The organism is Euzebya tangerina, assembly GCF_003074135.1.
GTDB lineage: Bacteria > Actinomycetota > Nitriliruptoria > Euzebyales > Euzebyaceae > Euzebya > Euzebya tangerina.
On sequence record NZ_PPDK01000001.1, the window covers coordinates 1,149,818 to 1,206,073 of the forward strand.

A 56,256-nucleotide genomic window follows, 5' to 3' on the forward strand; every position below is an offset into this window, starting at 1 on the left:
CCGCGGAACTCGTCGGGAGCCGGCTGCTCGGCAGAGCGGACCGCGACGATGCGACCGGCGTCGATGTAGACAACGCCGTCCTCGATGACATCGTCGGCCGCGTTCATGGTGACGACGCGGCCGCACAGCGACCAGCGCTCACCAGCCAGCGGATCGATCGCGGTGTCGGTCATGGGATCTCCCTCAGCTCACGGTCCGCAGGCGATCGGCCGCCATCCGCTCGGCCGGTGAGAGCGGCTCTGGGTCGAGTTGGTCAACCCAACGCGGGAGCAGCAGCTTGTAGTAGTCGGGTGACGGGCTGCCGTCTTGGCGTCCGCGGGCCGCTCGGTCGCCGCACGTTCCCCGCCACCGAGGTGTGCCATAGGGGAGATCCCAGCGCGGGATCTGGCCGCGCCTGCCGTCGTAGCGGAATGACGCGGGCGCATCGGTGGCCGTGCCAAGCGACTCGATCGCCGCAAGTGTCCCGTGCCAGCTGGCCAGCCAGTTGCGCTGGCCGTACGCCTTCATCGACACCACCGGCACGCCGGCCGGCGCGACGTGGTCGATCAGCCGCCCTGATGCTGGTCCGACGGCGAGGATCGCGCCGAGGTCGGGGCTGACCGTGGACACCTCCGCCAAAATCAGGTGGTAGATGGCGCGAACGCGGTCGTCGTCGATGATCGCTCGGATAGCTGCAGCACGTAGATCGTCGGTGTCGACCGGCAGCACCCGGAGGATCAGGTAGCTGCGGTCGATGCCCATGGCCTCCAGGAATGGCTGCAGGTGCTGACCGGCGTCACCGCTCAGCGCCCGGCCACTGAACAGGTCATCGTGCCCGTGCTGGTCGGCGAGGACGACGACCTTGGCCCCCCGGGGCCGCCCCCGGTGGACGGCGCCGTATCCGAGGGAGGGGTGTGCGGTGGCGCCGAGGGCCGTGAAGTCCGGCCACGGGTGCCCGGGCTCGCCACCCATGAACAGGCGGGCGAACCGGCTGCCGGGGCCGCGGTCGTAGTCCCCGTAGTTCCCGACCGCCGGCTCGTAGGGGACGTCCCCCGGGTCATCGCGGTACCCCTCGTCATCGCCCCCGCCCGCGCCGAAGGGATAGGAGACCTGCTGGCCCCGGTTGTTGTACGTCCCGTCGGCCGAGAACAGCTGGATGGATCGCTGCCCGTCCTTCCGGTTGCTCGATGTGCCGCCTCGCCCAAGTCGCCAGGTGGTGCCGAGGGGCAGGTCTCGGAACGGGATCGGGGCGCTGCGGTAGCGGTACGTCGATGCTGGTCGGGGTTGCCCATCAGGGTCGGGTGGGAGCCAGGTCGAGTCAATCTCCCGCCACTGCTCGATCTGTCCCAGCGCCCTGGTGAAGTCGGTGATCACCGCTCTGGCCGAGCCGGCCGCGGCCGCCCCGGGGTGGATCACGCCGAGCAGGCGGGTTATCGGACCCAGAACGGTCCCGTCCGCCTCGTGCAGCCGTGACGGGCGTCCGTGTCCGCCGTGATGCTCGAGCCAGGACACCGCGGTCTCCTCGGCAGCGGTGCCGACGGCGATGACCAGGTGGACCTGGTTGCGCGCCAGGACGTAGTCGAGGATCGCGGTCCGCTGCTGAACGATCGGACTGGCCGGATCCTGACCGAGCGCGCGGATGCCCGGCTCGCTGTACTGCCCGAAGATCGGATAGAGGAACGTGTTGAGGAACAGGTAGGACCGCGTGATGCCGATGTGGTTCAGGAGGTACTGCATCCTGGCGCCGGTGCCGCCGGTGAACGAGCGTCCGGACAGCGACTCATCCTGGGCCCCCTCCTGCCCGATGATGAGAACCCGGACATCGTCATCCGTCAACCGACCTCGGTAGTGCATGGGCCCGAAGTGCCAGCGGAACTTCTCGCGGCCGAGGACGGCCTTGCCCAGTCCCCGGTAGTTCGGGGTCTGGGCGAACAGCCGCGGCCACCGCCGGTTCCGGGCCGGCCCGGGATCGTACTCCCAGGGCTGACCCCGCCCCTCCCAGTACTGGCTGTAGGTCGCTTCCATCGTTGCCTCACCTCACGCTCACGAGGTAAGAGTCAGACCGGGAGGCGCTGATACGCCTCGGTGGGCAGCAGGCATGTCGTATCACCGAACCCGTCAGCTTCCTCTTCCTCATGTGTGACCATCACCGACAGGAGCCGCCATGGCCAGCCATCACGATCTCGAGCCCGTCGAGCCGCGGGAGGCATTCGAGGAGGACACGCTCGACGCCCGCTACTCCCAGGCCGCGGTGCTGCTCTCCGTCGGTGCGGCGGTGTCCGGCGTCACCGACATGGTCCCCACCCACGAGTCCTTCGCGATGCCGGACCTGCATCCGCTGGCTGGCACCGGACCGGTGCCCCTCCCTGATGCGGTCGCAGAACTCGACGTCGCACCGCATGACTACCTGACCGGTCAGATCGGCCGAATCCCATCCGACGAGGCGGCTCGGCTGACCCGCAACCTCTTCGACGGCCCCGGTCGTGGGGTGGCGGTCAACACCGCGGCCGCGCTGGTGGAAGCCGGGATGCACAACACCTCACCGCTGGTCCGGGCGGCGGCAGCAACCGCAGCCCTGGACACCACAGGGCCACGAGAGGACGTCATCGCCGAGTTGGAGGAGGCAGCACAGGCCCGCGACACCGACACCCGTGAGCTGGCCCGGACCGGCTTGTACCGCGCCAACCCGCGGCACCCGCTGCTGGACCGGTACGTGGTCAACCGGCCAGAGGTCTCCACCCGACGGCGGCGGTCGAACACAGCGGTGCTCAGTCACGGCACCTGGGCGGCTCGCAGCCGCTGGTGGCGGCCCGGCGGGGACTTCTACACCTACCTGGACGGCCTGACCCCGCCGCTGCACGTGCACGACGAGAGCTACATGTGGTCGGGCGCCTACTCTGCCGCCGCACGCGACCTGGCCGCCGACGACTTGGTCGACTGGGTGGCCGCCCAGGGTCTGGACCGACCCGACTTCTTCGCCCACTCCCACGGCGCCACAGTGGGGAACCTGGCCACGCAGCGGGGCCTCCGTCTTGGCCGCCTCGTCGTGATGGGGCTGCCCGTTCACAGTGCTTGGCTGCCCGACCTGGCACAGGTCGACCAGTTGATCGACGTCCGGGTTCGGGCGGACCTGGTCATCCTGGCTGATCGCGGTGGTCAACGTCTGCCGGCGTCGCGTCGGGCCGACGACCGCGTGATCGAGCGGCGCCACGGCTGGTTCAGCCACGCCTCCACCCACGAGCCCGCCTACTGGGCTCGGCACGACATCCCTTCGTCGCTGCTGGTGCCCGTTCCGTGATGTGGCAGGTGGGGCTAGCGTGGCCCCATGGGAACGCTGGCCACCGCAGCCACGCTCGGGACCGGCCTGGTCTGGCTGGCCACCGGGTCCGACCGGGCGGGGAGGCGTCTGGTCGACGTGGCCACCAGCGAGGAGGAGGACGGTTCCCTGGTGGCGGTGATGATGCTGACCCGAGGTGGCGACCGGGCGGTCCCGCTGCTCGAGCGTGCCGCCCGTGGCGGTGAACCGGACCTCGCGACGGTTCTGTTGGGGATCGGCAGTGACCAGGCCGGGGAGGCGCTCGGCAGCCTGGCTCGCAGTGACGACCCCGCGGTGGCCCGGGCCGGTGCGGCTGCGCTGCACCAGCTCGAGCGTGCCCGTGACCGGCCCGGCTGAGCGCGGGTCGGGATTGCGGAGGAGCGACTACACTCGCCGCTCCCTGGAGACGTGCCCGAGCGGACGAAGGGACTTGTCTTGAAAACAAGCGAGCGTGCAAGCGTTCCGTGGGTTCGAATCCCACCGTCTCCGCTGTAGCGAAGTGGCCGCCGAACTTCGGGTTTGGCTCTTGTCGGCGGGTCTGCTCACCGGCTTGTAGCCGTTTCGGAGCCACTAGAACCACGGGGGTCCTCGACGGTGGTCGATCGGTGTGGCGACCGAAGCTGTCGGAGTTGGTGGTCTGTCAGGCGGCCCCGGCCTCGTGTCGGTGCACGACTTGGACAGTTGGAGAGCCGTCGTGACCCGCTCAATCCGAATTCCTTGACGGCACGTCAAACAATAACGTACGGTTGGTTCATGACATCAGGGACAGCAACCGATGCCGAAGTGCCATCGCTCGAGATCGGGCGGCGCTCCCCACCGGTCCGCACAGCGGTGCTCGGGACCGTGGCCGCGACATGGACGGCGGTGGCGCTGGACCAGCCGTTCGGGCTGCGCGGGACCTTCGACCGCGCGGCCACTGCCGACGGCAGTCTGGCTGGTGCTGAGTTGTGGGCCTATCCGCTGCCGGACGTGCTCGCCGGCGTGGGAGCGGCGGTCGCGCTCGTGGTCGTGGTGCGGAGGTCCGGCATCAGCAACCGGTGGCGCGCCGCCGGGATGGGTGCAGGCGCGGCGATCGGTTGGCTCGGCGGCGTGATCATGGTGACCTCGCTGGCAATTGGCCTGATCGGCGCCGCGGGCGTGGCTGCCGGGCGCGTGGTCGACGGGGCCGGGTTGGTGCTGACGGCCGGGCTCGCCATCGTGCTGATGGTGGGCCGTAGGCGAGCAACCGGCGGGACATCGGTGGCGTGGTCTGCTGCGTTTGCGGCCGTCGTCGTCGTGGGGCTTGGGTCGATCGGCCTCGGTCATGTCCCCGCCCTCGGCACGGTCTTGGTCGTCGGCCTCTGGCAGCAGCTCAGCGACGCGGTGGCACCGTGAACCGCCGGGAGTTCCTCGCGCTCGGCGGGGCGGCCGCGACGGCCGGCATCGGCTGGTTCGCCCGAGCAGGCGCCCGGCCGCCCGACCTGTCCGGACGCCCAGTCGGCCGGCGGGCGCTGCGGGTCGCCGTCCTCGGCGCTGGCGTCGCGGGGATGACGGCGGCGTCGGAGCTGTCGAGGGCGGGACACCGCGTCCGGGTGTATGAGGCTCGCGACCGGATCGGCGGTCGGGTGTGGACCGACCACCGGATGGGCGTCCCGGTGGATCTCGGCGCAGCATGGATGCACGGTCGCAACCCCCTCTTCCACCGTCTCGTCGACGCCGGCGAGCAGTTCGCCGACGAGACCGACTTCGAGTCGCTGTCGTTCGTCGACGTCGACGGCACGCGGCTTGAGGAGACCGCGGTGCTCCGAAGCGGCCTGCGATCGGTCGCGGTCGAGCGGATGCTGGCCAGCTTGAGCGCCACTGCCGACATCCCCGACGTCTCGGTGGCGGCCGCGCTCGACCGGATCGGCGCGGCGCACGGGTTAGCCGGGCGTGACGCCCGCATGGATGACTTCATCCACTACGTGATCTGGCACCAGACCTTCGCGATCGATCCCGGCCTGCTGAGCGCCCGCCAACTCGGCCGATACCACGACTACTCGGGGCCGGAGTTCGTTCCCGAGCGAGGCATGGAGGCCGTCTTCGACCTGCTCGACCCCGACGTCGACGTCCGCCTGAACACACCCGTGGAGGCGGTCCGGCTATCCGCCGATGGCGTTGAGATCCAGACCGCGATCGGTGTCGACCGGTTCGACCGGTGCGTCTGCGCCATCCCGCTCGGGGTGCTGCAGACCGGTACCCCGGTCTTCGAACCCGGACTGCCAGCCGAGGTCCGCCGGGCCACCGAACGGCTCGTGGTCGGCGACTTCTACAAGCTGGTGCTGCGATTCCCAGAGGTGTTCTGGCACGCTGAGACCGACTTCACCGCCATCCTGGCGGAGGCCGGACGATGGGGGGACGGACGCCACAGCGCCTTCATGCACTACGACCACGTCCACGGCGAACCCATCCTGATCATGGTGGCCGGCACCCACTTCGCGGTGCAGCTGGAACGCGCCGGCACGCACCACGCCACTCGTGAGGCCATGCGCCGACTCCGCCTGGCCTACGGTCCTGACATCCCCGACCCTGTCGATTCGATGGCCACCACCTGGCGCTCCGACCCTTGGAGCAATGGGGCCTACACCAACTACGGGGTCGGTGCGACCGCCGAGGATGTCCGGGCCTTCAGTCGCCTGCACAGCGGCCGCATCACCTTCGCCGGTGAGCACACGTCCGAACAGGTCTCCTCCAGCGTCCACGGGGCCTTCGAGTCAGGCCGACGCGCGGCCGTCACGATCGCCGCGTCGTGACCGACACCAGCCGGACACGGTCGGTCGGACGGCCCAGTGTCGTCGAGGAACGCCGGGCCCAGATCATCGATGCCTTCATCGATCTCGTGGGCGAATCGCAGTCGGTCGATGTCTCCGTCGTCGACGTCGCCCGTCGGGCCGGCGTCGCCCGCACCGCGGTCGCCCACTTCATCGGTGACCGGCAGGCATTGCTGGCCGCGGCGGTCGCCGAACTCCAGGACCGCTATCAGCGGACCCTGGACCTGGCGCTTGGCCCCGACCCCTCTCCCGACACCTACATCGACGTGCTGTTCTCCGCGGACTGGGCGTTGCAGCGGGACAACGACGACCGCGCCTTCGACACCATCGTCGCCCATGCCAGAGGCGAGGACTCGTCACGCCAGGTCGTGCGTGCCACCTTCCAGCACTTCCTCGACGCCCTCACCGACTCCATCGCCGCTCACCACCCGAGCCTCGACGACCCCCGGGGGCGGGCCTGGGCCATCATCTGCCTCTCGGAGTTCACCATCACCCTGCTCGAACTCGGATTCGACGCAGACGACAACCGCAGAGCCCGCACCGCTGCTCGACGGCTCCTCACCTGACGGCCAGGCGGCAGGGTCAGGGCCTCGGCGCACCGGTCGCCTCAAGGCGGCAGGCGAGGAGCAAGGCGAACAGGTCGGGTGTCGAGCGCGGGTCCATGCCGGTCAACTCGAGAATGCGCTTCAGTCGGTAGTGGACTGTGTTCGCGTGGATCGACAGGGCGCGAGCCGTCTGACCTGCTGACATGTCGTTCGCGACGTAGGCGATGATGGTCTCGCGCAGAGCGTCGTGTCCGGCCAGTGGCTGCTGGCAGCGTTCTGCAAGCCAGGCGTGCAGATCGTCGTCGATGGTCGACGCCACCATGTCCGCCACCAGGTCGCGGTAGCGGACCAGCGGGCGGGTGCTGGTCTTGGTGACCGCCAGCGCGCGGAGGGCCTGCCGGCACGAAACGCCGGAGGTGGTGATCTCGCTGCTGGGTTCGCCGACGGCCATCCGCGGCTGGATCTCGGCATGGCCGTGGACCACCGTGCGGAGGCGGTCCATGTCCGCCTCGTCGAGTGCGGCGGGAACCAGCACGACCTTGGCGTCGCGTGCCGCCCCGATGACGATACGACCAGTGGCCGACGAGCCCAGCGCACCGATGAGGTCGCGCTGGATTGACGACGTCGCGCCGACCCCCCGCGTCGCCCCCAGCACCACCGCAATCGCGGTGTACGGAGACGCTGGCTCGCAGCCGAGGGATTCGGCAAGTGTGAGGATCTGACGCGAACTCAACTCACCGAAGGCGAGTCCCGAGATCAACTGCGTCGAGAGACTGTCGCGGTGTGCGGATAGCTCACGTTCCGTCGCGTGGTACCCGTCGATGGCGGCGGCCGCCAGTTCGTCCAGTGCCCGGAGCATGCGCCGCATCCCCTCCTGGGCATCCCGAGCAGGCACATCCTGTGCCTCGGCGTGAAAGGCACGTGTCAGGACCCGCTCGGCGTTGCGGTAGGAGAAGATGATGGACTCAAGCGCCAGACCCTGTCGGGCGCGTCGAGTACCGAGCTCGTAGGCGTGGCGGAGCGCCTCCAGACTGACCTGGTCATCGACGATTCCGGATATGACGGCGTCAACGGTCTGCTTGACCCGTTCCGTCAGCTCCCCAGCCTCGAGGTAGTGGCGGTCGTACCCCGAGACCTGTTCCCAGACGAGCGCGACGACGTGAGCGGAGAGCGCCGTGGATCGGGCCTCAAGGCCTTTCGTGATTTGTGTGAACATCACAAGTTTGGGTGACACAGTCTTGGTTTGACCAACGGTAGACCACCTCTTTGGCGATCTCTACTATCGAAATCAACAAGTGGCGTCCTGCCGATGTGTGGGCGTTCCAGCCACGGAACGGCCCGATAGGGCACGTCAAGGGCACTCGACGAAGAGGCACTCGATGGTTCGGTTCGGACCCGCGGTACCCACAGCGACCGAAGGAATGATGTACCCGGTGCCGTACGCGACACCGGCTGAGGCGGTCGAGATCGCCGTCCGAGCCGAGGCGCTCGGGTTTGAGTCCATTTGGGCGAACGACCACCTGTCGACGCAGGCGTACGTCCGGGCGGAGTTCGATGATCCGCCGCGCTTTCTGGACCCCCTCGGGTACCTCGCCTTCGTCGGCGCGCGGACGACGCATCTCCGTCTGGCGACCTGCATCCTCGTCCTCCCCTTCCGTCACCCCGTGGTCGCAGCAAAGCAGCTGGCGACGATCGACCAGTTGTCAGGGGGACGTCTGGTCGTCGGTGTCGGCATCGGCGCCTACCGAGAGGAGTTCGAGTCCCTCCGTCCTGATGTGAAGCTGCACCGCGGCGACTATGCCGAAGAGGCAATCCAGAGCCTCCAGCAACTGTTCACGGAGCGCCGTGCCGGCTTCGAAGGCGAGTACATCACCTTCGACGACGTCGAGAGCTTCCCCAAGCCACTTCAGACGCCCCTCCCGATCCTCTCCGGCGGCAACGGCGCGGGCTCGAAGGACCGGGCCGCCCGACTTGGACACGGTTGGCTCCCGGCGTGCCTGTCTCCACGGGAGGTCGCCGACGGGGTGGCAACGATCCACGAGACCGCTGCGACCGTGGGCCGTCGTCTGCCCGAGGACTTCGAGGTCGCCGTACAGCTCGGTGTCAGCATGGCCGACACGCAGGAGGAGGCCGAGGCGCGGTTCCGGGCGTCGCAGGTGTACGCACATCTCGAGTCCCTGTCGGGCACGACCCTCAAGGGGCAACAGGACGGCAGCCTTTTTGGACGCAACCTGATCGGCACACCCGGGCAGATCCTCGAGCAGATCGAGGCCTACCGGGAGTCTGGCGTTGACACCTTCGCGGGGTTGCTGTTCGCCTGCGACACCGTGGAGGAGACGCTCGACGCGATGCAGCGATTCAGCGACCACGTCGTGGCCGAGTACGCATGAAGCTCGCCTTCGCACTGTCCGGTAGCCGGAACGCCGCGACCGCGGTCGAGGTTGCGAGGACCGTCGAGGCCGCGGGCTTAGACGAGGTCTGGGTCACTGAGGACTACTGCGAGCGCGGCGCCTTCTCTCTCGCGGGGGCCCTGCTGGCGACCACGTCGAGGGTCGCGGTCGGCATCGGGGTCGTCAACCCGTGGACGCGCCACCCCATGCTCACCGCGATGGAAGCCGGATGCCTCAACGAGCTCGCGCCTGGGCGACTGCTCCTGGGGCTCGGTGCGTCGAATCCTCACTGGATGGACCACCAGTTGGGCATCCCCTTCGAGCAGCCACTCACCCGACTGCGTGAATCGGTCGAGATCCTCCGACTGGCACTGTCCGGCGAGCCCGTGGTGCACGAGGGAACCGCGCAGTCGATCGATACCCAGCTGAGCTTCTCACCTGGGACGCCCCCGATCATCCTGGGGGTCAAGGGCCCCAAGGCGTTGGCGCTCGCCGGTGCCGTCGCCGATGGCGTGCTGTTGTCCGTGCTCTCCTCGCCGCAGTACGTCCGGTGGGCGCAGCAGCAACTGGGCTCGCGGCAAGACCTTGCACTCGCCAGCTACATCGCCGTACGAATCGGCGACGACCGCCATGCCGTACGCGAGCGGACACGGCCCTTCGTCGCCAAGTTCCTCGGTGTCCACGGGGTTCACCCGATCACCGAGCAGGCCGGCATCCCGCCGGAGCTGGCGCAGCAGTTCCGACAGGGCTGGCAAGCGGGGACGCCACGCAGCGACCTGGTCACCGACCAGATCCTCGACACCGTGGCGATCGCCGGTGATCGCGATGACGTGGCCGCCGGCCTCCGCCGCTTCGCCGACGCGGGGCTCGCCACGGCCGTCATCCACGAGGAGGTCACCCAGGACCAGACACGGATGCTCGATCAGGTGCAGGCAGCAGCCGTCGACGCCGGCCTGAGCCCCGGAGCAGGAGTCGTGGCGTCATGACCTACACCACAGGTGCCCACCGGCCGCGTCCACATGCCCACATCGAGGTGATGAGGGCCACGAAGATCTACCTGAAGCCGGACGGCGGCCGGGTCGTGGCGGTGGGCGACCTCGACCTCTCGGTGAGGCAGGGCAACTTCGTCGCCATCGTCGGCAGCTCCGGTTGTGGCAAGTCGACGCTGCTCAAGCTGATCGCCGGGCTCATCACGCCAGACCGCGGGACGATCACGATCGGGTCGCAGCCGGCAGCGGAGGGCCGCCGAGACGTGGGCATCCTCCTCCAGACCCCGACGTTGTTGCCGTGGAAGAACGTGCTGGCCAATGTGCTGCTGCCCTATGAGATACGCAAGGAGAAGAGCCCGGAACTGAAGGAACTGGCGCTCTCGACGCTGGATACCGTCGGGCTCGGCGGGTTCGCGAGGAACTATCCGTGGCAGCTGTCCGGGGGCATGCAACAACGGGTGGCGCTGGCGCGACTGCTCGTCGCCAAGCCCGAGGTGGCGCTGCTCGACGAACCGTTCGGGGCCCTCGACGAGATCACGAGGGAAGCGCTGAACCTGGAGTTGCGCGACCTGCACAACCGCATCGGATCGACGACGGTCCTGATCACGCACTCGGTCGAGGAGGCGGCCTTCCTCGCCGATGAGGTGGTGGTCATGGCCGGCTCCCCGGGCCGGGTCGTCGGCACGGTCGCCGTCGACCTGCCGAGCCAGCGGGGGTCGGAGCTCCTGCGGGCGGACGCGCTGCACGCAGCGATCGCTGACGCTCGACAACTCCTCGAAGCCGTGCCGTCACCGCACGAGGCCCAGGCCGGCAGACGAACGAAGGTGTCCAACCCGTGACCGACGTCCAGATGACCCCTGCGATCCGGGGCTCCGAGCCGGACAGTGATTCGGAGGAGGTCGTGTCGGCCCCGCGCAGGGGTTCGCGACTGCTGGGCTTCCTCAAGCAACTCGCCCTCCCGGCCGCCTTCGGCCTGGTGGTGCTCGTCGCCTGGGAGGTGCTGGTCCGGGTCGATGTGCTGGATCCGATCATCTTCCCAGCCCCCACGTCGATCCTGTCCCGTTGGGGCGAACTCGCGCAGGAGCCCTTCTACTGGGAGGCCGTCCGCATCACCAGCGTCGAAGCGGCGTTGGGCTTCTTCCTCGGTTCCTTCACGGGCTTCGCGATCGGGGCGCTCTGCACCATCTTCACCTCCGTCCGGCAGACCATCTACCCGTGGGTCATCGGCTTCCAGAACACGCCGAAGATCGCGCTGGCGCCGGTGTTCGCCACATGGTTCGGCTTCGGCATGACGTCCAAGGTCGTGCTGGCCGCAACGATCTGCTTCTTCCCGTTGGTCATCTCGACGATCGTCGGACTTGACGCCGTCGACCGCGACAACCGCCTGATCTTCCGGTCATTCGGTGCCAGCCGGACCCAGATGTTCTGGAAGCTCGTGGTGCCGTCCGCCCTCCCGGTGATCTTCTCCGCCGTCAAGCACGCGCTCACCCTCGCCGTGATCGGCGCCGTCGTCGCCGAGTTCGTCTCCGGCAGTCAGGGCCTCGGCGTGCTGGTGAAGGACTTCAACTTCCGCCTCGACATCGCGGCGGCCTTCGCCATGATCGCCTCGCTGGGGCTCCTGGGGCTGGTCATGTACGGGGCAGTTGCGTACGCGGACAAGAAGATCGTGTTCTGGCGGGACACGTCCAACTAGCAGCCCATTCGCCGAACCAGCCAACCACCCCCCACGACCTCGAGCCGGACAGCAAGCGACCGTGATCGGAGAAGCAACATGAAAACTCGCGTACTAGCGCTGGCCACGCTCCTCGTCCTCGTACTTGCCGCGTGCGGAGGTGACGACGCGGGGACGACGAGCGCCGAGGAGCCAGAAGCGGAGGCGGAGGCCACGAGCGCCGAGGAACCCGCGGAGGAGCCCGAAGAGGCGGAGCCAGACGAGGCTGAGCCAGAGGAGGAGGCCACGAGCGCCGAGGAGCCTGAGGAGGAGGCCGAGGAGGAGCCGGCGGCCTCAGGTGACGAGGCACCGGAGGAGGTGCTCTTCCTGAACCCGGCAGCGAACGATCTCCTGTACGGCTTCGGCCTCATCTCCGCGGACCGCGGTCTGGATCAGGAACTCGGCGTCTCGCTGCAGGTCGAGTCCACTGGCGGGTCCGGCTTCGCCACCCAGCAGCTCGTCGCGGGCAACGCACCATTCGGTTCGCCCGTCGCTCCCGATGTGTTCCTGGCGAACGAACAGGGTGCGGACCTGCGCTTCCTCGGCTGCCAACACCAGACCAACATCTTCGTCGTCACCGTCCCGGAGGACTCGGAGATCCAGTCGATAGAGGAACTGGAGGGTCGACCCATTGGCGTCACCGAACTCGGCGGCGGAGAGTTCCCGACCCTGCGGGGCGCACTGGGATCGGTCGGGCTGAGTGAGGAGGACGTCGAGGTCATCCCGATCGGCACTGGTGGTCCCCAGACCCTCCGAGCCATCGAAGACGGCACGGTGGAAGCGTTCACCGGATCGTTCGTGGACGTCGCGTTCCTCGGCGTTGCGGGCCTGGAACTCCGTGACATCACCCCCGAGGCCGTGGGCGACGTACCGGGTGCCTGCCTGGTCGGCTCCCAGGAGGCGATCGATGCTGACCCGGAGCGTGCCCAGGCGGTCACCGAGCTGTGGCGTGAGTCGATCCGACTGGCCGCGGAGGAGCCTGACGAGATCTTCGACATGCTCTGTGGTGAGGTTCCAGAGCAGTGCGAGCCGGAGGAGAGTGCACGAGCGCTGTTCGACGCCAACAACTCCCTGGCCCAGCCGTCCCCGGACGCGGAGATCGGCGTCGTGTCGGTGGAGGCATTGCAGCGGCTGTCGGACTTCATGGTCGAAGTCGGCCTCATCGAGGAGGCGCCGGAGGATGTGAGCGACTACATCTCAGAGTTCGCCATGACGGGCTAGCTCAGGGCTGCCTCACCCGAACGCCGGTCGTTCGGTGAGGTGGCCTGCATCGCCGGGGTGGATGGGCCGGCCCACCCGGGCGCGGAAGTCCGAGCTTCAGCCAGAGCCGGCTCGGGCAGGTCGCGGTTGTGTGACCTCGCCCTCCGACACCAACACCACGGAGAGGGAGATCACCCATGATGGTCTTTGACGATGACCTTGTTCAGTCCAGACGCGATCGCCTGCTGGAGGCGGTCGAGGCGGCGCCGTTCGACGCCTTCGTCGCGGTCAGCAACGCCAACGTGGCCCATGCAAGCGGCTACCGCAGCGTTGCCGCGGAGATCTTCGGCCGGCAAGCGCTGCGAGCCGTGGTCACGCCGGACCGTGTCGTTGTCGTCGGGCTGTGCGCGGACGGCGGTCCTGCGCTCGAGGCCGGGATCGTCCCGGACGACTTCGTCCCCTACGGCCGGTTCTACTTCACCTCCCACGAGGGCCATCCGGCGAGTGAATTCGCCGACCAGCACGCCGACGTGGATGACGCGTTGGCGGAGGCCTTGCGACGCGCTGGTGTCCTGGGGGGACGGCTCGGCGTGGATGACTCTGCGGGTGTGGATCTCCGTGGGACCCTCCAGGCCGTCGCGCCCGACGCCGACGTCACGAGTGCCTCTGACTGGGCCTATGCGGTACGGGCGAAGAAGCTGCCGGCCGAGATCGCCCGTCTGCGTGAGGCCGCGAGGCTGGCCGAGTCAGGCATCGATGCGGCCCTCGACGTCGCAGAGGAGGGTATGACGGAACGCGAGATCGCTGCCGTCGTGGCCGACACGATGGTGGCCGGCGGCGGCCATCCACGGTTCATCGTCGCGACCGCCGGAGAGCGCTCGGCGTTGGCCGATGCGCACGTCAGCGACCGCCCGTGGAAGGGTGGTGAGTTGTTGCGCTTCGACGTCGGTTGCACGATCGACGGGTACTGGTCGGACATGGCTCGAACCGCCGTACTCGGCGAACCCGACGCGACCCAGGTCAGTCGCTACGACGCACTCCTCGCGGGTGAACAGGCTGAGCTCGACCGCATTCGCCCCGGCGTGCCTGCTCGGGAGCTGTTCGACATCGCCATGGACACCGTGCGGCGTCGCGGGCTGCCGGGCTACCGCCGGCACCACTGCGGCCACGGCATCGGCTCTGAGGTCTATGAACCTCCGATCGTCAGTCCTGACTTCGACACGGAGGTCGAGGCCGGGATGACGTTCTGTCTGGAGACGCCGTACTACGAGATGGAGTGGGGTGGGATGATGGTCGAGGACACCATCGTCGTCACCGAGGACGGGTACGAACGGCTCACGGTCTCCGATCGCTCCTTGCGCGTTGTCGGGGTCTGACGTGCGGAGTGCCTACGCCGGACATCTCGCCTGTCTTCGGTGCACTGCCACTGCGGACGAGTCCGCCGCCTTCGAACGATGCAAGTCCTGTCTCGTTCAGGGCGTCGCCGCGAACTTCATGCCGGTCTACGACCCTGACCGACTCGCGAGGGCAGACGTGGTCGACCAGCCGGGCATCTTCCGGTACCGCCAGTTCCTGCCCGTCGGCGACGACGTGGCACCCGTGAGCCGCGGCGAGGGACGAACGCCGCTGCTGAGACTGGACAACGTGGCTTCCCGCCTCGGGGTACAGCGCTTGTATCTCAAGGACGAGTCCCAGAACCCGACCTGGTCCTACAAGGACCGGTTGGCGGCGGTGGCGGTGACCAAGGCTCGCGAGCTCGGCGCCCAGACGATCGTGGTGTCCAGCACGGGGAACCATGGAGCCGCCGCCGCCGCATACGGGGCGACCGCCGGGATCGAGTGCGTGGCCCTGACGATCGTGACGGTGCCTGAAACCATGAAGGTGCTCATGCAGTCGTTTGGTGCCACGGTTGCTGCGTGTCGCACCGGCCCGGATCGTTGGACGCTCATGGCGCAGGGGGTGGCGGAGCGGGGATGGATCCCGATGTCGGGGTTCCACGACCCGCCATCAGGCTCGAATCCCTTCGGCGTCGACGGCTACAAGACCATTGCCTACGAGCTGGTCAAGGACCTCGGCACGGCACCCGACGTCGTCGTGGTGCCCACGGCCTACGGCGATGGGCTGATCGGCATCCAACGGGGCTTCGAGGACCTGCGGTCGACGGGGCGGACGAGCCGCGTTCCACGCCTCATGGCCGCGGAACCACTCGGCTCATACGCACGCGCGCTCGAGAACGGGCTCGAGACGCCGGTGCCCGTCCCCTTCGCGATGTCGGTGGCCTTCTCGACCGCCACGCCGATCGGGACCTACCAGGGGCTCGAGGCTCTCCGGCGATCCAGTGGCGGAGCCGTCGAACTCCGCGACGACGAGGAGATAATGCAGATGCAGCTCCTTGCAGCGCGGACCGAGGGTCTGTATGCGGAGGCGGCGAGCGCGCTGGGGTTGGCGGCGGTCCCGCGGTTGGTGGCGAACGGCGTGATCGCCGACGACGAGCTGGTGGTGGTCATCGGAAGCTCGACCGGATTGAAGGACGTCGGCGAGACGGCCAACCATCTTGCTCAGGTTCCGGTCGTCGATCCGGACCTGGCCAGCTTGGATACGGTCCTGGCACCCACGACCTGAGCTGAGCGGTGGGGGACCCGCCTACTCATGGAGCCGTCACACGGCCTGCCCGACCTCGGGGCGGCTTGCTGGTTAGGTCCCGCCGGCGACGCCATCATGGCTGACGATGCTCTTCCCCGAGGCGCTGCACGACGGCATCCGAGACGGCTCGGTCACCGTCGCGATTCGGCGGTGGGCCCGCCCGACGGTGCAGGCCGGCGGCACCCTGCTCACGCCCGCCGGACTGCTCACCATCGACGCCGTCGAACCCATCGCCCTCGACGATGTCACTCCGGAGGACGCCCGCCGGGCGGGCGCCCGCTCGGTCGAGGAGCTCCTGGCGGACCTACGGGAGGGCGAGGACCGCATGCTGTATCGCATCCGATTCCACCGGGCGTCCGATGACCCACGAATCGCGCTACGGGAACAGGAGGAGCTGTCCGGAGCGGACGTCGCCGACATCGATGCGCAACTCGATCGCTGGGACGCTGCCAGCAGGACCGGCCCATGGACGGCAGACCTGCTCCGGGCGATCGCGCAGGGTCCGGAGACGCCGTCGCGGGTGCTCGCTGAGCGCCTCGAGATCGACCAGTCGCGCCTCAAGCGACGCGTCCGCCAGTTGAAGGGGCTGGGGCTGACGGAGAGCCTCGGAACTGGCTACCGGCTGGCCGCCCGTGGTGTCGCGTACCGGGCGGCCACGGACCGCAGCCGACCGTCCGCCAGTCAGAACTAACCGAGCGGGCGGAGTCGTCGTCTGGGAGGCTGGCATCCAGCCTCATCGGTGAGCCGCGAGGAAGACCCGCATGGCTTCGTCTGCACAGGCGTCGAGCTCTTCATCCGCCCAGGTGCGGCCCGGCCGAGCCATCGCCTCGTCGGGCGGGGTCAAGACGACGACGATCGTCGATGCCATGCGCGCACTTCTCGCGGCTGAGCCCGTCGGCGGGGACCTGTGGGTCGCCATCGCGTGGTGCTCTGGCATCGCGGCCGCCGCCGCCCTCACGGCCACTCGGCTCTTCCGACGACGGGCCTGATGGGGCCTCGGCCTGCTCGAGGTCCGCTCGCGGACTGATCCGCCAGGCGAGCAGTCCGGCCGCCACGGCGACGGCCGCTCCGAACGCCATGGCAATGTTCATACCGTTGACGAAGGCGGCTCTCGCGCCGGCAATCATGGCATCAGCGCCAGGGGGGCCAGCGACCGCGGCGAGCGCGCCGCCGAGGGTGTCACCACTCTGGCCGAGCGCCGCCGGCACGATCTCGACGATCCGGTGACGGAAGACCGCAGCACCGATGCTGCCCAGGACCGCCAGGCCCAGCGCTCCGCCCAACTCCGCCGCCGTCTCCGAGATTCCCGAGGCGGCCCCTGTGTCCTCCGGCGGCGCAGAGGCCACGATCAACTCGGTCACGATCGTCACGGTTGGAGCCACCGACAGACCGAGGAGCACCGAAGCGGCCACGATCACGCCCAGGCCATCGGCAGGACTGGCTCCGAGTACCAGGAGGAGCGCCAGAGCTGTTGCTGACATGGTGATCGCCAGCGCCGGACCGGGTGCAAGACGCCGCAGCGGATGGACCACGATGGTCGACCCGACCACGAACGCCGCCGACGAGGGCAGCGTCCACACTCCTGCGGCCGCAGGCCCCAACCCAAGGACGAGTTGGAGGTACTGCGCGAAGTACAGCGTGAAGCCCAGCAGCACGAAGACTGCCGTGGACTTCACCACCAGCGCGAGGCGGAAACGCTTCGCACGGAAGAGGGCGAGGTCGATGAGCGGCGCAGGGGTGCGCCGTTGCCGGCGGATGAAGGCCGCGCCGAGCCCGACTCCGGCAAGGAGGAGAACCGACGCGACCGGGCTCAAGGGGCTCGGCAAGCCCCTTGAGCCCGGCGACGGCCGCGAGGACCGTCCCGAGCAGGAGAACGGCGCCGAGCAGATCGGGTCGCCCTGCCGCGGCGTCGCGCTGCTCTGGGAGGATCCGCGGACCGAGCACGACGAGCATCGCCATCGCCGGGACACCGAGGAGCAACGCCGACCCCCACCAGAAGCGCTCCAGCACCAGACCGCCCAGCAGTGGACCAACCGCCGAACCGGCGGAGAAGCTGGCCACCCAGATCCCAATCGCGGTGGCCCGCCGGCGCGGCGGTGAACAACGCAAAGAGCAGCGACAGCGTGGCGGGTGCGATGGTCGCACCGGCCAGACCGAGGGCGGCCCGCGCCGCGATGAGCTGGCTGGGCGTGGTCGCGAGGGCCGCGAGAATGGAGCAGATGGCAAAGCCGGCGGCACCGTCGTGCAGCAGCCGCCGACGTCCGTATCGGTCACCAAGCACGCCCATCAGAATCAGCGTGGCGGCGACGACGAGTCCGTACACGTCGAGGATCCACAGCAGCTCCGTCGCGGTCGGCTGGAGGTCGGCGGTGATCGCCGGGACCGCAAGGTGCAGGATCGTGAAGTCCATGGCGTACACGACGGTTGCCAGTGAGAGCACCGCCAGTCCAACCCAGGCCCGACGGGTCGTGGGCTGATCGGCCGACTCGACAGCCCTGACGGCGTCGGTCACGACGGAGTGTCCAGCTGGATGTGACCGACCAGTGCGTCGAGCCAGTCTGCCGTGCCCTGCTTCCGCCACTCCGGCGCCTCCATGCCGTCCAGGAACGTCGCGTGCTCCGTCAAGGACAGCGTCGTGCCACCAGCAAAGGGCTCGAGGAGGACCGTGGTCAGGGCCGCCGTCGCCAGACGCCCGCCCGATCGCAGCTGTGAGGACCAGATCAGCCGCCGCCCTTCGACCACGTCCAAGTAGATGACGCTGAACTCCACCTCGGCACCCTCGACGTCAGCGAGGAGGCGCTCGGTCCCGCCAGGGCGAACATCCAGATCGTAGGCTTTGGCCGTCGGGGCGAACCAGCGCCGTTTCCGCTCGGGATCGGTCCACGCGCTCCACACCGATCGGAGCTCTGCGGCGAGACGGCGCTCGTACACCTCAGTTGCGTGGAGCACGCCAGCATCGTGGGTGGCGGTCGCGAAGTGGGGTTCTTGAGTGGTCATCGGTTGGTCTCCTCTTCGGTCGTTCGGTCACTGGGCAGGGCGTCAGGTCGAGAGCCCGCGGTCGGCTCGGCCAGCAGATCCTCGAGGCCGTCGAGGCGTCGCTCCCACGACGTGCGCTGATCCGCGAGCCACCCCTCGAGGCCTCGGACGCGATCGGCCACCAGCGCGCAGGTTCGCGTGCGCCCGACCTTCTGGCTGCTGATGAGTCCGGCGTCCTCCAACACCGTGAGGTGCTGCATCACGGCGGAGAGCGTCATGTCGAAGGGCGCGGCGAGCTCACCCACGGACGCAGGGCCTCGTGTGAGCCGGCTCAAGATCGTGCGGCGCGTGGGATCAGCGAGTGCCTTGAAGCCGCCGTCCAGCTCATAGTCAAGCATATGCTTAACTGTAGCCTCGCCGTTGAATTTAGTCAAGCAAACGCTTAAGTGTTGGCCCTTCCCGGCGGACGAGACGCTCCGGGGGGCCAGATGGCCCCCCGGCGCCCAGAATGAACTCATGCAACCTTCGTCCGGGGTCGATCAGCCAGAGTCCCTGCTTGCTGCCTACGATCAGCAGCTGCGGGGCGAGGCCGAAACGCCGAGTGCCGTCTCGGTCGCCCGCTTCGGTCCGCTCCGGCTCGTCACATTTCGAGGGGGCCGGGGTTTCGTGACCTACCGCGACCTGGGCGGTGCCGACGAGCGAGGCGTCGCTGGCCTCGTCGCCGCCGCCCTGGACCACTTCACGGCCAACCCGGCAATAAGCCGGGTCGAGTGGAAGACCCGTGGCCACGACACCGCACCCGGTCTCGACGAGGCACTTCACGCGCACGGATTCGTGGCCGGCGAGACCGAGTCCATCATGATCGGCACGGCGGAGGTTCTGGACGTGTCAGTCCCGCTGCCGCAGGGCGTCACCTTGCGGAGGATCACCCAGGAAGCGGACGTTCGCCGCATGTGCGTGATGGACGGGCAGGTGTTCGGTGATGACGAGCAGCAGATAGAGGTCATGGTCGACGCGTTGCTGCACCGCCAGTCGATTGACCCGCTGATGGAGTTGTGGGTCGCGGAGTTCGAGGACGAGGTGATCGGTGCCGGGCGACTGGAGCCGGTCCCGAACACCGACTTCTCTGGCATCTGGGGTGGCGCGGTGGTCCCGGAGTGGCGCCATCGAGGCATCTACCGCGCACTCACAGCTGCCCGCGCCAGGTCCGCGCTCCAGCGAGGGCACCACCTCATCCACAGCGACTCGACCGCGCACTCGCGACCGATCCTCCAACGTTCGGGGCTCATCTGCGTGTCCACCACCACCCCCTACGACTGGCGGCGGTAGCCGGCTCGCCAGCACGACCCGAGTGAACCGATTCGGCTACCCGGCCCGTTCCTGGTCCAGCAATCGGGTGGCTATCGCTAGCAGGCGGGGCTGGAGGCCCTCGAGTTCGGTCAGCACGTCGTGATCGATGCGGGCTGCGACAGCGCCCGCCTCATCGAGAGCGGCTTCGCCGGCCGGCGTGAGCAGCAACTCCGCACGCCGCCCGCGTCCTCCGTCGTTGCCCTGGATCACGAGGCTCCGGTCTCGAAGATCGGCGATGGTGTCGTGCATCGTCGAGACCCCGACGCGGGCGCGGGCAGCGAGATCGGTCACACTGATGCCGGGGTCACGGCGGAGGTGGCCCAGCGCTCCCAGGTGGCGCAGGGTCAGGCGACCGGGTTCCAGCGCTCGCTCCAGCCGTCGCGTCAGCAGCCGACCGATTCCGATGAGCGCGAAGGTCGACGTCAGCCCGAGTCGTGGGTCCTCCTCCGGCGGGGGTGGTGGCGCGGCCATGCCCGCAGACGGTATCGCGACGGGTGAGCGCTCCGTCAGGAGTTTTCGGTTGCCGAAAACTTTGCTACCGTTGGGCAGATGCTGCCCCGCGTTGTTGACCTCGTGCCGATCGATCGGCGGCGAGCCGAACTGCGATCGATGCTCCGACCACTGGCGCTCCTGGATCTGGTCCTCCTCGTGTCGCTGCTCGGCGCGAGTCGACTGGGACCTGACGCCGCAGTCTCGGTGCTCGGCCCGCTGCACGGTGCCGGCTACGTCGTGCTCGTCGGTCTGGTGCTGTACGGCGCCACGACGCGGCTGTGGGGCTGGTGGGTCGTCGCCCTCGTGGCGCTCAGCGGCGGTGCGGCGGGCGCTCTGGTCGCCGAGCGGTGGCTCGCGCGGCGGGCGACCTGATGTACCTGCTGTCGGTCACGGTCCACGTGCTCAGTGCCGTGACGGCGTTTGGTGCGGTGTTCGCGCTGCCGGTCATGCGCCGCGGCGCCGCTGACGTGCCGACCGCCGTCCAGACCGAACTCGCGCTGGTCCGGCGTGTCGTGACGCCCGCGATGACGGGATCGTTGCTGACAGGCCTGTATCAGGTGGCGACCGGTCCCTTCGGCTTCGGTCAGGTGTGGGTGACTGCCACGTTGGCCCTGCTCTTCGGGCAGTTCGCCATCGCGGGATCAGGGGTCACGCGGGATGCCAAGCGTGCCCTCGCCGCGTTCAGCGAAGGCCGAATCGAGGAGGCCCACGCGGCCTGGTTCCGCCTGACGGGCTGGTGGGTCATCATCGGATTCCTGGCCGTCTTGGCCGTCGGGTTCATGGTGGCCAAGCCGGCCTTCGGGGACTGACCGGCTGCCCCGACCTCTCCCGTTCACGGACATCGACGCTGCGCCTGATCGATGGGAAGCTCCCGGTCCAGGACGGGCGGACCCGAGCTTGCTTGACGTCTAGCGCCGAGCAGGACGGTCGAGATGGTGGCGGAGTGTGGCTGCGAAGCCGTCGGGCTCGCCGGGTGGTTGGCCGTACTCGCCGCCCATGAATCCGTTGTGGCCGCCGGGGAAGACCACGAGGTCAGCGCCCAGCGCGGCGGCGACCTGCGTTGAGGTGCGGCCGGTGAGCGTGTCGCCGGTTTCCGCGCCGACCCCGATCACGACTCGCGTCGGGGCGGCAGCGATGGCAGCGAAGTCCAAGACGTGGTGTGGCACGCCCGTCTGGTCTTGTGACAGCAGCGGATCGTTGCGGCTGCCGTCGTCTTCGGCCGGCATGCCGAAGGTCGCCGGATCAGGTGCCGGTCGGCTGGCCCACTCGGCGTCGAAGGGCCCCTCGTGCATGGTCATGGCGATGAAGTGGGCCATGCCGGTAGCCCAGCCGTGACGCTGGTAGGTGTCGTGGACCGCGAGCCAGGCTGCTCCGGCGGCCTCTGCGTCCTCCAGCACGGCAAGCGTTGGTGGTTCGTGGGCGATCAGGGTGGCCACATCATTAGGGTGCCGGGCGAGGAGTTCCAGGGCGGTCACGGCTCCGCCGCTGCTGGCGAAGACATCGATGGGACGTTCGCCCAGCTGATCGCGGATGACGTCCAGCAGGGCGTGGAGATCGGCGACGTTCTGCTCCACCAGAGGCTGGTCTGTCGGGCCACCGGAGCTGCGTTCGATTCCGCGGGGGTCGAAAGTGATGGTGGTGCGATCGGTGAATCGGCCGACCTGGCTGGCGAAGCCGGCCGCGCCCATCGGGTAGCCGACCATGACCAGGACCGGCTGATCGGAGGTGTCGGCGGGCTGCAGGTCCCAGACGATCCTCGCCCCGGGCACCTCGAGGTGCCGGGCAGCAACGGTCGTTGCGTCCGCCGCGAGGATTGCGTCGATCTGCCCCACAGCTGCTGTTAGCCCCTCCTCCATACCCATGGCCAGGATCTGCTCCATCGATGCGAGATCCGGAAAGGAGGTCTGGATGATCATGCGGGTCCGACCCTCGGCGAGGTCGCTGATCACGAGTTGCACGGTGTTGCGGGGCATGTCGTCGTTCGGTCGTCCGTCGGGGTGGGCGAACCCGTCGCGGATCACCAGCCCCCGGGGCGGATCGACCTCCTCGACGTCCCAGTAGCCGTGGAAGCGATCGCCCTCCGGGCCCGACATGTGGTACTCCACACGCCCGCCCGGGCGAAGGTCGTGGGTGGTCATGGTCGCGGGATACCCCGGTGGCCCCCACCATCGCTCCAGCTGGCGAGGGTCGGCCCACAGCTGCCACACACGCTCGACTGAGGCGTCGAACTCCGCCTGCAACGTCAGCGTCAAGCCATCTGGATCTGAGTGGACGGCGGTCACGGTCACGGTTGATCTCCCTCGTGCGTCACATCGGAGCTCTCATCGGCCAGTACAGCGGTCATCCGGTCGACCCGGTCTCGCCACATCGACTCGTAGCGCTGGAGCAGCCGGCGAACGATCCGCAGGCCCTCTCGGTCGGCGCGGATGACCTTGCGGCGGCCATCGCGCTGCTTGGTGATGAGGCCGGCGTCCTCGAGCACCGCGACGTGCTTTTGGACCGCCGCAAAGCTCATGGGGTAGTGCGCGGCCAACTCGCTGATTCCCTCGCGGCCATCGACGGATCGCCGCAGGATGTCTCGTCGCGTGGCATCGGCCAAGGCGTGGAACATGCGGTCGAAGTCAGGGGGAGCGAGGTGCACTTATACAACCATATGGTTGTATGAAGATAAGTCAAGACCCGGCCTCGATCGTCCACTTGCACCTGACCCTGGGTCAGGTGGCCTAATCGTGTCATGTACTCCATCGGACAGTTCGCCCAGCTCGGCCAGGTCAGCGTGCGAGCCCTACGGATCTACGACGACCGTGGGCTGCTGGGTCCGGCCGAGGTCGACAGGTGGAGCGGTCATCGCCGCTACACCGCACACCAGTTGGCTGATCTCAACCGCATCCTGGCCCTCAAGGATCTCGGTCTGACGCTCAGCGAGATCGCCAGCCTGTTGAGCGAGCCGCCCAGTGCGGAAGAGCTCACCGGGATGCTCCGCCTCCGCCGGCAGGAGGTCGCCCGGTCAGCGGAGGCTGAGCAGCGCCGGCTAGCTCGAGTGGAGGCCTCCATCGCTCTGCTCTCCGCGGCGCCAGACCTGGACGAGCTTGGCGACCACGTCGTGGTCAAGTCAGTGCCAGACCGGAGGATGGCCAGTCTCCAGGGCACCGCGGCCGACTTCGACGACAATCTTCCGGGCCTCTTCGAGCAGCTGTACGGCGACATCTTCGGAGCGCTGGAGGAGGAGGGCGTCCGCAGTGCCGGTCCTCACACCTCCTGGTACGAGGAGCTTCCCGACGGTCGACTGGCTGTCCATGCGGGTGTGCCGGTCGAGGACGCTGCCGAGGTCGGCGGATTGGCAACCAGGACGCTACCCGGAGCGCCCCGTGTCGCGACGTGTATGCATCGCGGACCGCTGTCGGAGGCGTGTGACGGCTACCGCCGGCTGCAGCGGTGGCTTGCGACGGTCGGTGAGACGCCACGTGGCCTCAGCCGCGAGGTCCATCTCGACGCCGTCGGCCCACCCGAGGACTGGATCACCGAGTTGCAGTTCGTCCTCCCACCCATGTCCGGCTCGGTCCAACCGGCCGAGCCGACCTCCACCACCGAAATCGAGGCATGACCATGCTCACCCCGACCCCACTCTCAGCGAACCCCATCACCGACCTCAGTTCGGTTCCCTCGCACGCCCTTGCGGGCCTACCGTCGGCCCCGCGCGAACTTCTGAGCGTGCCAGGTCCCCTGCTGATCCACGAGTTCCTGGCCGCCGACGTCTACGGCGTGACCGACCTCTCGCTCGCGGAGGAGGAGCTGGCAACGAGAACCGCGTCCGGGCTCATCGCCCGGATCATGGCGAGACGAGACGCCCCGCTGGTCGACGCCCGGGGGCCGGCCGACCGGGTCATCGGCAACTGCCGGCAGTACGCGGTGATCGGCGTCGCCCTGCTCCGACGCGAGGGGATCGAGGCCCGTGTGCGTGGGGGCTTCGCGGCCTACCTCGGCGAGGGATGGAACGACCACTGGATCGTGGAGTACCGCTCGGGACCCACCGATCAGTGGATCCGCGCCGACGCGATGATCGATCCGACACTGCGCGAGTTGTTCGGCCTTGACTTCGATCGACTGGATCTGCCCCCTGATGCCTTCTTGACGGGGAGCGAGGCGTGGACCCGATGCCGACAGGGTGAGGAGGCTCCCGACCGCTTCGGCATCGGCGAGCTGAAGGGCGCGTGGTTCGTGGCGTGCAACACTGTCCGTGATCTGGTGTCCATGACGGGCACCGAGGTTCACGTCTGGGACACCTGGGGGGTTGTCGACAACTGGGTCGACACCGTCCTCGACGACGAGGATCAGCTGCTGGTCGACCGGGTGGCCGCCGCGGTGCTGTCGGAGGACATCGAGCAGATCCGCCGACTCACCTCGGACCCTCGTCTGGCGATCCCCCAGATCATCACGAGCCATCGGAGCGGCGCTCAGGAGGCGCTGTGGTGAGCACCTCCATCGTGGTTGCCGGGTGGCTGCTCGTCGAAGCAGCCGAACGCGACGAGTATCTCGCCGCTTGCGTGTCAGTCGTCGAACAGGCTCGGCTCGCACAGGGCTGCCTCGACTTCTCCATCAGCGCCGACCTGCTCGACCCGGGCCGCGTCAACATCTACGAGCGCTGGGCCGGCCAGGCCGACCTGACGGCCTTCCGTGGTGAGGGTCCGAGCAGCGATGTGGCCAGCGCGGTCCTCGAGGCCGAGGTGCAGGAGTTCCGCGCAGCCGATCTCATGGCCGACAGTTGAGCATCAGGACCGTCAACAGCCCCCGCGGGAGTCTCGCGGGGGCTGTTGCGTCGAGCCGAGACGTGTCAGGGCTCGAGGATTGTCTCCGCTGCCGCGCAGGCGGTTTCGTCGGCCGCGCAGACCACGGGCGGAGCGGGATCGGTCACGGCTTGGACCTCTCCCAGGAACTCGGTGCTGGGGTCGGGGAGGTCCTGACCGTTGGCCAGGACGACCGGTGCGTTGTTGCGGTCCGCATACCCAGCCAACGTGAAGCCTGCGGCCCACGCGTCCTCGTCCCAACCCTCGAGCAGCACCACGCTGTCGGGGCGGTTGGAGTCCACGAAGCCACGCGCACTGGCGATGGCCACCGCGGTCGCGGAGCGGTCATCGCCGGCCCAGCGCTGGACGGTGATGCCCAGCTCGGTCAACTCCTCGAGGACGGAGTCGGCCACGGCGGCGGGACCACCGACCACCAGGAGCGTGGTGATCGACGACTGCTCCAGGTAGGCCCGGGTGGTGGCCGTCAGCCGCTCGGTCTCGGTCAGCAGGATCGGGTACTCGAAGTCCGACGCCAGCGCACCGGCAGCCAGCGAGTCGGCGAACGCCGTGCTCGGGTTCGAGCCATCGGGCAGGCCATAGGCCCGGGCCAGGATCGCGGTGTCGGCCGTGGGGAAGAGCTCGGCGATGGCGATCGCCGTCTCCACGCGGGTCGGACCGAAGGTCCGGTCCACCTCATACCCCAGGTCGATCAGTTCGTCCTCGATGGCCATCGGCACGGCCGCCGTGCCACCAAGGATGCGCACGTTCGTCGCGCCCAGGCGTTCCATCTCCGCCGCGACCTCGTCTTCCAGGCCTGACCGGTCCGTCAGCAGCAGCGGTGCGTCGGGTTGCAGCACGCCCGAAGCCAGCGAGTCCGCGAAGATGTCATCGTTGGCGAGGAGCACGTTCGCCGTATCCGTCGCGCTGTCAGGCGTCAGCCCGTCGGGGAAGCTCAGCTGCGAGCTGAGCACCGAGGTGTCGGAGTTGTCGCCCGGCGGCCCGGGGATCGGGGCACCCCGTTCATCATCGTTGGTGATGGTTCCGAGGCCCTCGCCATCGGTGATCACGGCGGCGCCGGTCGCGTCCGACAGCGTGACGGTGAAGGTCTCGTCGTCCTCCACGACGTCGTCGCCGATCACCGTCACCTCGACGGCTGTGGCGGTCTCTCCCGCGGGGATCTCCGCGGTCTGGTCCAGCGGTTCATAGTCAGCGTCGACGTCTGCGGTCCCATCGCTGGTCGTCACCTGGACCGTGACCGGTGTGGCCTGCGCCTCGGACAGCGAGATCGTGAAGACAGCGGGTGTGGTCTCGTTCTCGGCGCCTTCTGCCACCGTGACGTCATCGATGGACACGTCTGCCGGCGCGGCGACCGTGATCGTGAAGGTCTGGACCGGCGAGGTGTCGTCGCCGCCGTTCGCCGTGCCGCCGTCATCGGTGGCGACCACGGTCACGGTGGCCGACCCGGCCACCCCCGCCGAGGTGAAGGTCAGCGTGCCACCGCCGTCGATCGACGGCAGCACATCGAAGAGGCCGTCATTGTCGGTCGTGACGCCGAAGGTGACGACCTGGGCGGCCTCGTCAGCCCCGCCACCGGGTGTCGCCGTCGAGTGGTCGGCAACGGTCTGGGCACCGGCATCGATCGCCACACCCTGGTCGTCGCCGACGGTCAGGACCGGTGCGTCGTTGACCGGCGTGACCGTGATGAGGAAGGTCACCGCGTCGGCGGTGTCGTCGCCGCCGTTCGCCGTACCGCCGTCATCGGAGAGCGTCACCGTGACGGTGGCCTGTCCATTGACATCGGCGACCGGTGTGAAGGTCAGTGCACCCGTCGAATCGATGGCTGGGGCCACCGCGAACAGGTCGTCGTCGTCCGTGGAGACGTCATAGGTCAGCGTCTGGCCGTCCTCGTCGTCGCCGCCGCCGGGGTCCGCTTGGATGGCTGGGGCGACCGTCTGTGCGCCGGCATCCTCGAGGATGGTCTGGTCGGCAGGTGGCACCTGGACGACCGGTTCGTCGTTGACGGCGCTCACCGTGATGGTGGCCGTGGCTTGGGTCTGGGCCGGCGGTGCACCGTCGTCGGTGGCGGTGATGGTGACCGTCGAGGTGCCGTTGGCGTCGGCCGCCGGTGTGTAGGTCAACTCTCCGGATCCGTCCACGGCAGGCGCCACGTCGAACAGCGCGGGGTTCGTGGAGGCCACGGTCACCGTGACGGTCTGGCCGGCCTCGTCGGCGCCCGGTCCCGGGGTGGTGGTCACGAAGCCGGGGACGGCCTGCGGGCCAGCGTCCTCGTCGACCGCCGGGTCCGCGCCGAGCGTGAGGGTCGGCGGACTGTTGATCGCGGTGACGGTGATCGTGAAGGTGGCGTCGGCGGTGTCGTCGCCGCCGTTTGCAGTCCCGCCGTCATCGGTCAGGGTGACGGTGACCGTCGCCGTGCCGTTGACGTCGGCGGCCGGCGTGTAGGTCAGCGTGCCAGCACCGTCGATGGAGGGCTGAACCGCGAACAGGGCGTTAGTGTCGTTGGTCACGGTGAGCGTGACGGTCTGGCCGGCTTCGTCGGCCCCACCACCCGGCGCCGCCGAGGCGAAGTCGGCGACGCTCTGCGCCCCGGCGTTCTCGTCGACCGTCTGGTCGTCGTCCTGCGGATCGATCACGAAGATGGGCTCGTCATTCACCGCGTTCACGGTGATGGTGAAGGTGCGGTCCGGGCCGGTGTCGTCACCACCGTTGGCCGTGCCGCCGTCGTCGCTGGCCGTCACCGTGACGGTCGCTGAGCCATTGGCGTTGGCCGCCGGTGTGTAGGTCAACGTGCCACCAGCCGTGATCGCGGGCTGGGAGCTGAACAGGCCGTTGTTGGTGTTGGAGACGGCCAGCGTGACGGTCTGCCCCGCCTCGTCGGCGCCGCCGCCGGTGGACGTGACGGCGAAGCCGGCGACTGTCTGGGTACCAGGGTCTTCGTTCACGGTCTCGTCGGGACCGAGGGTCACGTCGGGTTCGTCGTTGATCGGCGTGATGGTGATGTCGAACGTGACGGTGGGGGCGGTGTCGTCGCCGCCGTTGGCCGTGCCGCCGTCGTCGCTGAGGACCACGGACACCGTTGCGGTGCCGGCCGCGTCGGCGGCCGGGGTGTAGGTCAGCTCGCCGGATGCGCTGATCGCTGGCTGGGCGGTGAACAGGCCGTTGTTGTCGTTGCTGAGGCCGTAGGAGATCGTCTGACCGGACTCGTTGGCCGGGCCTGGTGAGGCGGCGGCGAAGGTTGCGACCGTCTGTGCACCGGCATCCTCCAGGACCGTCTGGTCGTCCCCGGCCGGGCTGGTCGTGAAGCTCGGCTCGTCGTTGACGGCCGTGACGGTGATGGTGAAGGTGCGGTCGGGCCCGGTGTCATCGCCGCCGTTTGCCGTGCCGCCGTCGTCGCTGGCGGTCACGGTGACGGTGGAGGTGCCGTTGGCGTTGGCCGCCGGGGTGTACGTCAGTTGTCCGGTGCCGTCGATGGCAGGATCCGCGACGAAGAGGCCGGCGTTGGTGTTGGAGACCGCCAGGTCGACGGTCTGGCCGGCTTCGTCGGTGCCGCCTCCGGTGGAGGTGGTGGCGAAGCCTGCAACGGTCTGGGCACCAGCGTCCTCGTTCACGGTCTGGTTGGCGCCCAGCGTGACGTCCGGCTCGTCGTTGACGGGGGTGACGTCCAGCGTGATGGTGCCGGTCACGGCAGCCGCGCCGTCCTCGCCGCCGTCGGCGATGTTCACGGATGCGGTTGTGTCGGTCCCATTGTTGGCTGCGGGGGTGAAGGCGACACCAGCCAGGGCGGTGTTCACCTCGGCCACGGTGCCGGAGATGGTCCACACACCGGTGCCGGCGGTGTAGGTCGCCCCGTCGTTCGCGGTGAACGCCCCGGTGGCGGTGTTGGCCAGTGTGATGGTGGCGGTGATCTGCTCACCGGCGTCGGGATCGGTGACCACGATGTTGGTGATGGCCGCCGAGGCGTCATCCTCGGTGTAGGACACGGTCTGAGTGGTGTTGGTGGCCGTTGGTGCCGTGTTCGGGGGGACTCCGGTCAACCGGTAGAGCTCGCGGTCGGTGGGGGTGGCTTCGCGGGCGTTGAGGTAGAGGTCGCCGTTCAGGATGGGGAGGTTCTCGGTTTGGATGAGGGGGAAGCCGTCGTCGTTGCCGTTGAGGTTGGCCACGATGTTGAAGGCGCCGTTGGTGCCGTCGGTCTCGTCGTAGACGAACAGTTCGCGGCCGACGTTGGATTCCATGACGGCGTAGAGGCTGCCGGCGTGGACGAACAGGTCGGTGAGGTTGGAGTCGGCGCCGCCGCTTGGTGGGGCGTTGTTGGTGATCTGACCGAAGGTGTCGGTGGCCGGGTCGTAGACGATGGGCTCGTCTTGTTCAGGGTCGGGGCCGAGACCGGCCTCGAAGTAGAGCTTGCCGTCGAAGGCGGTGAACAGGCCTGGTCGGGCGTTGCCGTCCGGGTTGATCTCGGCGACCTTCTCGAGGACGCCGGCTGCGGTGAGCCGGTACAGCTCGCGGTCCTGCGGGTCTGCTTCGCGGACGCTCATGTAGAGGTCGCCGTCGATGGTCTGGCTGGTGTCGATGGAGGTGGGGAAGCCGTCCCCGTTGCCGTTGATGTTGGCCACGATGTTGAAGGCGCCGTTGGTGCCGTCGGTCTCGTCGTAGACGAACAGTTCGCGGCCGACGTTGGATTCCATGACGGCGTAGAGGCTGCCGGCGTGGACGAACAGGTCGGTGAGGTTGGAGTCGTTGCCGGCCAGTGGGGCGTTGTTGGTGATCTGTCCGACGGTGTTTGCGACGGGGTCGTAGACGAAGGGTTCCTCGTTCTCGGCGGCGTCGTCGGAGGCTTCGAAGTACAGCTTGCCGTCGAAGACGGTGAGCAGGTTGGGGTCGCCGCTGCCGGCGTTGTTGATCTCGATGACCTTCTCCAGCACACCGGCTGCAGTCAGCCGGTAGAGCTCGCGGTCGGTGGGGGTGGCTTCCCGGGCGTTGAGGTAGAGGTCGCCGTTCAGGATGGGGAGGTTCTCGGTTTGGATGAGGGGGAAGCCGTCGTCGTTGCCGTTGAGGTTGGCCACGATGTCGAAGGCGCCGTTGGTGCCGTCGGTCTCGTCGTAGACGAACAGTTCGCGGCCGACGTTGGATTCCATGACGGCGTAGAGGCTGCCGGCGTGGACGAACAGGTCGGTGAGATTGGAGTCGGCGCCGCCGCTTGGTGCATCGTTGTTGGTGATCTGGCCGACGGTGCCCGCGACGGGGTCGTAGACGAAGGGTTCCTCGTTCTCGGCGGCGTCGTCGGAGGCTTCGAAGTACAGCTTGCCGTCGAAGACGGTGAGCAGGTTGGGGTCGCCGCTGCCGGCGTCGTTGATCTCGATGACCTTCTCCAGCACACCCTGGGCCGACGCGACACCCCCCATCGCGACCACCATCATCAGACTGCCCACCCAGACGAATGCGAACTTCAGGACGGAGACAACCCTCATGGTCTGACCTTCTCTAATGGCTGGAACGGGTCACCGGTTCTGACCTCTCGGTTGCGGCGAACCAGGGGATCGGTGAACGTAACCCAGGAGTCGCCTTATCGGCACCTCCCCCGTGGAGTTGAGCCCTACCGCCCAGGTTCTTCGGTACACCCGCGCGGCTATGCCGCGGCTGTCTCCGTCTGGAGCACGCCGTCGACGATCTCGACCGTACGGTCTCCGAAGTCCAGCACACGTTCGTCGTGCGTCACGACGATCGCCGCGACGCCACGGGACTTGATCTCATTCACCAGGAGCTTCATGACCTGTTGGCCCAACTCGGTGTCGAGCGCTGACGTCGGCTCGTCGATCAGCACCAGCGCGGGGTCGTTCATGAGTGCCCGGCCGATGGCAACACGCTGCTTCTGCCCGCCGGACAGCTGGGCCGGCAGGTTGCCGGCCCGGTCGGCCAGGCCGAGTTCCTCCAACAACGTGTCTGCTCGCTCCTTCGCCGACTTGTCCACCGTTCCGCCGCCCAGATCCCGGACGGCCAGCAGGTTCTCCTTCGCCGTGAGGAAGGGGACGAGGTTGACGGACTGGAACACGAAGCCGACCTCCTCGCGCCGGAAGGCGGCGAGATCCTTCTCGCTCTCGCCGGAGATCTCGCGGCCGCCGACGACAACTCGTCCCTGGCTGGCGCGAAGCAGCGCGCCCGCCACCGTCAGCAGGGTCGTCTTCCCCGAGCCGGACGGACCGACCAGGATCAGCATCTCGTCCGCAGCGAGCTCCAACGAGACGTCGTCCAAGGCGGTGACCTGGGTCTCCCCTTCGCCGTAGAACTTGCTGACACCAGTCAGCTCGAGTGCATTCGTCATGGATTATCCGATCGCTTCGGCCGGGTCGATGGCAAGGATTCGTCGGAGGGTGAACAGGCTGCCGATCAGCGCCGTCACGACCGTTCCGGCCGCGATGGCCGCGAGGCGGGTCGGCACCAGTCGCACCGGGAGGTCCGGCGGCAGAGCCGCGGAGAAGGCCAGGCTCAGACCGAGGCCGGCGAGGAGAGCGACCAGGCTGATGACGATCGCCTGGACGGAGATGCCGACCAGGAGATCCGTCGTCCGAGCTCCCAGTGCCTTCAGGACGGCATACAACGCGGTGCGCTCGAGGGTGATCAACGCGAAGAAGAGCGCCACCACCAGCAGGGTCACGGCAAACGTGACGCTGATGATCCCGGCGAACGTCGAGGACTGCTGCTGCACGACGTCGAGCGACTCGATCGTGGTCGGGATGGTCGCCGCCTCCACCCCGTCGACTGCGTCGGTCACCTCGTTCGCCAGTTCGACGCCGGCAGCCTCGGAGAGATCTCCGGCCGGGCGGACCACCAGTGCCTGGGAGACGCCCGGAGGAGGGAGTGCGGTCGGGTTGGCCTGCTCGACCAGATTGCGCCAGTCGCCCTGGTCCAGCCAGATCGTGGCGGCACCCTGACTGAGGTCGTCGACGAGCGCGTCCACGGTGACCTGCACTGCTGTGGGCCCCACCTCGATGACGTCGCCGACCTGCAGTCCCAGCGTCTCCCCGAGCTGCTGGTCGACGACCGCCGCGCCACCGCCGGGCGGCGCCGGGATCACGTCCGTGGCCAGTTGGTACCCGAAGACCGCGACGCCGGTGACGTCCTGGTCGGCGGCAGCGGTTCCCGCGGTCGTGAGGATCTGGCTGAGTTGTCCGACCTCGGCCACCCCGTCCACGGCAGCCACGGCGTCGGCCAGTTCGGCGTCCACCCGGGAGCGTTGGATCTGCAGGTCGACGTCTTCGGTGAACGCCAAGAGATCACCGTCGTGTGCCCGGTAGGCGCCGGTCTGCCCTAACTCCAGGCCGTCCAGGAAGCCGCCGAGAACGACCAGGAGGACCACCAGCAGCGTCAGGGCGCCGCCGACGGGGACGAATCGACCCGGCTGTCGCAGCAGCTCCTTCAGCGCGATCCTCATCTGACACCGCCACTTGTCGTCGCCTGGATCGGATCGATTGCAAGGACCCGTCGTACGGCCCCGATCGACGCCAGCAACCCGAGGACCGTGATCGCAGCCACGGTCGTCAGGGTCGTCGACAGATCGAGCTGCGCGCCGAAGGTGTCCCGAGCCGCAGCAAGCAGCCCCGTCGCCACGCCGGCTCCGAGCACCGCACCGACGCCGACGACCAGCAGGACCTGCAACAGCACCGGCTTGACCACATCGAACTTGCCGGCGCCGACTGCGCGGAGCAGCACCAGTGCGTCGGCTTTCTGCACCGTCAGGATGAGGAAGAAGACCCCGGTGACGATCGTCACCACGATGAACAGCAGGAGGTAGAGGATGCCGAAGGACTGGGAGATCTGGCCCGCGCCGGGCAGTTCGGCGACGGCCGTCGCTCGGTCGACCGCCTCCACGCCCGCGACGCTGCTGGTGATCCGCTCGGCCACGGTTGCGGCGTCCTCCCCTTGCCCGACCGTCACACCGATGAAGGAGGCCGGGACCTCGATCGCCGCTCCGGCCCGCTCCTGCACGGCTGCGGCGTAGGTCTCGAAGGGGACGTACAGGGTTGGCGCCACGTTGAACGGGGCGTCGTCGGCCACTCCGACGACGGTCACCGCGGTCGACCCGATCGCCACCTCATCGTCCAGGGCAAACCCGTCCGTGAGACTCGAGCCGCTGAACAGCGCCTCACCGGCAGCCTCGGCCTGCCGTCCCTCGCTGATCGTCCGGGGCGTGGCGGGGGAGTCAGGGGCAGCTCCGACGAGGGTCACATCGACGTCGCCGGAAGGTCCATCGCTCGCGAAGCTGCTGAGCCCGACCGCGGTCGCCTCCTCGACACCGTCGATGGCGCCCACCTCAGCGACGATGTCGACGGGAAGGATGCTGGCCTGCGGATTCAACTGGGCCCGCTCGTCGTACACGAAGACCTCGGACGAGCTGTTCTCCAGCCCGCCGATGAACCCCAACGTCAGCGTGCCGGCCACGGCCTGGAAGAACAGCAGGAGCAGCACCAGCAGTACGACCGCGGCGGTGAGCAACCCGAACCGGCCGATCGAGCGGCGGATCTCGCGAAGAGCGATGAACACGCGACCGATATTACGACGTTGTGTCGTGAACGCAAGGACCAGGCCGGTCTCGACGCCACCCCTACCCGAAGAGGGCTGGTCCTACCTGGTGCCTGCGGCCCGTACGCTGGGGGCATGCCACAGTTGTGGGCCGACGATCTGCCCGCCCATCGCGCGCTGGTGCTGGGCCGGCTGCTGGATGCCTACGCGGAGCTGGTGGGGCAGGTGGGGTTCGACGGGGTGACCCTCGCCGCCGTGGCCGAGCGGGCCGAGATCGCCCGGAGCGCTGTCTACAACTACGTCTCGGACCGGCACGACCTGGCCCTCGCCCACGCCGAACGCGAGATGTCGCGCTTCCTCGGCGTGATGGCTGAGGCAGTCGGCGCAGAGGCCGACCCGGCCGGCCAGCTCCGAGCGTACGTGACGACGTCGCTGGCCCAGGCCGCGGACAGCGTCGGCGATGAGTTGATGCCGCTGTTGACCGACGACGAGCGCGGACGGGTCATGATCATGCTCGCTCCGCTGCGCGACGTCCTCCATGACATCGTCGATCGCGGCGTCGCCCAGGGCGACTTCTCGGGGGACGTCGACGCGCTCAGTGACCTGGTCTGGGCGACGATCGCCGGCTACCGGATGCCGATCGCCCACGGACAGGTCGACCCGGACACGGCCGCTGCGACGGCATCCCACGTGCTGCTGGCAGGACTCGCGAGCTGATCGGGGTGCCCTCGGGCTCTTGGGAGCTCGGGCTCAAGAGAGCTCAGCTGACGTCCGATGAGATGGCCCATGGAGGACGACGAGCAGCCGCAGTCGGCGATCGGCCAGGCACCGGCCACCAGCACCCCGGCCGGCCAACCACTCGACCGTGTTGCGGCCGCGCGTCTCGCGCTGCTCACTCCAACGATGCGCGCAGCCCTCATCCCCGCGCTCACGATCATCGTGGTCTTCGCGGCATTGCTTTTCCGCGCCGACCCGGCTGGAGTCACCGCGTGGCTCGGGATCTGGATCGCCGCCGCGGCCATCTCCCTGCTGGCGCTGACTCGGATCGCCGGTCGCACCGTCACGCCGGAGTACACACGGCGGATGTTGACGATGATCGCGGGCCTGGTCGGGATCGTATGGGGGAGCATCCCGATCGTGATCCGACCGGAGGAACCGCGTTGGTGGGCGATCCAGGGCCTGTGGATCGTGGCCATCCAGGGCTTGATCGCCACGGCAGCGCGCGCTGACCGGTCGGTGTTCGGTGCGGCGGTGCTGCCGATGACGCTCGTGTCGTCGGTGTCAATGGGCCTGCGGGAGGACTCCTTCGCGCTCGTCCTCGCGGCCGTGATCGGCTTGGGTGGTGCCCTGTGCTGCGTCGTGTTCCTGAACCTGCACCGGATGGTCGAGGGCGCCATACAGCAGCAGTTCACCGTCGAGGGGTTGCAGCGGTCGGTCCAGGCCCAGCGCAGCCAACTGAGCAAGGCCACCGAGTCCCTCACCGAGCTGGCCACCACGGACGCGCTCACCGGTCTGCCCAACCGCGAGGGATTCATCACCTCGCTGGTCGACCACAGCCGCCGGGTCGTGACCGATGGCTGGCTGGGCATCATCGACCTGGACGGCTTCGAGGCCGTCAACGAGTCCTACGGCCACCACGTCGGTGACGAGGTCCTCATCACCGCGGCGAAGCGCTGGCGGCGGGTGCTCGGCAGCACGCTCATCGCCCGCACCGGCGGCGACGAGTTCGTCTTCACCATGAGCACCCACACCGATGCCGAGATGGTCGGCCACATGCTGGTGGAGCAGTTCGACATCCCGGTCCAGAGCAAGAACGACGGGCTGATCCGCCTCAACTGCTCCGTTGGCATCGGCCGCTTCAACCAGGGCGAGCCGCTCTCCGAGGTCATGGCCCGCGCGGACCGGGCGCTGTACAGCGCCAAGATCCAGGGCGGTGGCGGCGTGTCGGTGGACGGCACACCTCAACCCCAGCACTAGCACCACCGGACCGCGCCACTAGACTGTCCCGCCCTCATGGCCGGGAACGTGGAGTGGGAGGATGACCAGCGCCGCCTGGATGAGGCGCTGCATGCCCGTGCGGTGCTCACCGAACGTCTCGGCGCCTCCACCATCCCCAACCTGGACCAGTACTCCGAGGCCATCATCCACTCGATCAGGTCCGATGTGGTCCGCAGGCTCCATCAGGAGTGGGTGCCCTTCTTCGGTGCGCTCGATGGCGAGGATGAGCCTGGCCGGACCTACATCGGTCCCTACGCGGTCCACGCCCCCGACGACGACCGTCTGCTGATCCAGTCCTGGCGGGCCCCGGACTCCGCCACCTTCTACGAGGCGACGGCCGATCAGCCACTCGGGATCACGCAGCGACGCCGGTATGCCTCCGACGGCGTGACGATCTCGGGCGTGGTCATCGAGGAGTTGGCCGGCGGGGAGGACGACCGGGATGGACTCCGGGCTGCCATCGTCCAACAGGTCCTCCAGACCAGGACCGGGTCCATGCAGGACATCATGACCACCATCACCCCGGAGCAGCATCGGGTGATCCGTGACGACGCGCCCGTCACCGTCCTGCAGGGAGGACCCGGCACCGGCAAGACCGCGGTGGGCCTGCACCGCATCGCCTACCTGCTCTTCAGCCGGCGAGGGATGGCCGCCCTGATCATCGGGCCCAGCGACCGGTTCATCGACTACGTGGGCCAGGTGCTCCCAGCGCTCGGGGAGGAGGCCGTCGGCCACATGACCATCACGCAGCTGGGTGAAGATCCGACCGGGCTCGTGCTGACCGCTGCGGCGCCACGGCACCTGGTCGGCGACGCCCGCATGGCCGCGCTGCTGGACCACCACGCCTGGTCCCACATCTGTCCCCCGACGGAACCGACCGTCGTCACGATCAGAGATCGGCGCGTCACCCTACGACCGCAAGTTGTGGCGGAGGCCATCGCAGCCGCCCGCACGGAGGACCCGCGGTACGGCGTCGCGCGGACGCGGTTCGTGGCCGCGCTGGTGGAGGAGGTGGCTGCCAGCCTCAAGCGGCGGGTCGGACTGCTGCCCTCCTCCGACGTGGTTGCCGAGATCCGCAGGAACCGGGAGTTGTCCAGACTGATCGCGTCCGTGTGGCCCACCGTCACGCCGTCGAGTTTGCTGCGGACGGCGCTGGCTGACGCCCGGCTCGTGGGCGAACACTACGGACAGAACTCTGGTGTGCACCGCGCCGTCCGGGGCACCAGGAAGCCCCGTCCCGTCGACAGCCTGCTGACGGCGCTGGTGGAACTGGCCGGCGAGATCATGGGTCTCGAATTCGACGGTCGCCGGTATGACCACGTGGTCGTCGACGAGGCGCAGGAGCTGACGGCCGTGGAGCTGCGCATGATCAAGCGCCGGATCCGTGCCTCGGGGCACCTGACCCTGCTGGGGGACCTGGCCCAGCAGTTGGGGACGCCGCACACGGCTGACTGGTCCTCGCTGGTCACTGCGGCCACGCTGCGGATGCCGGACGTCCGGACCCTGGACATCAGCTACCGAGTGCCGAGCGACCTGCTCGCCCTGGCTGCCCCCTTCGCACCTGATCGCGAGATCGTGCCGACCGGGGTCCGGCAGGCACTGGCTCCGACGGCGGTGCTGCACACGCCCGACCCGCTCCGGGAGGCGATTCGAGTGGCGGGGCATCACATCGACGACACGGTGGGGATCATCGTGGCAGATGCCACCCACGTACGGGTGGTGGCGGATCCGCCGTCGCTCGCCGCCGGCCACAGCCTGGTCCCGCTCAGCGAATCACGCGGCCTGGAGTTCGGGCACGTCGCCCTGGTCGAGCCAGCAGACCTGCTGGATGAGGGGGGACCGGGCGGGCTCTACATCGCCCTGACCCGCGCCGTGAAGTCGTTGACGATCCTGCATCGCAGGTCGCTCCCGACCGAGCTGCAAGCGGCCCTTCCCTAGAGCGGCTGCGCCCGGCGTCGATCGTCGAGATAGGCAAGCACGGCAGCGACGTCACGGTCGCAGAGGACGGGACGACAACCGAGGGGAGCGGCGAGCCCCACTTCATGCTCGGCATGATCTTCGAGTTCACCGTCCCCCAGCCATGCCCCGGTCCCGCTGGGACCCGGGGAACACCGGGGTCTGCGATCATGCGGCTCGTGAGGGTCCCACTGGTGCTCGGCCTAGCTCTCCTGCTGCTGGCCTGCGTCGAACTGACCCCGGTCGAGCAGGACGATTCGACGGAACTCGACGCCACGGTTGTCACGGAGGCCGAGCAGGTCCCACAACGTCCGATCGCCGGGCCGGAGGTCACGGATGTCATCTGCCCAGACCCTCCACCGGCCCTCGACGACGGAGACGAGGCGGGCTCGGCGCGGGGTCTCCGGTGCGGGTTCATCGTCGTCCCGGAGGACCGCTCCCGACCCGACGGCCCGATCGTCGAGGTGGCCTTCACCGTGATCTCACCGGGCGCCGAGCCCATCCGGGGCCCACCGCTGATCGTGGTCCCGGACGGACCTGGCTTCCCGGGGCTCTCCCAGGTCGGAGTGTGGCGCGCCTCGCCGCTCAGCCTGGCTCGGCAGGTGGTGGTCTTCGACCCCCGTGGGGCCGGTCGGTCGTTTCCCTCACTCGACTGCGGACCGGGCGGGCTGGACCGGCTCACCGATCGGCGCGTGGGCGAGTGTCGTGACCAGCTGACCTCGCAGGGCATCGACCTCGGCAGCTACAACACCTCGGCCATCGCGCAGGACGTGGTGGCACTGCTCCGCGCTCTCGGGCTGGACCGGGTCGATCTGTTGGGGGTCGGACACGGTGCTCGCGTGATGCAAAGCATCCTCGCCCTAGCCCCTGACCGCGTGCGGGCGGTCGTGTTCGACTCGCCGATCCCCGATCTCGTTGATGTGTACTTCGATGTGGGGCTGAATGCTCAGGCAGCCCTCAACCGACTGCTGGACGAGTGCGCCGGACAGCCATCCTGCGCGGAGCGGTTCGACGAGTCGATGGACCAGTTGCCCGATGCCCTCGCTGTGCTCGGCGGACCGACGGGGAGCGGTTCCGCGGGAGGTTCGCCGGACGGTTCGCAACGCCCGCCGACTGCAGACGAGTTCGCCCTGGCGCTCATCGAGGCGATGCGGGGAACCGCGAACCTCGGCCTGATCCCTTCCGTCATCGACCAGCTGGCGGTCGACCCTGCCGGCGCCCTGGAGCGTCTGACCAGCCCCGAGGAGGGCGAGCAGGATCAGGAGCAACCGGAGTCGTTGCTGAGCGAGGGTCTGCTCCTGTCCAGCGAGTGCCACGACGAGGTGCCCTTCTCGAGCTTCGACCCCGAGGATCCGCCCCCTGCACTGGATGTGATCGGTGGGGCAGTCAGCCGCCTCTACGCCCGGGTCCCCCGTGCCTGCGCCACGTGGGATGTCGCGGCTGGTGCCGAGCAGTCAGGTGGGGAGACCGAGGTCTTCGCGTTGGTCCTGAACGGTGAGTTCGACCCGCTGGTCAGCCCGGCATGGGCTGCGGAGGCCACGCGCGACATCGCCGAGGCGACGGTCGTCCAGATCGATGCGGCCGGCCACCGACTGTTCGATCTCGACGCCTGCACCGTCGGCCTCGTCGACACCTTCCTGAGCCGACCGGGCCTGAGCACCGACGGGCTCCTGCGAGCAGCCGAGGACGTGGCGCCCGCGTGTGCCACGCCGCGAGCGGTCGAGTTCGACCTCAGCTGAGCCCTGCGGTTCACACCGAAGCCGCCGAGCCGGCCCAGACCGACGGCGTCCGCTCTCCCCAGCTGGTCTGCTCCTCCAACTGTGCGCAGAGGCTCAACAGGATGTCCTCGCGGGCGGCGGCCGCGGCGATCTGGACGCCTGCAGGAAGCCCATCCGCCATGCCCGTCGGGACGGCGATCGCTGGCTGGCCGGTCATGTTGAACGGTGCGGTGCACGGGAACCGCTGGAACAGTTCGCGGTAGAAGTCCTCGCCGCTCCACTCCGGGTGGTTCTGGTCCAACTCGCCGATGGGCAGCCTCACGGTGGCGTACGGCGGGAGCACCACCGCGTCGTAGCCGGCGAAGAAGCCCGTGATCTGGTTGCTGATGCCGGCGGTCATCAGCAAAGCCTCCTCCATCTGTGGCGCGGTCAGCGCAGCCCCGCTGGTGGCGGCCCGAAGCGTGCAGGCCTCGAACATCGTGTCATCGGGTTCGATGTGCAGCGCCGCCGCAAGCCCGTAGACACCACTCGCCACGAAGGAGAACCACATGCGTCGGTTCGCCTCGTGGAAGGTCTCACCGTTGAACGGGATGACGCCGACGTCCTCCACCTCGTGGCCGCGCTCCTCCAACAGTCGTCCGACCCGTCGCACCTCATCCGTCAACTCGCCGTCGATGCGCCCCTCGCCGTCAAAGCCGTTCGGCGCCAGTGCCACGCGCAGCCCGGTCATCGGTGCGGCGACGACGTCGGTGTAGCTCCGCTCGTCTGATCGCAACGGAACGAAGCTCATGGCCTCGGGGCCCTTCACGGCGTCCAGGAGCCGTGCGGCATCGCGGGTCGAACGCGTGACCGCGAACTCGATCCCCATGCCGAACAGTGGTTGCTGGTACTCCGGACCCAGCGGCGTCCGGCCGCGACTCGGCTTCAGCCCGACCAGACCGCAGCGGGCGGCTGGGATGCGGACCGATCCTCCACCATCGTTGGCGTGTGCCATCGGAACGACCCCGGCCGCCACGGCGGCCGCCGAGCCTCCAGACGAGCCGCCGGGGCTGACATCGGTGTTCCACGGGTTGCGGGTTGGTCCGCTCGCCACGGGTTCGGTCGTGGCGTTGAATCCGAACTCGGGCGTGGCGGTCCGGGCGATGGTCGTGAGCCCGGCCGCGACGAAGCGGGTGAACAGCTCCGAGGAGACCGCAGGGACGAACTGGTCGCCGGCCAGGAGACGAGAGCCCATTGCGTGGGGGACGCCTGCCGCGTGGATCACCAGATCCTTGATGAGGAAGGGAACCCCGCCGAAGACGCCCTGCGGGTCGCCCTCCACCGGGTCAGCCAGATCTCGGACTCTGACGTTGAGCGCCCCGTCGATCTGCTCCATCGCCTCGCGGGCACACGCGACCAACTCCTGGCCGGTCACCTCCCCTGCGCTGAGCAGATCGGTCAACGCCGTGGCGTCGTGGTCGCTGTACTCGTCCAGGTTCATGTGTTCCAGTCCTGCCGTGGTCGGTCGCCGTGACGCTAGGGCCCTGATCCGCTGCCGTCTACGGGCAACCGGAGGGGTACCGCTGGATGCCGACGATGCCTAGGCTCGACGCCCCAGCCCCACGGTCAGGAGCACCGATGCAAGACGTACTGGACACCGCTGTCGAGCAGCAGGACGCGCCCTTCCTGGTCGCGATGACCGGGGACAGCGAGGGGGTGACGTGGTCAGGCACCTCCGGCAGCGCCCGCGACGGGAGCGCCGCGACGCTCGACACCGCGTTCCGCATCTTCTCCATGACCAAGGCGGTTGGCGCCACCGCCGCCATGATCCTGATCGAGCGGGGTGAACTGTCCTTCGACACGCCCGTGGCGGACGTGATCCCGGCGTTCGACGACCTCCAGGTCATCCAGAGCATCGAGGGCGGCGACGTGAGTTTGGTCGACGCCCGGGCCACCGCCACCGTCCGTCACCTGGCAACCCACACCTCCGGGCTGGTCTATGAGTACTGGGACGCCACGATGGCGGCGTACCTGGAGGCCACGGGTGCGACGCCGGTGCTGTCCGGGACCAAGGAGGGGTTGCGATATCCCCTGGCGTTCCAGCCAGGGGCGCGGTGGGGGTACGGGATCGGCATCGACTGGCTGGGGCAGGTCGTGGAGGCGGTCGACGGACGTCGCATCGATGAGTTCTGCCAGGTTGAGATCTTCGACCCGTTGGCGATGGCTGACACCAGCTTCGAGCCGAACCAGCTCGTGGATCGGATGGCCGAGGTGAAGATGCGGGGTGAGGACGGGTCCTTCGGCCCCTACGAGATCGCTCCGCCGCCACATCCCGAGGTGTACGGCATGGGTCATGCGCTGTACTCAACCGCTCCGGACTACCTGCGCTTCCTCCGCATGTTCCTGCGCGGCGGAGAGCTGGACGGCAACCGGGTGCTCAGCCAGCAGTCGGTGGAGCAGATGTTGGCCAACCACATCGGTGACCTGCGGGTCACACCGATGCCCTCGCAGGCTCCGCCGCTGAGTGCCGACGTGACCCTGTTCCCCGATACGCCCAAGACCCACAGCTTCGGCTTCGTGCGGGTTGAGGAGGACGTACCAGGGATGCGGTCAGCTGGCTCACAGGGCTGGGCCGGCGTCCTCAACTCCCACTACTGGTTCGACCCCGCGGCGGACCTGGCCGCGGTCATCATGACCCAGTCATTGCCCTTCGCCGACCCGCGGTTCATGGCGACGTACGAGGCCTTCGAGAAGGCGGTGTACGCCGCCTGAACCGCGGGTCGGCCGGGCTAGCTGGCCTCGGTGCAGTGACCTAGGCGGCGTCGGCCAGGGCCAGTTCGAGCACCTCGCGGACGTCGTCGACCAGGTGGATCGTCAGCTCGTCGCGGATCTCCTGGGGCACCTCATCCAGATCGGCCTCGTTGCGCTTGGGCAGCAGCACGGTGTCGAGGCCTGCTCGGTGCGCGGCCAGCACCTTCTGCTTCACGCCGCCGATCGGCAGCACCTTGCCCTGCAGCGTGACCTCACCGGTCATGCCGACGCCCTTCTTGACCCGCTGACCGGTCATCAGCGAGGCGAAGGCGGTCGTCATCGTGACCCCGGCAGAGGGGCCGTCCTTGGGGATGCCACCCGCAGGGAAGTGGACGTGGAACCGGCCGCCGGTCAGCGCATCACGGTCGAGGACCAGACCTCCGTCGGCCAGCTCGTCGGCGTGGGAGCGCAGGAACGACAGTGCGATGGATGCGGACTCCTGCATCACGTCGCCCAGCTGACCGGTCAGCTTGAGGCCTCCGTCACCGTCGCTCGATCCGGTCTGAGCCGTCTCGACGAACAGGACGTCGCCACCCACACCGGTCACCGCGAGCCCGGTCGCCACGCCGGGCACGTCGACCCGGGCCATGGCGTCCTCCTTGAAGACGCGCTGTCGGCCGAGGAGGTCGGCGGGGTCGGTGATCTGGATGGGGGTCTGGCTACCGCGGGCGATCTCGACAGCGGCCTTGCGGGCGATCTTGGCCAACTGGCGCTCCAGCTGGCGGACGCCTGCCTCGCGGGTCCACCCCTCCACGACCTTGCGGAGGATCTCGTCGCTGATCTGGACCTCGTCGGCCGACAGGCCGGCGCCGCCCAACTGGCGCCCGATCAGGTGGTCGCGTGCGATCGCGACCTTCTCGGCATCGGTGTACCCATCGAGCTGGACGACCTCCAAGCGGTCCAGCAGCGGGCCGGGGATGGTCTCCAGCACGTTGGCGGTCGCGATGAACAGGACGTCGGAGAGGTCGAGGTCGATCTCCAGGTAGTGGTCCCGGAACGTGTGGTTCTGGGCCGGGTCGAGCACCTCGAGCAGCGCGGCCCTGGGGTCGCCGCGGTAGTCGCCGCCCACCTTGTCGATCTCGTCCAGCAGCATGACGGGGTTCATCGTCCCGGCCTCGGTCATGGCCCGGACGATCCGACCGGGCTGGGCGCCGACGTAGGTACGTCGGTGGCCACGGATCTCGGCCTCGTCACGGACGCCGCCGAGAGCCACGCGGACGAATGAGCGGTTCAGGGCACGGGCGATGGACTCACCGAGGGAGGTCTTGCCGACCCCCGGAGGTCCGACCAGGGCCAGGATGGCGCCCTGTCCACGACGCGTGCTCGTGGTTCGCGCGGGTGCATTGTCGGGCGTGTCGGCGTCGGGCGTGTCGGCGTCGGGGGTTCCGGGGCTGGCCGTGTCTGTTGTGGCCTCGTCTGTTGTGGCCTCCGCGGTCGTGTCTGTGGTCGTGTCAGCTGGTGATGCGTCGGTGCCGTCGTCGGTGCGGTCATCAGTCGGGCCGGGCTCGGCTGTCGAGAGATCGGCCGTCGAGAGGGTCGAGAGGTCAGCCGTCGAGAGGATGGTCTCCCCGTCCTGGCCCTCGTGCATCTCGGTCGCGTCGGACGAGTCGTCCAAGCCGCGCTCGACACGGAGCTTGCGCACCGCGAGCTGCTCGATCAGCCGCTCCTTCACCTCGTCGAGGCCGGTGTGGTCCTCGTCCAGGATGGTTCGGGCGGCGATCAGGTCGAGGGTGTCCTGTGAGGTGGTGCCCCAGGGCATCTCGAAGACGCGGTCCAGCCAGGTCCGGATCCACGACTGCTCGGGCGATTGCTCACCCACCCGCTCCAGTCGGTCGATCTCCTTGCCGACGAAGGTGCGAACCGCCTCGGGCAGCGGGAGTCGCTCGGCCCTGGCGCGGTAGGCGGCGATCGAGTCGCCATCCTCACCGTCCTCGGTGCCGGAGATCTCACGGAGCTCGGACTGGATCGCCTTCATCTGCTCACGCAGGATGAACTCGCGCTGTCGGTTCTCGACGGACTCGTTGACGTCGTCGCGGATCTTGGAGCGAACGTTCAGCTCGGCAAGCGTCTCGCGGGCCCAGCCGAGGGCCAGTTCCAGCCGCTCGCGGACATCGAGTGCCTCCAGGATCTGGACCTTCTGGGCGGCCTCCAGGTCGGGCGAGTACACCGCTGTGTCGGCCAGCTGGCCGGGGTCGCTGATCTCCTGCAGGGCGGCGGAGACCGACTGCCCGCCCCGGTGCTCGAGGATGCCGTCGACCACGGCGCGGTAGTCCTGTTCGAGGCCTGAGATGTCGCCGGTGAGCCGGTCGGCGACGGGGGTCACCTCGACGAGGGTTGCCCCTGCGGCACCGGCCGCACCGACGCCGATGAGTCCGCGGGAGAGACCCCTGACGAGGATCCCGCGCCGACCGCCGCGCAGGCGGTCGTGCTGCTCGATGCTGGCGATGGTGCCGACGGTGGCGAAGCGCGCCTTGCCATCCTCGTCGGTTACCTTGGGGACCAGGACGACGCGGTCGCGGGACTCGGCGGCAGCGTCGATGGCGGCCCGGGCGTCGCTCGACTCGATGGCGATGGTGACGACCATGCCGGGTACGACCACACCTCCCGGCAGGGGGAGGAGGGGCAGGGTGGCGGGAGAGTCGGCGGCGGGGTCGGGAGCAGTGGTGGAGCTGGACTGGTCAGCCATGAGAGAGGTTCCTGTTCGTGTGGGAAGTGGGGTCAACCCAGGCTGCACGTGATCTATTCCTTGTGCACTCAGGTTTCCTGTTGTCGGTTACGACGTGGGGCGGATTCCTTACAGATCGTCAGCTCTGGCGGGGGCACCGGTACCGTTTGGTGGACCAGTCGACCGTTTCATCAGCCCCGGAGCTCTTGCCATGTCAGAAGCCACGCAGGCCGAACTGCTTCGCCTTGCCGACAAGATCGAGACCGACGAGGACTTCGCCATGCACGTCGGCGAGGATGCTCGCGCGGCATTGGAGTCCGAGGGCATGCCGGACCGCACGATCGCCGCGATTCTGAACGAAGCGGACGCCGACGTGATCGGCTTCGCGATGCCGGCCGACAACGTCGCCATGACGGTCAAGCGGATCGCGGAGGCCGCGCGCTCCGTGGCGGCTCGCTAGCCCCTCGTCGCGGGGAACCTGACCTCATGGCGGGGAACCTGACCTCGTGGCGGGGAACCTGACCTCGTCGTGGGGAACCTGACCTCGTCGTGGGGAACCTGACCTCGTCGTGGGGAACCTGACCTCGTCGTGGGGAACCTGACCTAGTTCCTGATCAGCCGTGCCAGCGCCGCAGCCAACTCCGGGCCGGCATCCTCCTGGAGGAAGTGGCCGCCGGTCGGCGTGAAGTGGTCCTGACCAGCCGTCCCCGGGACCAGCTTGTGGAAGACCTTCTCCCCACCGCTGGTGATCGGGTCGTTGTCGCTGAAGGCCACCACAACCGGCTTGTCGAAGGCCATCAGGCTCTTCCAGGCTGCCCGCTGGGCCGCCGAGGCCGGGTCGTCCGGCGACGTCGGGACCAGCGCCGGCATAGCTCGCGGGCCCTCCTTGAACGACTCGTCCGGGAAGGGCGCGTCGTAGGCGGCAACCTCTGCCTCCGACAACTCCCGCAACGTCGCGCCCTGCACCATCGAGCCGATCGGGAACTCCTCGACGGTCTGGCTGAACCGCTGCCAGGCCATGAACGCCTCCGACATCGACTGGTCTCCGGTCGGCAGCCCGGTGTTGGCCACCATGGCACGACCGAACCGGTCGGGGTTCTCGGCCAGGACGCGCAGGCCGATGAGGCCACCCCAGTCCTGGCAGAACAGCGTGATGTCGGTGAGGTCGAGACGCTCGACGACGAACTCCGTCATCCAGGCCACGTGGTCCGCGTAGGTGTGCGCTGAGCGGTCGGCAGGCTTGTCCGAGCGACCGAACCCGATCAGGTCAGGTGCCACCACACGGTGCCCCGCCTCGAGCAGCGGCGGGATCATGAACCGGTACAGGTAGGACCAACTCGGCTCGCCGTGGAGCAGGAGGACCGGCGAGGCGTCCACCGGACCCTCGTCCACATACGCCATCGTCAGCCCGCTCCCAACAGACGCCTGGTGGGGCGCGTACGGCCAGTCGGGCAGATCGGCGAAACGGTCCTCAGGGGTTCGGAGCAGATCCATGACGTCAGGGTCGCACGTCTGGCACCATCAGACCCAATGAGCCGCAGGTCAGCAGTCCACTCCTTTGTTCATGACGGGTACGAGCTGGCCTATGAGGTGTACGGCGACGGGCCCAACGTCGTGGTCTACATGAACGGGCTGCTGCTGGATGCCGGCATCAACCGGGGGATCGCGCGACGGCTGGCGCAGGTGGGCAACCGAGTGGTCCTGCTCGACCTTCTGGGCCACGGACGGTCCGACCGGCCGCGTCGTGCGGCCGCCCATCGGATCGACTTCTACGCGAGGCAGTCCATCGGCCTGCTCGACCACCTCGGGATCGAACGCGCGGTTCTCGGGGGGGTGTCGCTTGGTGCCATGGCCGCGCTGTCGGCGGGCGCCCAGGCACCTGAACGGATCGAGGCCCTGCTGCTCGAGATGCCCGTCCTCGAGACGGCCGCACCGTTCGCGGCTCTGCTGTTCACCCCCGTCCTGCTGGGCATGACCTACGGTGGGCCGGTCGCGAGGCTGGGTACGGGGCTCATGCGGGCGCTTCCGCGTACGGGTGTGGACGCGCTGGACTCGTTCCTCGATGCCGGATCGATGCATCCGGAGGAGATCAGCTCCATCCTGCACGGCACGCTGATGGGGGCGCTCGGCCCCACCGAGGAGGAGCGCAAGGCGATGGACATCCCCACGCTGATCATCGGACACGATGGTGACCCGCTCCATCCGGGGGACGACGCACGGCGCCTGTCCCGCCAGATGCCCAACGCGACCATGGTTGAGGCGTACTCGATTGCTGAGATGCGCCTGCGTCCCGGACGACTCGTCGATGAGATGATCAGATTCCTCGATGCCACCTGGATGGCGGGGTCCGGCGTCTCGCGCGCGGGCTGAGTCCCGACCGGCGTCCGTTCAGACGCGTCGGCTTCGGCCCAGCGCGGACTCCAGCGACAGCGACCCGCCCGTCTCGACGTTGGCGGCCGAGCGGCCCGTCACCCACAGCAGCAGGTCCCCGACGGGACCGGTGACGGTGTAGACCTCGGCGCCAGGGGGCATCTCGCGCGTCGAGGTGGCGAGCCGGCCCCCGACGGCGACGTTCCTGGTCTTCGAGCCGTCCGTCAGGCTGATCACACCCTCGGCCTTCAACCCGCCGAGGGTCATCGTGGCGAAGCGCTTGAGAGCCTCCCACAGGAGCCCCGCGGTCTCGCTGTCGCCCGTGCCATCGTCGGGCTCCAAGGAGGCCGCGCCCTCCCCGGACACGGTCGCCGCGCCACCCCGACGAATGTCCTCGGTGTGGATGTAGTCCTCGCCCACCTGGATGCGGCCGAGCGGCCCGCGAGCCAGCGGCCACGGCGGACCGTCGCGGAGTTGCTGCGTCAGCGCCGTCCGGCCCTCCTCCTTCTTCTTGGCCATGGCCGACTCGTGCATCTTCTCCAGGGCTGGGACGAGGATGCCGGCTGAGTTCCACGGTTGCCGCTCTCGCACGAGCAGATGAGCGACCATGTCACCGGCATCCCAGCCGTCGCACAGCGTCTCTGCCTCCCACTGCTCTTGGCTGAGCGACCCCAGCAGGTCGCAGAGGATCGTGCGCTGGCGGTGTACTGCCTTCATGCACTCAGTGGTGCCCGGACTCGTGTCGGAGCAACCAATCCTTGACGTCGAGGCCGTACAGGTACCCACCGAGCGATCCGTCGGTCCGGACCGCACGGTGGCAGGGGACGAACGGAGCGACGAGGTTGCGACCGCACGCCGTCCCGACGGCACGCACGGCGGCTGGTCGGCCGATCCGCTGGGCGAGCTCGCTGTAGGTGGCCGTCTCGCCGGCGGGGACGGCGCGGAGGGCGGTCCACACCTGCTGCTGGAACGCGGTGCCGGGCTGGTCGATGGCCAGCTCATCGAGCGCCGACAGGTCGCCGTCCAGGTAGCGCCGGATGGTCGCTGCCGTCGGGGTCCCGGTCCGGACGGGTGGTGGGTCGATCTGCATGCGGTCGGCGAGCACCTCAGGTGTGGTGAACCCGGCCGCGTGGACCACTTCGTCGTCGTCGACGATGGCGGTCAGAGTCCCGCGGGGAGTGGCATGGGTGGTGGTGTACATGGGTCTGGTCCTTCTCTGATGAGCGGTCTTGGGATGGCCTCCGTCGCCCGACCGGGAGAGTTGCACGGGCTATTCGTGAGAAACGCACCGCTAGTGGGGGAGCTGGTCCTCGAGGTAGTGGTGCCAGAGGGTCATCGCGGCGTAGCCGCGCCACGGTCGCCAGCGCTCGGCCAGCGTGTCGAGCTCTCGGTTGGAGTGGGCGATTCCGGTCAGCCCCTCGATCGCCCGCCGCAGCGCCAGGTCCCCCGAAGGCCAGGCGTCGGGCTCGCGTAGGACCAGGAGCCGGATGACCCCCACGGTCCACGGTCCGACGCCGGGCAGGTCGAGCAGTGCATCCGCCGTCTCCTGAGGGGGTGCGACGGGTGAGAGGTCGAGGCCGTCCCGGACGGCCCCAGCCAGCGCCCGCACGGCGCCCGCCCGTTGACGGGTCAAGCCGACGAGCGATTCCAGATCAGCGGTGGCCGTCCAGGCCGGATCGGGCAGGCCGGGACGATCGGTGAGTTCCGCCAGACGTGCCATCAGCGTGGTCGCACCCTTGGCCGAGACCTGCTGACCGAGGATCACGCGGATAGCGCCCTCGTAGGGGTCGGCCGCCCCGGGGATCCGGACACCGGGACGGGCGCCAAGGATCGGCGCGAGGAGTGGATCCGTCCCCAGCGCAGCCGCCATCGCGGTGACGTCGGCGTCGATGTCGAACACCTGTCGGGCGAGGGCGACGGGACCGCGGAGGTCGGCGACCTGATCGATGTCGACGGTGACCTCGACGTGGTCGCTGCGCGGGGTGAGGGTGACCGGCCCGTCGTCGGTGACCCGCGTCCAGGTCCCTGGGGGAGGGGGGTGGCCGGCGTGGTCGGAGGGAGGGGACGTGAAGGTGTCACGCGACGGTATGGCGTGGAGTCGCGCCCACTCAAAGACGCCCCGGCCGTCGAATGGCTGGCGGACCGGAATGGCGATGGTGGCGGCAGTCTCTCCCTCGACCTCCTTCGGGACGTGGTGGGTGTTCCCCCGGCTTCGGCGCGCAGCGCTGGGCGTCGTGTGGAAGGTCTGCTTGAAGGCGTCGTTGAACTGGCGCACGCTGCCGAACCCGGCCGCGTAGGCGACACGGGTGAGCGGCAGGTCGGTCTGATCCACCAGCATCCGGGCCAGCCGGACCCGACGCATTCGGGCCAGCGCCGACGGTCCGACTCCGTAGGTGTCGACCAACACGCGCTGGAGGTGCCGGGGGCTCACGAAGAGCCGACCGGCCAGGTGGTCGATGCCGTGGTCTCCTTCGCCGTCGTCGATCAGGCGGAGCGCCCGTGCGGCGATCTCGGACGTGGGATCCTGGCCCGGAGCGTCCGGAGCCAGCTCTGGTCGGCACCGACGACAGGCGCGCAACCCCGACTGCTGCGCCGCAGCGGGCGAGGGATAGAACCGGACGTTCTTGCGGAGCGGAGTGCGCGCTGGGCACGAAGGACGGCAGAAGATCCCCGTCGTGAGGACCCCCGTCACGAACCGGCCGTCGAACCGGGTATCCCGGGAGGAGACGGCCGCGTAGCAGACTTCGAAGTTGGTGTGATCCAGCACGACGTGCAGTCTGGCACCCCAAGGTGTGGTGGTCTGGCGGAAATCGGCCATGACAGTGGTGGGGTGCACACAGCAGTCGCCCGGTGTGTGGCAAGGGCGGACCAGACCCGGATGTGCACACGCCCGTTGGAGCCGGGACGGCTAGAGGGGCCGGGCTCCGGGCAGGGTGACCGCATGCCTCCCACCGCAGTCATCGTCGGTGCCGGCCACAACGGCCTGGTTGCCGCCTGCTATCTCGCCAAGGCGGGCGTCCAGGTCACCGTCCTCGAGCAGTCGCACAAGCCAGGCGGCGGGTCCCGGACGGACGAGACCGTCCCCGGCTACCGATTCGACACCCACTCCGCCGCCCACAACATCATCAACATGACCGACATCCTGGCCGAACTCGAGCTGAGCGCGCTCGGCCTCGAGTACGTCGAGATGGACCCGTTCGCGGTGTCCATCACCGAGCAGGGCGAGACCATCCGCTTCTGGCGGGACGTCGACAAGACCGTCGAGTCGATCCGTGCGGTCGCCCCGGAGGACGCGGACGGCTACCGGCGCTTTGTCGAGGACTCCTGGCCGATCGTCGAGCTGGCCGTGACCGGGGTCAACGCGGGCGCCTCGTGGCGCCGGGAGCTCGCGATGGTGCCCGACCGAGTCCGCCCGATCGGGCAGGCGCTCGCGAAGCACGGCGTCTTCGGACTGGTCGAGCTGATGTCGATGCCGTACGGGGCGATGCTGCGCCGCTACCTCTCGACCGACGCGGTGCTGGCGCCGATCGGCGCCTTCGCGGCGCACGGCAACGCAAGCCCCATCGACTTCGGGACTGCCTTCTCAGCCATCTGGCAGGCGGTGTACCACCGGCACGGTCAGTGGCACGCCGTTGGTGGCGCACAGGGGTTGACCGACGCCCTGGTGGCGCGGCTGGAGTCCCTGGGCGGCACCGTCCGCTGCGACGCACTCGTCGACCGCATCCTCACGCGCGACGGCACCGTCCAGGGCGTGGAGTTGGCGGACGGCGAGCGGGTCCCCGCACACGTCGTGGTGACGGCGATCGACCCTCGGGTGGCGCTGCTCGATCTGCTGGACCCACCTCTCGGGGGCAAGCACGGGGCTGACCTGCGCAGCACCCACCATGGCAACGCCGTCCAGATGGTCGTGCACGTCGCCACGGATCGGCTGCCGCAGTACCGCAGCGCTGAGCCCGCGGACTTCACCGGTCTGCAGAGCTACGTCGACACCTTCGCCTCCCTCGAACGGGCCTTCGCCGCTGCGCAGGATCGCCGGCTGCCGGAGGGGCCGGTGCCGACCTACGCCTTCACGACGTCGGCGCTCGATGACACGCTCGCGCCGGAGGGGCATCACACCGTCTACCTCGCGTGTCCGGCGGCGCCGGCGGAGGTCCGCGGTGGCTGGGCGGTCCACCAGGAGGAGTTCGCCGACCGGATGATCGAGACCGTCGAGGCTCGAGCGCCCGGGTTCCGCGAGACCATCCAGGGCATCTCGATCCGAACGCCGGAGCTCATGGAGGCCGAGCTTCGCTGGGCCGGGGCCCACCCGATGTACCTGGACCTCTCCCTCGACCAGCTGGTCTCGGCCCGTCCGACGGTGGGCCTGGGGGACCACTCGACGCCCGTCCGCGGGCTGTTCATCTCGGGTGCCGGGACGGCTCCGGTCGGCGGGGTCGCAGGGACGCCGGGACGGGCGGCAGCGAAGGCGGTGCTGAAGCGGCACGGTCGTCCGCGCAACTGATTCGACACGATCGGGGCCCAACCCACACCACGGCCGGTTTCTGCACGATCGTGGACCTATTCGCGCAGAGCCGAAGAACTCCACGATCGCGCTACCACCCGGGAGGGAGTAGCCGGACCCTGGGTCCTCCGCTACTCTGACTCACCCACCCGGGGCCCTTAGCTCAGCTGGATTAGAGCGTCTGTCTACGGAACAGAAGGCCGGGGGTTCGAATCCCTCAGGGCCCGCCCACCCAACTCCGCGTCACAGCCGGTGGCGCAGAATGCCCCGCGATTCGAGCGACCCCACGTACAGGTGGCCGTCGTGTTCCCGGGCGCCGGTCGCGACGATGAAGTCCCCGCCGTGGACCTGGAGGTTGTGGGTGAGCGTCCCATTGCTGTCGTACCCGAAGACCAGCGCCATCTTGGCGGGTGCGGGCTGGAGGGCGTCCGGCAGGTTCCAGACGGCCTTGCGCAGGCTCGGGTGCTTGGGGAACAAGCTGTCCAGCAAGCCGTTGCGGTCCGACGCGGCCGCACACCAGAAGGTGCCGGTCGGCCCGGTCGAGAGGTTGTCGGGGAATCCCGGCATCGTCGCGAAGGTCTCGGAGCGTCCGGCCATCGGCCCCTCCAGCCACAGCCGTCGGATCTCATAGGCCCCGGTCTCCGCGACCAGGACGAACTCCTCATCCGGTGAGAGCGCCACGCCGTTGGCGAACTGCAACCCATCCAGCAGGGTCTCGACCGTCCCGTCCGGCGCCCGACGGAGCAGCCGTCCGGTCCCGCTGTGCTCGATGATGTCGCCCTTGTAGTGCTCGACCGGGAACCGGCGGGAGGAGTCGGAGAAGTAGATCGACCCATCACGGGCCACGGCAGCGTTGTTGGTGCAGATCAGTCGCTCGCCGCCGACCTCGGTCACCAGCTCCTCGATGGCGCCCCTGTCCGGATCGATCGCCAGGAGACCGCGGTGGGTGTCACAGACCAGGACCCGCCCGTCCGGGAGGATCTCGATGCCGAGCGGCCGCCCACCGGTCCGGACGACGCGCTCGATCCGGTCACCGCCGTGGCTGATCCGCAGGATCGAGGAATCCAGGGTCCCGGTGAACACCACGCCGTCGGAGGTGACGGCCACGTCCTCGGGACCCTGGTCCGGCACCGGCCAGAACTCCGCCTCGGCCAGCACGTCGTTGCGCTCGTACAGCCCGGTCAGGCCGGGGTCGGGCGGTGGGGTCCAGACCTGCGGGTCGACCGGGGGCTTGGGGACGTCGGTGTGGGCCATGGGATTGGTGATCGTACCGGCGTGGAGTGCGGGCCGGAAGCGGGGTCAGGTCGCCTGCTTCCGCGACCGTCGGACCAGCCAGATGCACCCAGACGTCATCCCGATCCCGACCAGCAGGATCACGGTGGAGAGGGTGAAGATCTCGGGCGCAAGGTCGTAGGCCACTTCTGCGGTCACCAGCGTCGCGAGCAACGAGGCCACCACCTTCTCCCCGGGCCGACGACCGACGATCGCCGTCGCCGCCACGACCAGCAGCGCCGCCATGGTCGCCAGGATCAGCGCCGCGCCCGGGTCGAAGCCGACCACGGCCTGCGACGAGCCGAACAGCAGCACCAGCACCGCGCCATAGCTGATCCGCGTTCGGTCCTCCGCTGCCAATGCCAGGGCCACGGCGATGACCGGGCCGGCCATCACCAGCCAGAACGCCCTGGTCTCGGGCGCGGCGGAGGCCAGGCTGGTGACCGAGAAGACCGCCAGGTTCATGGACAGGATCGCTCCGGCCAGCGCGTGGTCCTTGCCGGTCCGGACGTGGTAGGCCCCAAACATGCCGGTGGCCGCCAGTGATGCCGCCAACAGGGCCAGGAAGGTCCGGCCGTCGCTCAGCTCGGCGATGGCCACGTAGGTCGTGATCGTGCCGGCGATCCCGCTCATCCACCACAGCGCGACGGAGAGGTTCTCCGCCAGCGAGTCCGGATCCTCGGGACTGGTCAGCTCACCGACCACGAACGCAGCTACGGCCAGAACCGCCGTGGCGGCGGCGAGCAGGCCGACCAGAGCCCAGCCGGAGATGGACGACCAGAAGTCCCAGGTCACCGCGACCACACCGACGACCGTGAGGACCCCGCCGCCCCAGCCGAGCGTCTCGGCGGTGCTGGGCAGCCGCGACCGGCGTTGCGGGGGCTCCCCCGGGTTCCTGAACGGCGGCTGGGCGACGTACGGCGTGTGTGGCGTCGACGAGGGCTGGGCGGGAGGTTCCTGTGTGGTGTTCATACCCTCGACGATGCGCCTGGGCCGGGCCATGCGAATCAGGGTCCACCCCCAACCTCACCCTGAGACCCCCTCAGGGTTGGGTCAGCGCTACCCCTTGCCCAGGTGCTTCATCGCCTCGCGCTTGGACAGGGGGCTGAGCACCCCGTCGTTCTTCTCCACGAAGGTCCGGACGGCGTGCGGGTCGGTCCGGGCGTACTGCCGCAGGCTCCAGCCGATGGCCTTGCGGATGAAGAACTCGGTGTCCGTCGCGCGCTGGAGGCAGTAGGTGAACAGCCGCTCGGCGTCGGTGTCTTCCTTCGCCCCGAGTTGGTGCAGCAGCGCGGTCCGGGCCACCCAGATGTTGTCGGAGACGATCCAGCTGTCCATCTCCTGGACGCAGTTGTTCGCTCGCACGAAGGGTCCGATGCAGCCGCCGGCAAGGATGTCGACGGTGTCCCACCAGCTCTTCGTGACGATGAACTCGCGCCCGATGTCGAGGAAGCCGGGGTCCAGTCTGCGGTAGTGCTTGCGCAGGTAGTCGACCGCGAAGTACTGGAACTCCCGCTCCTTGCGTGTCCAGCAGCCCCGCGCCACCTTGACGAGGTAGTGGTGATCGGGCCGCTTGGGTCCGCGACCCCGGATCTCTCGATCGATGGTCCGCCGCTCCGGCGCCTTGATGCCGTGGAAGGGGAAGTGGTCGCGCATGTAGGCGCTCATCCCAGCGGCATTCTCGGGGTTGGCGGCCTCGGCGTACTCCCCGGCCAGGGCTTTGACCATCTCTGCAGGACTCATGGGGGCGCCCACGGTAGCGCCGCAGTCGGGTCCGGCTCCGGCATACTCCAGCGGCAATGAATGAGGGAGATTCGACGGAACCGCGGAACCGGCTGGCGATCATGCGGCACGCCGATGCCGCGCCCCCCGGGCCACGTACGTCCGACGCAGATCGCAGCTTGACCGAGCTGGGTCGACATCGAGCGGCAGACCGTCGCGGCATCGTCCGGGCGTTCGGACCCTCGCTCACGTTGTGCTCGAGCGCGCGCCGAGCGCAGGAGACCATGGCCGAGTTGGGCGACGCGGTCGGCGATCACCTGATCGAGGAGGGTCTGTACCACGCTTCGCCGACCAGCCTGCTCCAGCGGCTCAGTGCGGTTGAGGAGCACACGAGCCGGGTGCTCGTCATCGCCCACATGCCCACCGTCCGGATGCTGGCGGAGGGATTGATCGGCCGCGCCGCCGCGGACCGAGTGGGTGGTCTGCCGTTTGCGCCCGGTGCCGTCGCGGTGCTGGACGTGGACGTCAGCTGGGCGGCCATCGATGGTGGCGTGGCCTCGCTGGCCGCCTTCCACTCCTGAGGCCGTCCACTCCCGAGAACGTGTCGCTACCCCGGCGGCGGGCCCGACCGGAGCAGCGCTCGCTCCGCGGTGCGGAGCCCGGCGTCCAGTTGGGCGCCGACATCGAGGCCACCGGTCCGCGCCGCGAGGAATCCGGCGGTGAATGCGTCCCCTGCCCCGACGGGGTCCCCGCCCGGAACCGCTGGTGCTGACCGGCTGAGGATCTCGTTGCCGTCCGACCAGACCACGCCGTCAGCGCCGCAGGTCACCACCGCCTCGCCGCAGCGCGCTGCCAGTGCCGTCGCAACCTCCTCGGCGGTGTCAGCCGAGGTCAGCAGCCGGCCCTCGTCCAGGTTCGGGGTGAGCAGGACCGGACGGCCGACCCACTCCAGGAAGGCCTCGGCACCGACCTCGGCCAGCGGCGCGGTGGAGGCGGGGTCGACGCTGATCGGCACGCCCGCCGCACGAGCGGCCCCGATGGCGGCCAGTCCCGCGGACCGGCTTCCAGGGTGGAGCAGGGTGTAGCCGCTGAGGTGGACGTGGGTGGCCTGGGATCCGATGGCGTCGGTCAGGTCAGCCGGAGCCAACAGCCCGGAGGCGCCCCGGCTGGTGTACATGTCCCGGTCGTGGTGCTCCCCGGCGGAGGTGACGACCGCCACGACGGACCCCGTGGCCAGGCCGGGCTTGACGGCGAACGCGCAGGTCACGCCCAGCGTGGTCAGCTCGCCCCGGATGGCTGTGCCCGGTCCGTCGTCCCCGACTGCTGCCACCAAGGTGACGGGGATGCCCAGCCGAGCCAGCCACGCCGCCGTGGAGGCTGCCGATCCGCCTTGCCGGGTGATGATGGTGGCGGGAGTGTCGCTGCCGCGAGCCGTCGGCCCGTCCGGCGTCACGACCACGTCCAGCAGGACGTCGCCGACCACGACGATCATCCGGCGGTGCAGCCTCGCCGGACCGTGCCAGCAGCGCTCGCCTGGCCCGCCACGCCCGGGCTCACGAGGAGGC

The 56,256-nt window shown here is 68.9% G+C and carries 52 protein-coding genes, 2 tRNA genes and 2 pseudogenes (2 of these 56 only partly in view); 30 read left to right on the top strand and 26 right to left on the bottom strand.

Annotation, left to right across the window (positions count from 1 at the left end):
• A protein-coding gene (locus C1746_RS05260; protein WP_116713618.1) for a S41 family peptidase crosses the window boundary here: on the bottom strand, positions 1–173 show its 5' end (the start). Its footprint begins 3,400 nt before the window's first position; only the first 173 of its 3,573 coding nucleotides appear in the window; the start codon lies at positions 171–173; the stop codon falls past the left edge of the window.
• Positions 174–183: 10 nt separating this feature from the next.
• On the bottom strand, positions 184–2,004 hold the full coding sequence (locus C1746_RS05265) for a uracil-DNA glycosylase family protein (protein ID WP_116713619.1): 1,821 nt from the start codon (positions 2,002–2,004) through the stop codon (positions 184–186).
• Between the two features lie 139 nt (positions 2,005–2,143).
• On the opposite strand from C1746_RS05265, the gene C1746_RS05270 reads away from it, so the two are divergent.
• The 6 genes from C1746_RS05270 to C1746_RS05295 all read left to right on the top strand — a co-directional run bounded on the left by C1746_RS05270 (position 2,144) and on the right by C1746_RS05295 (position 6,650).
• The gene (locus C1746_RS05270) at positions 2,144–3,277 is read left to right on the top strand and encodes a hypothetical protein (protein WP_116713620.1); all 1,134 of its coding nucleotides are present in this window, start codon (positions 2,144–2,146) and stop codon (positions 3,275–3,277) included.
• A 27-nt stretch (positions 3,278–3,304) separates the two neighbouring features.
• Positions 3,305–3,652, top strand: a complete 348-nt coding sequence (locus C1746_RS05275) for a hypothetical protein (protein ID WP_116713621.1) — start codon at positions 3,305–3,307, stop codon at positions 3,650–3,652.
• 45 nt (positions 3,653–3,697) lie between these two features.
• Positions 3,698–3,784: transfer RNA gene (locus C1746_RS05280), tRNA-Ser, on the top strand.
• Between the two features lie 264 nt (positions 3,785–4,048).
• On the top strand, positions 4,049–4,669 hold the full coding sequence (locus C1746_RS05285; RefSeq protein ID WP_162867418.1) for a hypothetical protein: 621 nt from the start codon (positions 4,049–4,051) through the stop codon (positions 4,667–4,669).
• Positions 4,666–6,066, top strand: a complete 1,401-nt coding sequence (locus C1746_RS05290) for a flavin monoamine oxidase family protein (RefSeq protein ID WP_116713623.1) — start codon at positions 4,666–4,668, stop codon at positions 6,064–6,066. Before C1746_RS05285 ends, C1746_RS05290 begins: the two co-directional genes overlap by 4 nt.
• A complete protein-coding gene (locus tag C1746_RS05295) occupies positions 6,063–6,650 on the top strand; it encodes a hypothetical protein (RefSeq protein ID WP_116713624.1) in 588 nt (195 codons plus the stop codon). Before C1746_RS05290 ends, C1746_RS05295 begins: the two co-directional genes overlap by 4 nt.
• Before the next feature lie 16 nt (positions 6,651–6,666).
• Here the strand turns inward: C1746_RS05295 and C1746_RS05300 are convergent, their stop codons facing one another.
• Positions 6,667–7,845, bottom strand: a complete 1,179-nt coding sequence (locus C1746_RS05300; RefSeq protein ID WP_116713625.1) for a PucR family transcriptional regulator — start codon at positions 7,843–7,845, stop codon at positions 6,667–6,669.
• Between the two features lie 163 nt (positions 7,846–8,008).
• Between C1746_RS05300 and C1746_RS05305 the strand changes: the two genes are divergently transcribed.
• The 8 genes from C1746_RS05305 to C1746_RS05350 all read left to right on the top strand — a co-directional run bounded on the left by C1746_RS05305 (position 8,009) and on the right by C1746_RS05350 (position 16,253).
• Positions 8,009–9,019, top strand: coding sequence for an LLM class flavin-dependent oxidoreductase (locus tag C1746_RS05305; protein ID WP_116713626.1), 1,011 nt, complete (start codon positions 8,009–8,011; stop codon positions 9,017–9,019).
• Positions 9,016–10,005, top strand: a complete 990-nt coding sequence (locus C1746_RS05310; protein WP_116713627.1) for an LLM class flavin-dependent oxidoreductase — start codon at positions 9,016–9,018, stop codon at positions 10,003–10,005. The genes C1746_RS05305 and C1746_RS05310 overlap by 4 nt, the downstream gene beginning before the upstream one ends.
• Complete coding sequence (locus C1746_RS05315; protein ID WP_116713628.1) at positions 10,002–10,847, top strand: ABC transporter ATP-binding protein; 846 nt, start codon at positions 10,002–10,004, stop codon at positions 10,845–10,847. The genes C1746_RS05310 and C1746_RS05315 overlap by 4 nt, the downstream gene beginning before the upstream one ends.
• Entirely contained in the window at positions 10,844–11,701 is an 858-nt protein-coding gene (locus C1746_RS05320) for an ABC transporter permease (protein WP_116713629.1), read from the top strand. The genes C1746_RS05315 and C1746_RS05320 overlap by 4 nt, the downstream gene beginning before the upstream one ends.
• A 78-nt stretch (positions 11,702–11,779) precedes the next feature.
• On the top strand, positions 11,780–12,940 hold the full coding sequence (locus C1746_RS05335; protein ID WP_162867420.1) for an ABC transporter substrate-binding protein: 1,161 nt from the start codon (positions 11,780–11,782) through the stop codon (positions 12,938–12,940).
• 176 nt (positions 12,941–13,116) lie between these two features.
• Positions 13,117–14,295: a M24 family metallopeptidase gene (locus C1746_RS05340; RefSeq protein ID WP_116713630.1), complete on the top strand. Its 1,179-nt coding sequence runs from the start codon at positions 13,117–13,119 to the stop codon at positions 14,293–14,295.
• Positions 14,296–14,413: 118 nt separating this feature from the next.
• Complete coding sequence (locus C1746_RS05345; protein ID WP_116715578.1) at positions 14,414–15,541, top strand: pyridoxal-phosphate dependent enzyme; 1,128 nt, start codon at positions 14,414–14,416, stop codon at positions 15,539–15,541.
• Between the two features lie 106 nt (positions 15,542–15,647).
• On the top strand, positions 15,648–16,253 hold the full coding sequence (locus C1746_RS05350) for an ASCH domain-containing protein (protein WP_116713631.1): 606 nt from the start codon (positions 15,648–15,650) through the stop codon (positions 16,251–16,253).
• 100 nt (positions 16,254–16,353) lie between these two features.
• On the opposite strand, the gene C1746_RS22430 is transcribed toward C1746_RS05350, so the two are convergent.
• From C1746_RS22430 to C1746_RS05370, 5 genes and pseudogenes are all read right to left on the bottom strand, one after another.
• Entirely contained in the window at positions 16,354–17,376 is a 1,023-nt protein-coding gene (locus C1746_RS22430; RefSeq protein WP_205711723.1) for an MFS transporter, read from the bottom strand.
• A gap of 145 nt (positions 17,377–17,521) precedes the next feature.
• A pseudogene (locus tag C1746_RS23140) lies at positions 17,522–17,836 on the bottom strand (MFS transporter); the annotation flags it as partial.
• Positions 17,718–17,972, bottom strand: a pseudogene (locus C1746_RS23145) (MFS transporter); the annotation flags it as partial. The pseudogenes C1746_RS23140 and C1746_RS23145, both read right to left, overlap by 119 nt.
• 98 nt (positions 17,973–18,070) lie before the next feature.
• The gene (locus C1746_RS05365) at positions 18,071–18,559 is read right to left on the bottom strand and encodes an SRPBCC domain-containing protein (RefSeq protein ID WP_116713634.1); all 489 of its coding nucleotides are present in this window, start codon (positions 18,557–18,559) and stop codon (positions 18,071–18,073) included.
• Positions 18,556–18,936: an ArsR/SmtB family transcription factor gene (locus C1746_RS05370; protein ID WP_116713635.1), complete on the bottom strand. Its 381-nt coding sequence runs from the start codon at positions 18,934–18,936 to the stop codon at positions 18,556–18,558. Before C1746_RS05370 ends, C1746_RS05365 begins: the two co-directional genes overlap by 4 nt.
• 118 nt (positions 18,937–19,054) lie before the next feature.
• Here C1746_RS05370 and C1746_RS05375 point away from each other — a divergent pair, with 118 nt between their 5' ends.
• On the top strand, positions 19,055–19,867 hold the full coding sequence (locus C1746_RS05375) for a GNAT family N-acetyltransferase (RefSeq protein ID WP_116713636.1): 813 nt from the start codon (positions 19,055–19,057) through the stop codon (positions 19,865–19,867).
• Between the two features lie 36 nt (positions 19,868–19,903).
• Here the strand turns inward: C1746_RS05375 and C1746_RS05380 are convergent, their stop codons facing one another.
• A complete protein-coding gene (locus C1746_RS05380; RefSeq protein WP_116713637.1) occupies positions 19,904–20,359 on the bottom strand; it encodes a MarR family winged helix-turn-helix transcriptional regulator in 456 nt (151 codons plus the stop codon).
• A gap of 78 nt (positions 20,360–20,437) precedes the next feature.
• Between C1746_RS05380 and C1746_RS05385 the strand changes: the two genes are divergently transcribed.
• Positions 20,438–20,752 carry a hypothetical protein gene (locus C1746_RS05385; protein WP_116713638.1) on the top strand — a complete coding sequence of 105 codons (315 nt, stop codon included), beginning with the start codon at positions 20,438–20,440 and terminating at the stop codon, positions 20,750–20,752.
• Positions 20,728–21,189, top strand: coding sequence for a DUF2269 family protein (locus C1746_RS05390; RefSeq protein WP_116713639.1), 462 nt, complete (start codon positions 20,728–20,730; stop codon positions 21,187–21,189). Before C1746_RS05385 ends, C1746_RS05390 begins: the two co-directional genes overlap by 25 nt.
• A 99-nt stretch (positions 21,190–21,288) precedes the next feature.
• Here the strand turns inward: C1746_RS05390 and C1746_RS05395 are convergent, their stop codons facing one another.
• Together C1746_RS05395 and C1746_RS05400 are read right to left on the bottom strand one after the other, a co-directional pair.
• Positions 21,289–22,668 (bottom strand): alpha/beta fold hydrolase, encoded by a 1,380-nt coding sequence (locus C1746_RS05395; protein WP_205711724.1) that lies wholly within the window; start codon positions 22,666–22,668, stop codon positions 21,289–21,291.
• Positions 22,665–23,021 (bottom strand): ArsR/SmtB family transcription factor, encoded by a 357-nt coding sequence (locus C1746_RS05400; RefSeq protein WP_205711725.1) that lies wholly within the window; start codon positions 23,019–23,021, stop codon positions 22,665–22,667. Before C1746_RS05400 ends, C1746_RS05395 begins: the two co-directional genes overlap by 4 nt.
• Before the next feature lie 93 nt (positions 23,022–23,114).
• On the opposite strand from C1746_RS05400, the gene C1746_RS05405 reads away from it, so the two are divergent.
• The 3 genes from C1746_RS05405 to C1746_RS05415 all read left to right on the top strand — a co-directional run bounded on the left by C1746_RS05405 (position 23,115) and on the right by C1746_RS05415 (position 25,146).
• Positions 23,115–23,984, top strand: coding sequence for a MerR family transcriptional regulator (locus tag C1746_RS05405; protein WP_116713640.1), 870 nt, complete (start codon positions 23,115–23,117; stop codon positions 23,982–23,984).
• 107 nt (positions 23,985–24,091) lie between these two features.
• The gene (locus C1746_RS05410) at positions 24,092–24,853 is read left to right on the top strand and encodes a transglutaminase-like domain-containing protein (RefSeq protein ID WP_162867421.1); all 762 of its coding nucleotides are present in this window, start codon (positions 24,092–24,094) and stop codon (positions 24,851–24,853) included.
• Positions 24,850–25,146 (top strand): putative quinol monooxygenase, encoded by a 297-nt coding sequence (locus tag C1746_RS05415; protein WP_205711726.1) that lies wholly within the window; start codon positions 24,850–24,852, stop codon positions 25,144–25,146. Before C1746_RS05410 ends, C1746_RS05415 begins: the two co-directional genes overlap by 4 nt.
• Before the next feature lie 65 nt (positions 25,147–25,211).
• On the opposite strand, the gene C1746_RS05420 is transcribed toward C1746_RS05415, so the two are convergent.
• From C1746_RS05420 to C1746_RS05435, 4 genes are all read right to left on the bottom strand, one after another.
• Positions 25,212–30,650, bottom strand: a complete 5,439-nt coding sequence (locus C1746_RS05420) for a tandem-95 repeat protein (RefSeq protein ID WP_116713642.1) — start codon at positions 30,648–30,650, stop codon at positions 25,212–25,214.
• A 158-nt stretch (positions 30,651–30,808) separates the two neighbouring features.
• A complete protein-coding gene (locus C1746_RS05425; RefSeq protein WP_116713643.1) occupies positions 30,809–31,501 on the bottom strand; it encodes an ABC transporter ATP-binding protein in 693 nt (230 codons plus the stop codon).
• Between the two features lie 3 nt (positions 31,502–31,504).
• Positions 31,505–32,611 (bottom strand): ABC transporter permease, encoded by a 1,107-nt coding sequence (locus C1746_RS05430; RefSeq protein ID WP_116713644.1) that lies wholly within the window; start codon positions 32,609–32,611, stop codon positions 31,505–31,507.
• The gene (locus C1746_RS05435) at positions 32,608–33,720 is read right to left on the bottom strand and encodes an ABC transporter permease (RefSeq protein ID WP_162867422.1); all 1,113 of its coding nucleotides are present in this window, start codon (positions 33,718–33,720) and stop codon (positions 32,608–32,610) included. Before C1746_RS05435 ends, C1746_RS05430 begins: the two co-directional genes overlap by 4 nt.
• Positions 33,721–33,834: 114 nt before the next feature.
• On the opposite strand from C1746_RS05435, the gene C1746_RS05440 reads away from it, so the two are divergent.
• The 4 genes from C1746_RS05440 (at position 33,835) to C1746_RS05455 (ending at position 39,392) form a co-directional block, all read left to right on the top strand.
• Positions 33,835–34,416, top strand: coding sequence for a TetR/AcrR family transcriptional regulator (locus C1746_RS05440; protein WP_116713646.1), 582 nt, complete (start codon positions 33,835–33,837; stop codon positions 34,414–34,416).
• Positions 34,417–34,485: 69 nt separating this feature from the next.
• Complete coding sequence (locus tag C1746_RS05445; protein ID WP_162867423.1) at positions 34,486–35,676, top strand: GGDEF domain-containing protein; 1,191 nt, start codon at positions 34,486–34,488, stop codon at positions 35,674–35,676.
• Positions 35,677–35,712: 36 nt separating this feature from the next.
• Positions 35,713–37,635 (top strand): HelD family protein, encoded by a 1,923-nt coding sequence (locus tag C1746_RS05450; protein ID WP_116713648.1) that lies wholly within the window; start codon positions 35,713–35,715, stop codon positions 37,633–37,635.
• Between the two features lie 197 nt (positions 37,636–37,832).
• On the top strand, positions 37,833–39,392 hold the full coding sequence (locus C1746_RS05455; protein ID WP_162867424.1) for an alpha/beta fold hydrolase: 1,560 nt from the start codon (positions 37,833–37,835) through the stop codon (positions 39,390–39,392).
• Between the two features lie 10 nt (positions 39,393–39,402).
• On the opposite strand, the gene C1746_RS05460 is transcribed toward C1746_RS05455, so the two are convergent.
• On the bottom strand, positions 39,403–40,851 hold the full coding sequence (locus C1746_RS05460; protein ID WP_116713650.1) for an amidase: 1,449 nt from the start codon (positions 40,849–40,851) through the stop codon (positions 39,403–39,405).
• A gap of 137 nt (positions 40,852–40,988) precedes the next feature.
• On the opposite strand from C1746_RS05460, the gene C1746_RS05465 reads away from it, so the two are divergent.
• Positions 40,989–42,122: a serine hydrolase domain-containing protein gene (locus tag C1746_RS05465; RefSeq protein WP_162867425.1), complete on the top strand. Its 1,134-nt coding sequence runs from the start codon at positions 40,989–40,991 to the stop codon at positions 42,120–42,122.
• Positions 42,123–42,162: 40 nt separating this feature from the next.
• On the opposite strand, the gene lon is transcribed toward C1746_RS05465, so the two are convergent.
• Entirely contained in the window at positions 42,163–44,847 is a 2,685-nt protein-coding gene (gene lon / locus C1746_RS05470) for an endopeptidase La (RefSeq protein WP_116713652.1), read from the bottom strand.
• 190 nt (positions 44,848–45,037) lie between these two features.
• Here lon and C1746_RS05475 point away from each other — a divergent pair, with 190 nt between their 5' ends.
• Positions 45,038–45,286 (top strand): hypothetical protein, encoded by a 249-nt coding sequence (locus C1746_RS05475; protein WP_116713653.1) that lies wholly within the window; start codon positions 45,038–45,040, stop codon positions 45,284–45,286.
• A gap of 143 nt (positions 45,287–45,429) precedes the next feature.
• On the opposite strand, the gene C1746_RS05480 is transcribed toward C1746_RS05475, so the two are convergent.
• On the bottom strand, positions 45,430–46,320 hold the full coding sequence (locus C1746_RS05480; RefSeq protein ID WP_116713654.1) for a haloalkane dehalogenase: 891 nt from the start codon (positions 46,318–46,320) through the stop codon (positions 45,430–45,432).
• 36 nt (positions 46,321–46,356) lie between these two features.
• On the opposite strand from C1746_RS05480, the gene C1746_RS05485 reads away from it, so the two are divergent.
• Entirely contained in the window at positions 46,357–47,196 is an 840-nt protein-coding gene (locus C1746_RS05485) for an alpha/beta fold hydrolase (RefSeq protein WP_116713655.1), read from the top strand.
• An 18-nt stretch (positions 47,197–47,214) separates the two neighbouring features.
• Here the strand turns inward: C1746_RS05485 and C1746_RS05490 are convergent, their stop codons facing one another.
• The 3 genes from C1746_RS05490 to C1746_RS05500 form a co-directional block, all read right to left on the bottom strand.
• Complete coding sequence (locus tag C1746_RS05490) at positions 47,215–47,913, bottom strand: maleylpyruvate isomerase family mycothiol-dependent enzyme (protein ID WP_116713656.1); 699 nt, start codon at positions 47,911–47,913, stop codon at positions 47,215–47,217.
• 4 nt (positions 47,914–47,917) lie between these two features.
• Positions 47,918–48,397: a methylated-DNA--[protein]-cysteine S-methyltransferase gene (locus C1746_RS05495; RefSeq protein ID WP_116713657.1), complete on the bottom strand. Its 480-nt coding sequence runs from the start codon at positions 48,395–48,397 to the stop codon at positions 47,918–47,920.
• 90 nt (positions 48,398–48,487) lie between these two features.
• A complete protein-coding gene (locus tag C1746_RS05500) occupies positions 48,488–50,014 on the bottom strand; it encodes a DNA-3-methyladenine glycosylase 2 family protein (protein ID WP_162867426.1) in 1,527 nt (508 codons plus the stop codon).
• 123 nt (positions 50,015–50,137) lie between these two features.
• Here C1746_RS05500 and C1746_RS05505 point away from each other — a divergent pair, with 123 nt between their 5' ends.
• Together C1746_RS05505 and C1746_RS05510 are read left to right on the top strand one after the other, a co-directional pair.
• On the top strand, positions 50,138–51,697 hold the full coding sequence (locus C1746_RS05505) for a phytoene desaturase family protein (protein WP_162867427.1): 1,560 nt from the start codon (positions 50,138–50,140) through the stop codon (positions 51,695–51,697).
• 152 nt (positions 51,698–51,849) lie between these two features.
• A tRNA-Arg gene (locus C1746_RS05510) sits at positions 51,850–51,924 on the top strand.
• A 16-nt stretch (positions 51,925–51,940) separates the two neighbouring features.
• On the opposite strand, the gene C1746_RS05515 is transcribed toward C1746_RS05510, so the two are convergent.
• The 3 genes from C1746_RS05515 to C1746_RS05525 form a co-directional block, all read right to left on the bottom strand.
• Positions 51,941–52,951, bottom strand: coding sequence for an SMP-30/gluconolactonase/LRE family protein (locus C1746_RS05515; protein ID WP_205711727.1), 1,011 nt, complete (start codon positions 52,949–52,951; stop codon positions 51,941–51,943).
• Positions 52,952–52,996: 45 nt separating this feature from the next.
• Positions 52,997–53,941 (bottom strand): hypothetical protein, encoded by a 945-nt coding sequence (locus C1746_RS05520; protein WP_116713660.1) that lies wholly within the window; start codon positions 53,939–53,941, stop codon positions 52,997–52,999.
• An 87-nt stretch (positions 53,942–54,028) separates the two neighbouring features.
• The gene (locus C1746_RS05525) at positions 54,029–54,712 is read right to left on the bottom strand and encodes a DNA alkylation repair protein (protein ID WP_116713661.1); all 684 of its coding nucleotides are present in this window, start codon (positions 54,710–54,712) and stop codon (positions 54,029–54,031) included.
• 56 nt (positions 54,713–54,768) lie between these two features.
• Between C1746_RS05525 and C1746_RS05530 the strand changes: the two genes are divergently transcribed.
• On the top strand, positions 54,769–55,272 hold the full coding sequence (locus C1746_RS05530; protein WP_116713662.1) for a SixA phosphatase family protein: 504 nt from the start codon (positions 54,769–54,771) through the stop codon (positions 55,270–55,272).
• Positions 55,273–55,298: 26 nt separating this feature from the next.
• On the opposite strand, the gene C1746_RS05535 is transcribed toward C1746_RS05530, so the two are convergent.
• Both C1746_RS05535 and C1746_RS05540 read right to left on the bottom strand, forming a co-directional pair.
• On the bottom strand, positions 55,299–56,183 hold the full coding sequence (locus C1746_RS05535; RefSeq protein WP_116713663.1) for a carbohydrate kinase family protein: 885 nt from the start codon (positions 56,181–56,183) through the stop codon (positions 55,299–55,301).
• 61 nt (positions 56,184–56,244) lie between these two features.
• Positions 56,245–56,256 carry the final stretch of a pseudouridine-5'-phosphate glycosidase gene (locus C1746_RS05540; RefSeq protein WP_116713664.1) on the bottom strand. It continues 918 nt past the right edge of the window, so only the last 12 of its 930 coding nucleotides appear in the window; the start codon falls outside the window, past its right edge; it ends in the stop codon at positions 56,245–56,247.

What these genes read in the sequence shown, in the direction of transcription:
- C1746_RS05265 (WP_116713619.1), bottom strand. Translation starts at nt 2,004, where the DNA reads ATGGAAGCGACCTACAGCCAGTACTGGGAGGGGCGGGGTCAGCCCTGG.
- C1746_RS05270 (WP_116713620.1), top strand. Translation starts at nt 2,144, where the DNA reads ATGGCCAGCCATCACGATCTCGAGCCCGTCGAGCCGCGGGAGGCATTC.
- C1746_RS05275 (WP_116713621.1), top strand. Translation starts at nt 3,305, where the DNA reads ATGGGAACGCTGGCCACCGCAGCCACGCTCGGGACCGGCCTGGTCTGG.
- C1746_RS05285 (WP_162867418.1), top strand. Translation starts at nt 4,049, where the DNA reads ATGACATCAGGGACAGCAACCGATGCCGAAGTGCCATCGCTCGAGATC.
- C1746_RS05300 (WP_116713625.1), bottom strand. Translation starts at nt 7,845, where the DNA reads ATGTTCACACAAATCACGAAAGGCCTTGAGGCCCGATCCACGGCGCTC.
- C1746_RS05305 (WP_116713626.1), top strand. Translation starts at nt 8,009, where the DNA reads ATGGTTCGGTTCGGACCCGCGGTACCCACAGCGACCGAAGGAATGATG.
- C1746_RS05310 (WP_116713627.1), top strand. Translation starts at nt 9,016, where the DNA reads ATGAAGCTCGCCTTCGCACTGTCCGGTAGCCGGAACGCCGCGACCGCG.
- C1746_RS05315 (WP_116713628.1), top strand. Translation starts at nt 10,002, where the DNA reads ATGACCTACACCACAGGTGCCCACCGGCCGCGTCCACATGCCCACATC.
- C1746_RS05335 (WP_162867420.1), top strand. Translation starts at nt 11,780, where the DNA reads ATGAAAACTCGCGTACTAGCGCTGGCCACGCTCCTCGTCCTCGTACTT.
- C1746_RS05340 (WP_116713630.1), top strand. Translation starts at nt 13,117, where the DNA reads ATGATGGTCTTTGACGATGACCTTGTTCAGTCCAGACGCGATCGCCTG.
- C1746_RS05345 (WP_116715578.1), top strand. Translation starts at nt 14,414, where the DNA reads ATGCCGGTCTACGACCCTGACCGACTCGCGAGGGCAGACGTGGTCGAC.
- C1746_RS05350 (WP_116713631.1), top strand. Translation starts at nt 15,648, where the DNA reads ATGCTCTTCCCCGAGGCGCTGCACGACGGCATCCGAGACGGCTCGGTC.
- C1746_RS05365 (WP_116713634.1), bottom strand. Translation starts at nt 18,559, where the DNA reads ATGACCACTCAAGAACCCCACTTCGCGACCGCCACCCACGATGCTGGC.
- C1746_RS05370 (WP_116713635.1), bottom strand. Translation starts at nt 18,936, where the DNA reads ATGCTTGACTATGAGCTGGACGGCGGCTTCAAGGCACTCGCTGATCCC.
- C1746_RS05375 (WP_116713636.1), top strand. Translation starts at nt 19,055, where the DNA reads ATGCAACCTTCGTCCGGGGTCGATCAGCCAGAGTCCCTGCTTGCTGCC.
- C1746_RS05380 (WP_116713637.1), bottom strand. Translation starts at nt 20,359, where the DNA reads ATGGCCGCGCCACCACCCCCGCCGGAGGAGGACCCACGACTCGGGCTG.
- C1746_RS05385 (WP_116713638.1), top strand. Translation starts at nt 20,438, where the DNA reads ATGCTGCCCCGCGTTGTTGACCTCGTGCCGATCGATCGGCGGCGAGCC.
- C1746_RS05405 (WP_116713640.1), top strand. Translation starts at nt 23,115, where the DNA reads ATGTACTCCATCGGACAGTTCGCCCAGCTCGGCCAGGTCAGCGTGCGA.
- C1746_RS05420 (WP_116713642.1), bottom strand. Translation starts at nt 30,650, where the DNA reads ATGAGGGTTGTCTCCGTCCTGAAGTTCGCATTCGTCTGGGTGGGCAGT.
- C1746_RS05425 (WP_116713643.1), bottom strand. Translation starts at nt 31,501, where the DNA reads ATGACGAATGCACTCGAGCTGACTGGTGTCAGCAAGTTCTACGGCGAA.
- C1746_RS05430 (WP_116713644.1), bottom strand. Translation starts at nt 32,611, where the DNA reads ATGAGGATCGCGCTGAAGGAGCTGCTGCGACAGCCGGGTCGATTCGTC.
- C1746_RS05440 (WP_116713646.1), top strand. Translation starts at nt 33,835, where the DNA reads ATGCCACAGTTGTGGGCCGACGATCTGCCCGCCCATCGCGCGCTGGTG.
- C1746_RS05445 (WP_162867423.1), top strand. Translation starts at nt 34,486, where the DNA reads ATGGAGGACGACGAGCAGCCGCAGTCGGCGATCGGCCAGGCACCGGCC.
- C1746_RS05450 (WP_116713648.1), top strand. Translation starts at nt 35,713, where the DNA reads ATGGCCGGGAACGTGGAGTGGGAGGATGACCAGCGCCGCCTGGATGAG.
- C1746_RS05460 (WP_116713650.1), bottom strand. Translation starts at nt 40,851, where the DNA reads ATGAACCTGGACGAGTACAGCGACCACGACGCCACGGCGTTGACCGAT.
- C1746_RS05465 (WP_162867425.1), top strand. Translation starts at nt 40,989, where the DNA reads ATGCAAGACGTACTGGACACCGCTGTCGAGCAGCAGGACGCGCCCTTC.
- lon (WP_116713652.1), bottom strand. Translation starts at nt 44,847, where the DNA reads ATGGCTGACCAGTCCAGCTCCACCACTGCTCCCGACCCCGCCGCCGAC.
- C1746_RS05475 (WP_116713653.1), top strand. Translation starts at nt 45,038, where the DNA reads ATGTCAGAAGCCACGCAGGCCGAACTGCTTCGCCTTGCCGACAAGATC.
- C1746_RS05480 (WP_116713654.1), bottom strand. Translation starts at nt 46,320, where the DNA reads ATGGATCTGCTCCGAACCCCTGAGGACCGTTTCGCCGATCTGCCCGAC.
- C1746_RS05485 (WP_116713655.1), top strand. Translation starts at nt 46,357, where the DNA reads ATGAGCCGCAGGTCAGCAGTCCACTCCTTTGTTCATGACGGGTACGAG.
- C1746_RS05490 (WP_116713656.1), bottom strand. Translation starts at nt 47,913, where the DNA reads ATGAAGGCAGTACACCGCCAGCGCACGATCCTCTGCGACCTGCTGGGG.
- C1746_RS05495 (WP_116713657.1), bottom strand. Translation starts at nt 48,397, where the DNA reads ATGTACACCACCACCCATGCCACTCCCCGCGGGACTCTGACCGCCATC.
- C1746_RS05500 (WP_162867426.1), bottom strand. Translation starts at nt 50,014, where the DNA reads ATGGCCGATTTCCGCCAGACCACCACACCTTGGGGTGCCAGACTGCAC.
- C1746_RS05505 (WP_162867427.1), top strand. Translation starts at nt 50,138, where the DNA reads ATGCCTCCCACCGCAGTCATCGTCGGTGCCGGCCACAACGGCCTGGTT.
- C1746_RS05515 (WP_205711727.1), bottom strand. Translation starts at nt 52,951, where the DNA reads ATGGCCCACACCGACGTCCCCAAGCCCCCGGTCGACCCGCAGGTCTGG.
- C1746_RS05520 (WP_116713660.1), bottom strand. Translation starts at nt 53,941, where the DNA reads ATGAACACCACACAGGAACCTCCCGCCCAGCCCTCGTCGACGCCACAC.
- C1746_RS05525 (WP_116713661.1), bottom strand. Translation starts at nt 54,712, where the DNA reads ATGAGTCCTGCAGAGATGGTCAAAGCCCTGGCCGGGGAGTACGCCGAG.
- C1746_RS05530 (WP_116713662.1), top strand. Translation starts at nt 54,769, where the DNA reads ATGAATGAGGGAGATTCGACGGAACCGCGGAACCGGCTGGCGATCATG.
- C1746_RS05535 (WP_116713663.1), bottom strand. Translation starts at nt 56,183, where the DNA reads ATGATCGTCGTGGTCGGCGACGTCCTGCTGGACGTGGTCGTGACGCCG.